The following is a 57,671-nucleotide window of genomic DNA, read 5'->3' as shown; positions in this document are numbered from 1 at the left end:
GTGCCTATCCGGGAAATCGCCTATAGGGTCTATATTGTATCAGCATTGCCATAAGGAGTGTCGCCGTGAATCCCGCTTCCCTGATTCCCATGGCCGAACCCATACCCATTCATTGGGCCTGGTTCGATGTTCTGCTCATCGTCACCTTTGCGGCTCATGTGTTGTTCATGAACGCCATGCTCGGGTCCGCGGCCATCGGCCTGGTCCAGGCGGTGCGCGGCCGCAGCGGGCTCATCCGCGAAGTGGGCATGAAGCTGCCCCCCCTGCTCGCCCTGACCATCAACCTGGGTGTCGCCCCGCTGCTCTTCCTTCAGGTCAACTACGGCAATTTCGACTACGTCAGCTCCGTGCTCATGGGCGGCTGGTGGCTGGCCGTGGTCTTCGTGCTCCTTTATTCATACTACGGCTTCTACCTGTACAAGTTCAAATTCGAGACCATGGGCGCGGGCATGCGGCTCGCCCTGTTCGGCTCGTCCGTGCTCGGCATCGTCTATGTGGGGTTCATGTTCTCCAACAACATGACCCTCATGCTCGAGCCCGGCGGCTGGCATTCTTATTTCGACGGCTACGCGGGATTCCTCAACTGGCGCGACCCGGCCCTGTACCCCCGGTTCCTGCACATGATGGTCGGGGCCCTGGCCGTGGGCGGCCTGTTCGTGGCCCTGCTCGGACGGCACCAGGGCAATGACGGATTCGTGGAGACCGGCATGACGTGGTTCTTTCGGGCGACCGTGGTCAATCTGGCCGTGGGCGTCTGGTTCCTCGTGGCCCTGCCCGACCGCGTATTGCTGGCTTTCATGGGCAAAAACCTGCCAGCCAGCCTGACCCTCGCCGCCGCGCTTTTGTCGGCGGGCGTCATGCTCTACCGGGGATTCCACGGCGACCCTCGACGGACGGCCGTCTGGGCGGTCATCACCGTATTCTTCATGGCCTGCGCCCGGCACTGGGTGCGAACCCTGTACCTGGCACCTTGGTTCAAAATTGAATCCGTGCCGGTGACCAACCAATACGGCTCTTTCTATCTCTTCCTCGGCTTCGTGGTCGCGGGCGGAGGACTCATGGCCTACATGCTCAAACTCTATTTCAAATCGCGGCAGGGGAGGGCGTAGATCATGGAATATCCCATCTGGCACCTGACCACTCTCGGCGGCGGATTCTGGATCGCCGTCATCGCCACCCTGCACGTCTACGTGGCCCACTTCGCCGTGGGCGGCGGCCTGTTCCTGGTCCTGACCGAACGGGCGGCCTACAAATCGAACAACATCCACCTGCTTGAGTACGCCAGGAAGCACACCCGCTTCTTCCTGCTCCTGACCATGGCCTTCGGCGGCGTGTCCGGCGTGGCCATCTGGCTGACCGTGGCCCTGCTCGCGCCCGAGGCGACCATCACCCTCATCCACCAGTTCGTCTTCGGATGGGCGGCCGAATGGGTCTGCTTCCTGGGCGAAATCCTGGCCCTGATCATCTACTATTATGCCTGGAACGAGATGGACCGCCGCGACCACATGATCGTGGGCTGGCTCTACTTCCTGTTCGGCTGGCTGTCGCTCTTCCTGATCAACGGGATCATCGGCTTCATGCTCACTCCGGGCCAGTGGCTGGAGACCAAGGACTTCTGGCACGGCTTCTTCAACCCGTCCTTCTGGCCGTCCCTGGTCTTCCGCACCTTTTTCTCGGCCGTATGCGCGGGCCTGTTCGGCTTCGTCACGGCCACGCGTATCCCGGACGAGGCCACCCGGCTGCGCACCGTCCGGGTCTGCTCGGCCTGGACCGTGCTCGGCGTACTGGCCGTGTTCCTGTCCGGTTGGTGGTACGTGGCCGCCATGCCGCCCGAGCAGTACGAAATGATCGTCTACAAGTCCAACCGCGTCGCCCACTTCATGCAGTACTTCTGGATCTTCGGCACGGCCACCCTCATCGGTGGCCTGCTCCTGGCCCTGAAGACCCCCAAATCCCTGTCCTTCACCATGGCCCTGGTGGTCCTGCTGGTCGGTCAGGGGCTGTTCGGCTCCTTCGAATTCATCCGCGAGGCGGGCCGCAAGCCGTACCTCATCTGGGATACGGTCTATTCCTCCTCCATCCTCAAGGCCCATGTGCCGGTCATCAACCAGAAGGGGGCCATCGCCTCGGCCAAGTGGGCCCCGCCCGAACTGGCCCAGGGCATCACCGACGCCAACGTCAAGATCGCAGGCGCGTTCCTCTTCCAGCTCGAATGCTCGGCCTGCCATTCGATACACGGCCCCATGAACGAGATCACCAAACGCACCGTCCAGTACGATGTGAACGGCATGGACGCCTTCCTGACCGGCATGGGCAAACTGAACAAATACATGCCCCCGTTCATCGGCACCTCCGAGGAACGCATGGCCCTGGCCCGGTACGTCGCCGAGGATCTGAACGGCTACGCCCCGGCGGAGGCCGCGCCGGTCCCGGAACAGGCCGAACCCGCGTCCGCGCCCTTCGACCCCGAGACCTCGGAATACACCCTGGTGGCCTGGTGTTCGCGCGGCATGGGCTTCTTCTCCCAAAACGACAAATGGACCCTGCTGCCGCCGTCCAACGTCATCCGCGCCCAGCTCGTGCGCCGCGATCCCTCGCCCGAGCGGGTTATGGACGATGTGACCATCGACTACGCCATCGAGCCCGACCAGGACGACAAGACCCTGACCGGCAGCCTCGAACCCAACGCGGACGCGGGCCGCTTCGAGGCCAAAGTAGCCATCCCGCCCTATGCCAAGGACGGTGAATACAACCCCCTGCCCATCGTTACCCTGACCGCCCGGGACGCCTCCGGCGCGGTCCTGGCCACGGCCCGGCTCGCCGCGCCCACCTCGGACCAGATGGGCTGCTTCAACTGTCACAGCGGCGAATGGAAGCGGGACGGCTCGGGCGTGACCTCGGCCACGGTGGAGAACATCCTGGCCACCCACGACCGCATGAACTCCACCCACCTGGCCGAGACCAAGGGCGTGGTCGAATGCATCACCTGCCACGACGACCCCATCCAGAACGCCGAGGGCAACGCCGACAAGCCCAACCTGTCCGCCGCCATCCACGGCGTGCACGCCATCTACATGGCCGGACGCGGGGCCGAAAGCTCCTGCCTCAAGTGCCATCCGCAATCGACCCTGCGCGGACAGCACGAAGCCGTGGGCTTCACCTGCACCGACTGCCACGGCATGATCGAAGACCTGGCCATCTCCCTGCTCAAGGCGGAAATGGACCGGAACGTGCCCGGCGCGGGCCGCATCCTGGCCCGGATAACCCCCAGGACCATGTCCAACAAGCAGGCCGTCAAACCACGTAGGCCATGGGTCAACGAGCCCGACTGCCTGACCTGCCACAAGGACTTCGCCCCCCCCGAGACGGATTCGGCCTTCAACGTCTGGACCAAGGACGCGGACTCCCTGTTCGCCGCCCGGCGCGACGAGATGGACGCCATGCACTGCGGCGCATGCCACGGCTCGCCCCACGCCATCTACCCGGCCACGCCGCGCGACAACGTGTTGCCCCTGCAATACATGGACGAGGCGCAGCCCCTGGGCGCGGGCGGCAACTGCACGGTCTGCCACAAGGAGGCCATGGACTATCCGGCCCACCACCCGGGCATGGGCCTGGAATAAGGCCCGACCACCTCGAACGACAGGGCGCATCGTGTGACGGTGCGCCCTTTTTTGCGGTTGTCATGGCGGAATGGGATGCCTCCGGCAGACGAGGCACAGCTTGATTGCCCCAACCTTTTGGGATTTATATAGTTAACGCCCTTTTTGCAGGCGAAAAGCCATGTGGTGGGGGAAAAATCGCGCCGAAGGCGCAAAAACGGGATGCAAGGGCGCGAGTCCTTGCCCGCCGGAGGCGAAATCATTTTGATTTTCGCCGCGAAGCGGCTTTCAGCGCCTGGTTTTTCCCTGGGAGTTAAGGGGATAGTTCCCAACTTTTTGGGAATGGGGGCCCGGGGGAAGGGAGGGAACACCCCGTTTCAAAGGGGTTTCCCTCCCTTCCCCGGCCGCCCAAGACATTCTTCTCTACAAGACCTGCTGAATGGCCAGGTCCAGGCCGCTGTTTTCCATGGCCAGGGAATCGCCGAGCACGCAGACATGACCGTTCTCGGCGACCACGCGCACGGCCTGGGCCAGTTCGCGGAAGTCCTGCTCCGAGGCCGCCAGGGCCTGCTCGCGCACGGCTTGCAGGTAGCCTTCGTCCTGGTTGGTCAGATAACGGCCCAAGGCGGTGAAGCCTTTGGCGTCGGGCAGTTGATAGGCGTCGATCTCGCCGATGGCCCCGATGATGGATTTTTCCAGTTCGTCCCCGTCGACGCGCACGGTTTCAAGATAGTCGGCCAGGCCGTCGAAGGCCTTGACGGTCTCGGCCACGTTGGGATCGCGGTAGGAGACGAAGGCCAGGGCTCCGGCCAGGCGGTCCATGATGCAGAACGCGCCGTAGGCCCCGCCCTGGACGCGGACCTTTTCCCAAAGATAGCCGGTGCGGACGAGCTTGTTGACCACCTGGGCCGCGCCGGTAAGGACGATGCCGTGTTCGGTCAGGCCGCATCCCTTGCCCACGTAATTGACCTGGGCCGGGATGGCCAGCCCCTCGCGGTCGGGCAAGGCCGGGATGACGCGCGGGGCCGCAACCGGGTCGCCCCCGGGCAGGGCCTCGACGACCGCACCAAGCTCGGATTCCGCCCGGGCGAAGAGGCCGGCGTCCATGGTGGCGTTGAGGATCAGGGTGCCGCGGTTGAGCAAAAGTTTGCGGAACCGCTCCAGGTCCTTCGCCACCTTGCGGAAATCGTCCTCGATGCGCCGTTCCAGATCGCGCAGGAAGAACAGATTGGTCAGGCCGGTCATGGCTTCGTCCATGGCGTGGGCCGCATGGGTCCGGGCGCGCAGACGCGTGGCCACGATCATGTGGCCGGACGGGACCAGGCGCTGTTCGGCCCGGGCCCGGGCCTCGGCCACGATGCGCGAGATGCGCTCCTTGTTGTCGAGCTTGGCCGAGGTCAGGATTTCGGTGACGATCTCCAGGGTGGGCGCGATCTTGTCGCCCGTGGCCTTGGTGCGCAGGAAAAGCCGGGCCGCCGCGTCCCCGGAATCGCGCACGGGCGAGGCGAAGGGCTGGGCCCAGATGCCGCCCGAGGTCCGGGCGATACGCTGAGACAGATCGACGAAGTCGCGCTTGGCGGTGCCGGACTCGGTCAGAGCGCGGCCGAAGATCCCGGCGTAGGGCAGCAGTTCGTCCGGAATGACCGACAGATCGAAGCCAAAGTCCAGATAGGCGATGCCATTGGTGGGCAGGTCATGGAAGAGCAGCTCCCTCCCCTTGAGCGTACGCAGTTCGCTGGGGATGGGCCGGTTCTCGGCGGGCAGGTCGGCCACGGACAGGCGCGGGATGGACCTGAGGGCCTCGGGCGCGTCGGGCGCGGCCTGAAGGCGCTTGAGCTCGGCCGCCTCGTCGATGACCGCCTGAATTCGTTCCGGGGTCATGGCCTCCTTGGCCGCCTTCAGCCGGTCGGATTCGGCCTTGGCCTGGGTGCGGGCCAGCTTGTGGTCCGGTTCCAGGAGCACGGTCGTCCTGTGCGGATTGTGCAGGAAGAGCCGGGCCAGCAGTTCCTCGAAGATTTTGTCGCCGTTTTCGAGCCAATTCTTGATATTCTTGAGGGGCTGCTCAAAGGGCAGCAGGGCCAGGGGATCGCCCTCGTTCTCGTCGTCGTAGAGCCAGGTGGACAGGGCCTGGAACATGAGGGACAGCCCGCGCGGGTAGGAACCGGTGTTGTTTTCGCGCAGGGAAAACTCCACGGAATTGACCGCCGCTTCGATGTCCCGGGCGTCGATGCCGTTCTCGACCAAGTCCTTGATGGTGTGGAAGATGACCGATTCCGCCTTGACGGCGTTGGCCGGGTGCATGCCCTTGAGCCCCACGGAAAAGAACATCTGCCGCATGTCGGCTTCCAGGCCCACGCCCGCCAGATCGTCACCCAGGCCGGAGTCGGTCAGCGCCTTTTTCAGCGGCGAGCCGGGCAGCCCGATGAGGATGTGCTCCAGGATGTGCAGGGCCAGGTTCAGATTGGCGTCGGCGGTCTCGGCCAGCAGCCAGTTGACCGTGAACATGCCCTTGGCCAGCCGGTCCGAGGCCGGGTAGCCCCTGCGCAGGGTCTTGGCCTCGTCGAAGCGCGGTTGCAGCGGCACGCGGGTCCGCTCCACGTCGATGGGCTCGTATTGCGAGAAGACCTTGTCCAGGATCTCCAGCCGCTTTTCCGGGTCGTCGTCGCCGTAGAAGAAGGCGTAGCCGTTGGACGGATGGTAATGGTCGCGGTGAAAGGCCATGAACTTGTCGAAGGTAAGGTCCGGGATGACCGCCGGATCACCGCCCGAATCCAAGCCGTAGGTGGTCTCCGGGAACAGCGAATGCTGCGACAGCTCGAAGAGCAGGGAATCGGGCGAGGAGTATACGCCCTTCATCTCGTTGAAGACCACGCCCCGGTAGGTCATGTCGCGGTCGGGCGCTTCCATCTCGTAGTGCCAGCCTTCCTGCCTGAGGGTGTTTTCGGTCAGCCGGGGATGAAAAACCGCGTCGAGGTAGACGTCGATGAGATTGTAGAAATCCTGCACGTTGGCCGAAGCCACGGGATAGCAGGTCTTGTCCGGAAAGGTCAGGGCGTTGAGAAATGTCTGAAGCGATCCCTTGAGCAGTTCCACGAACGGCTCCTTCACAGGGTACTTGTCCGAGCCGCAGAGCACCGAGTGCTCCAGGATGTGGGCCACGCCCGTGGAATCCTCGGGCGGAGTGCGGAAAGATATGCCGAAGACCTTGTTTTCGTCGTCGTTGATCATGGACAGCAGGCGCGCCCCGGTCTTGTCGTGGCGGTAGACCACGGCGGTGCTGGCCAGCTCCGCGATTTCCATTTCCCGTATCTTGGTAAAGCCGAAAGTCATAAACGCTCTCTTTTATATTTGTATCGTGGCGAAAGCCGGGCAACGCGCGGGCCGCCCGGCGGGAAACATCGTATATACACCACCACGCCCCGCTGGGCAAAGTGGAGAAAACAGCAAAAAACACTTGACGACGGGCCCGCTCGCCCTTAGTGTCTTGAAAACGGTAATCATTCCTATAAAAATTTCAACATCTCCAAAAGAAAGGGGAATTAATATGAGCGAAGAATTCGATACCAACGACACCATGCCTGATTTCGCCAAAGTGGGCCAGCCCGTACCCGAATTTACCCTGGAAGCCTTCGACCCCACCGAGGGCGGCTTCGTTGACGTGAACCTGGGCGCGCTGCGCAAGGAAGGCAAATGGGCCATCCTGTTCTTCTACCCGGCCGACTTCACCTTTGTCTGCCCCACCGAGCTGGCCGACCTGGCCACCCGCTACGAGGATCTGCAAAAGCTCGGAGCCGAAGTCATCTCCGTGTCCACGGACACCAAGTACTCGCACATGGCCTGGAAGACCTCCGAGCGGCTGCTGGAAAACGTCCGCTTCAAGATGGGTTCCGACCCGACCGGCGAGGTCTCCCGATTCTTCGACGTCTGGGACTACGACACCGGCCTGGCCCTGCGCGGCACCTTCGTCATCAACCCCGAAGGCGTGCTTGTCTCCTCCGAGATCAACTTCTACAACGTGGGCCGCAACGCCGACGAACTGGTCCGCAAGGTGGAGGCCAACACCTACCTCATCGAGCACCCGGCCGAGGTCTGCCCGGCCAAGTGGACCCCCGGCGAAAAGACTCTGACCCCCAACGACGGGATGGTCGGCAAGGTCTACGAAGCCCTCAACCCCATCGACTAGCGGCAGCGATCTCACACTCTCGCTGACCTGTTGCATACCCCGCCCCCGCCGGATTGTCCGGCGGGGGCGCCGTTTTTGTTGCGGGCCCGAGCCGCACGGCCTATGTACGCTGTTCCCGCAACCGCAAAGGAGCCCTCGTGGACATCATTCTGGCCACCGAAATCTGGGGGCGCACCCCGCATGTGGACGAACTCGCGGCCCAACTGCGCCCCCACGCCCGCCGGGTGACCGTGGCCGATCCCTACGACGGCCGCGACCCGCGCTTCCCCGACGAGGGCACGGCCTATGTCGCCTACCGGAAACAAGGCGGCCTTGCCCCCTACGCCCACCGGGTGACCGAGCTGGCGGCAAAGGGTGCCGATCCGGTCCTGCTGGCGGGCTTCAGCGCCGGAGCCGCAGCCGCCTGGGCCGCCTGCGCCGAAAACATCCCCATACTCCACGCCTGCTGCTTCTACGGCTCGGCCATCCGGACCATGACCGGCCTGATTCCGCGCGCGCCCGTGGACCTGATCTTTCCCGCCTTCGAACCCCGCTTCGACGTGGCCGCCCTGGCCGCCGATCTCGCGGCCCTCCCCCTGGTCACCTGCCGCCAGGCCCGTGCGGGCCACGGCTTCATGAACCCTCTGTCCGCGAACCACGACGCCCCCGAATGCCGCCGCTGGACCGCATGGCTCTTGCGCCTGGCCCGGACGCTGGGGAAAAACCCCGCTTGATTCGCCGCCACGCGATGGACCGGCGCGACCATACAACAGCCGGTCGGCCGGAGGCTGGGCACGGCCACGCGGGACGCGACGCCGCCAGCCTGCTTGCCGTCGACTCCGGGTGCTACCCGAGGTAAAACCGCTATAGTGTTTTAAGTGGAAAAAACCTGTGGGATCCAGTAAAAGTCAGGTATCGCCATATGAAAAAATTTATAAACGAGCCTAGCGTCAACGCACAAGCCGAAGAGGCGCCCGATCAATCGCCCCAGCCAGGTTGGGGTGAATCCTTCATTGATCCCGCCTGTTTCAAGGAATTATGCGAGGCCTTGGGCGACGGCGTGGTCAAGGCCGACATCACGGGGATCATCCTTGAGGCCAACACGACCTTCTGCGACATGGTCGGCCATGCCCGGAAGGACGTGATCGGCAAAAGCGTGCTCGATTTCACGCCCGAGCGCGAACGCGAAAGCGAGCGCGAGTCCATCCGCCTCCTGATTGAATCCGGCAAGTCCTCCCACGAAAAGGAAAAGGGCCTGCTCACCGCCGACGGCCGGGAATTGCTGATCCAGGTCAGTTGCCGACTTCAGCACGACAAGTCGGGTGACCCAGTGTCCCTGTGGGGCATCTTCCGCGACATCACCGACCGGCGTTCCGCCGAGAATCGGGCCCGCGACAACTTGGAAAAATACCGGTTCCTGGCCGAGAACGCGACCGACGTCATCTGGACCATGGACAACAACCACCGCTACACCTACGTCAGCCCGTCCGTGGAGCGCTTCCGGGGGTTCAAGCCCGAGGAAATGCTCGGCATGCGTTTCAAGGAGGGCATCCCCCCGGAATCCCTGGCCGCGAACTGGGACGCGTGGAAAAAACGCAGCGCCGAGGCGAAGGCCAACGGCGACTCCGCCCCCTGCATCCGGCTGGAAATGCAGCTCCGGAAAAAGGACGGCTCCCTGGTCTGGGGCGAATCCATGGCTCGACGCCTGCTGGACGGGGACGGCAATCCCGTGGGCTTCATCGGGACCACGCGGGACATCTCGGAACGCAAGCTCATCGAGGAGCGGCTGCGCACCAGCGAACATTTCCTCCAGGCCATGATCAACGCCACCGAGGATGCGGTGGGGCTGTTCAAAGTGGATGGCACGGTCCTGGCCATGAACCGGAACATGGCCCGTTTCCTGGGGCGGCCCAGCGAAGAGGCCATCGGGCGGAACGTCTTCGATTTCGTGCCGGAAAACATGCACGCCACGGTCCGCGACACCTTCCGCCGGGCAATGGAAGCGGGCGTTCCCCAGACCGAACAGACGGTCTGGTCCGGGAAGATTCTCAACGGGGTCATCTATCCGGTGCTGGACGGCGAGAAAACCACGGCCATCGCCGTGTACGGCCGGGACGTGACCGAGGCCCGCTTCGCCGAGGAAGCGCGCAAGAAAACCCAGGAACAATACCGGCTCATCGTGGAGACGGCCAACGAAGGTATCCTCGGCCTGGACGCCAACCAGGTCATCACCTACGCCAACAAGATCGTAGCCGACTTCTTCGGCTGCCGGGTGGAGCGGATCATCGGCAGAAGCCTGTTCGACTTCGTGGCCCCGGCCGACCGGGAGGACAACCTGCGGCGCATGAAGGAACGCAAGGTCGGCCTGCGCGAACGGTACGAATGCCGTTTCGTGCGCCGAGACGGATCCGAGATTTGGGGTATGGTCTCCTCCACCCCGCTCATGGCCGAGGACGGCAGACTGCTCGGGGCGTTCGCCATGATCGCGGACATCACCGAAGTCAAGCAAGCCCACGAAAGGCTGGTGAACATCCTGGACGGAATCAGCGCGGAAATTTACGTGAGCGACCTTGAGACCAACGAAATTCTATTCATGAACGCCAGCATGCGCGACCATTACGGCGCGGCGGAGGAGGACGCGACCAGCCAGGGCTGTTCCAAGTCCAGCCTGGTGGGCGAGGACGGCGAACCCGTGGGCACCCTGGTCTCGGAGCGCTACAATGAGAAATTCGGGCGCTGGCATCTCAATCACGACCGGGCCATCCGCTGGCTGGAGGGACGCCTGGTGCACATGCACATGGCCGCGGACATCACCGAACTCAAGACCTTGGCGGCCGAGTTGGAGCAGGCCATGACCAAGGCCGAGGCGGCCAGCCTGGCCAAAAACGAATTCCTGGCCAACATGAGCCACGAAATCCGCACTCCCCTCAACGGACTGCTCGGCATGCTCCAGCTCATGCAGATGAGCGAGTTGGCGCCCATCCAGCGGGATTATCTGGAGACGGCCCTGAATTCGGGACGAAGCCTGCTTCAGGTGCTCAACGACATCCTGGACCTGTCCAAGGTGGAATCGGGCAAGCTGGAGCTGGAGGCGATCCCCTTCGAACTGGGCGAGGTCCTGGACCAGGTGGTCGCCACCTTCCGCCATCCGGCGAAGGAGCACGGCGTGGCCATGACGTGGAAGATCGACGCGTCCCTGCCCCGGCATTTCGTGGCCGACAAAGGGCGGCTGCGGCAGATTCTGTTCAACCTGGTGGGCAACGCGGTCAAATTCACCGAGACCGGCTCCATCGAAGTCCGCGCCTATCCGCTCTCCCCCGTGGCCGAGGACGGTTCGGTCCGCCTGCTCTTCCAAGTCACGGACACGGGCATCGGCATTCCCCGGGACAAGGTGGACAGCATCTTCGACCCCTTCACCCAGGTGGACGGCTCCTCCACCCGCAAATACCAGGGCACCGGCCTGGGGTTGGGCATCGTCCGGCGGCTGGTCGCGCTCATGGGCGGTTCCATCAGCGTGGACACCGAGGAAGGGGAAGGAACCAGCATCTTCTTCACCATCAACGCCCGAACCGCCGAACCGCCGGACTGCCCGGGCCTCGTTCCGGCGGCGGCTTCGGGAAACGGCGGCCTGTCCATCCTGGTGGCCGAAGACGAGCGGGTCAACCGAGTGGTCATCCAGCGCATTCTGGAAAAGCTCGGCCACCGGGCCGAGTGCGTGAGCAGCGGCGAGGAGGCCCTGCGGGTATTGCGGGAACGGTCCTTCGACCTCTTCCTGTCGGACATCCAGATGCCCGGCCTGGACGGCGTGGCCACCACCAAGGTCCTGCGCAACGACCTGAAGCTGGGTATCCCGGTCATCGCCCTGACCGCCCACGCCATGCAGGGCGATCGCGACCGTTTCATCAAGGCGGGTATGAACGGGTACGTATCCAAGCCGTTCGAGATCGACACCCTGCAGCAGGAAATCGAGCGGGTCCTCGACGAACTCCGATCTTAAACGATGGCCAGGGGCGGGTCCCCCGGACCGGCGGACAGCGCCCGGCCCACCAAGGCGGCGGGTTCCCCGGCAGCTTCGAGCATGGCCACGGCCCGGTCCACGAGCTTCGGCGGTACGGCCAGGAGCAGGCCGCCCGAGGTCTGGGCGTCGAACATCATGTCGAAATGCACGGGATCGAGCCCGGAGGCGACCTTGACCCTGGGCAGGTAGTGGCGGCGATTGCAGATGGATCCGGCGGGCAAAAGTCCCATGGAGGCCATGTCCAGGGCGCCGGGCAGGAGCGGCACGTCGCGCATGCGCAGCTCCAGCACCACGCGGCTGGCCTCGGCCAGCTCGATCATGTGCCCGCCCAGGCCGAAGCCCGTAATGTCCGTGGCCCCGGTCAGGCCGAGTTCGCGGATGATTGCGCCGCCGGTTTTGTTCAATCTGCCGCAGGTCTCGAAAAGCAGGTCCTCCATGGCATCGCAGCCGGGCATCTCGCCCTTGACCGCCGTGGCCAGCACGCCCGTGCCGATGGGCTTGGTCAGGATCAGTACGTCGCCGGGCCGGACGCCCCGGTTCGAGGCGAAGCGGTCCGGGTCCACGGCCCCGGATACGGCCAGGCCGTACTTGATCTCCGGATCGTCCACGCTGTGCCCGCCGCTGGGCACCGCGCCCGCCTCCTCCACGGTATCCTTGCCGCCGCGCAGCACCTCGGCCAGCACCGACATGGGCAGCTTGTCCGCCGGGAAACAGACGATGTTCATGGCCGCCCACGGCTCGCCGCCCATGGCATAGACGTCGGACAGGGCGTTGGCCGCGGCTATACGCCCGAACTTGTAGGGATCGTTGACCACGGGGGTGAAGAAATCCACGGTCTGGACCAGAGCCTTACCCGGAGGAAAAGACAAAATAGCGGCGTCCTCGTTATCGCCGGGACCTCCGGCGAGCACGCGGTCATCAGGTCGGACCCCCAGGCCCGAAAGTGCGATCTCCAGGTCCCCTGGAGTGATCTTAGCCGCTCAGCCCGCGGCTTTGACCATCTGGACCAGTTTCAACTTTTCCATGGCTTCTCCTTGAGAATCTCCTACCAGAGCCGGGAAGGAAGGGAAAGGGCCACGGGACGGCAGTCTTTTCCGCGTGAAGCGCCCCTGAAAGGACCGGGGGGGGGTTACGGCTTCAACTGACTGAGCAGCATGCCCGCCAGCATCAGGGCGCACCCCGTCAGGCCCCGGGCGGTCAGGACCTCGCCGAGCATGAGCCACCCGCCGATGGCGGCGAAGACCGACTCCAGGCTGAGGATGATGGCCGCGTGGGCGGGCTGGGCGTCGCGCTGGGCGATGATCTGGAGGGTGTAGGCCACGCCCACGGACATGAGGCCGCCGTAGAGGATGGCCGGACCCGCTCCGGCGATGCCGGCCAGGGTGGCCTCCTCGGTGGCGGCCGCACCGACGAGCGAAAGGACCGCGCAGACCGCAAACTGGATGGCGGACAACTTGACGGCGTCCACCGCGTCCAGGCCGGGCGAAAGTTTGCCCACGAGCAGAACGTGGCCCGCCCAGAAGAATGCGCCGATGAACACCAGCAGGTCGCCGAAGGAGATGGCCAGGCCCGAGGTCACGGAGAGCAGGTACATGCCGGTCACGGCCAGGGCCGCGCCGACCCAGGTTCCCCAGCCCGGGCGCTGGGCCAGGAACAGGCCGAAGAGGGGCACCAGGACCACGTACAGTCCGGTGATGAACCCGGCCTTCCCGGCGGTGGACGCCTCCAGGCCAAACCCGGCCAATTGCGGACCGGCCAGGCCGATCTGCTGCAGGGAAGCCCCGATGAACAAGGCCAGGCCAAGCAGTCCGCCGCCGACGATCGTGCGCCTGCGGTCCACGCCGATGAGGCCGGACGCCCGCCGTTTCTCCAGAACCAGGGTAAGCGGGACCAAAGCCAGCGCCCCAAGGGCGAAACGGATGCCGTTGAAGGTCAGGGGACCGACGTGCTCCATGCCCACGCGCTGAGCCACGAAGGCCAGGCCCCAGATGGCGGCGGTGAGGAAAAGCAAGACGTCGGCGCGAAGAGTGCGGGTGTTCACGGGCTGGTCTCCTTAGGGAAAAACTTATCCCGTGTACTGTATTCGCCGCCGGGCGGCAAGGCCGCTTTGCGCCTATTGGTCGGGCTCGTCGCCGCGTGCGGCCTTGACGGCCTCGGCCTCGGCAGTGGCCTTGGCGGCCAGGGTCTTGAGCAGTTCGAGAAGGTACGCCTCGGCTTCGGGCGAGCCCTCGCGCGGGGCCCAATCCGGGATGTCCTTGTCCGACTCCCGGTCATACGGCCCGGTCTTGCACTCGAAGACCAGGGTGTCCTGCTTGAGCGGCACGTAGGTGTGGTAGACGTGCGGGGCCACGTCCACCCCGAAGGTCTCGGTACCGGGTTGGAGGAGAAGCTGCTCGGCGATTTCGCCCTCGTCCGTGAAACGGATGAAAAGCATGGCCCCGGCCATGACCAGAAGGGTCTCGTCCTTGGGCGGATCAAGGTGCCTGTGGGGCGTGATGTAGGTGCCGGGCTGCATGGCGTTGAACATGCGGTGCGCCGTGGCCTCATGCGTTTTGTGCAGCTTCTGGAGCATGCGTTTGCGCGGGCTCTGCCGGGACTGGGCAAGCAACTTGCCCACCAGGCTGAGGGTCAGGGAAGTGACGTCACCCGCAGGCGCTTCCAAGGCCGTGAAAGGAGTTTTTTCTTCGCTCATGCCTTGCTCCCTATCCTGCCAGGGGACTTTGGGCAAGGGGGGCCTAATCCAGCTTGAGCCCAAGCAGGGATATTTCGGAGTAGGCCAGGTCGATGTCCCGGGGCTCGACCCGCGCGGACTTGAAGAACCGCGGCGACTTGATGACCTCCACCTCTCCCCCGGCGTCGTGATCCGTGAACCGCCGGTCCGCGGCCAGCACGCAATCCTCGTCCGGCAACAGGGCCTCGGCGATGTCCTGGACGCGGGCGGTGAACAGTGCCGGATTGGAACGGTAGAGCACGTCGTAGTAGACCGTGCCGCCGTGTTTGACGGCCCGGGACAGAAAGAGCAGACACTGGGTGCAGCGGGTCATGACCAGGACCGGAATGACCGGCAGGTCGTGGTGGTCGTCGAAGACGCGGATGTCGCCCTGGTCGCACCATTGCCGGATTTTGACCGGGTCCGAGACCAGTTCGAGATTGTCGTACTTCTTGCCGGTGCGGCGCCACAGCAGCCGTTCCTCTTCGAGCACGCTCATGCCGAGCGTCTTGAAGAAGTCGATACGCTTGGGGGACAAGGAAAAGACCGTGCAGGTGATTTCGGGATCGTCGATGGCCATCTCGACCATGGCCGAACCGAGTCCGTGCTTGCGGTATTCCTTGAGGATATACCAGGAGGAAAAATTCCGGAATCGCTCGCGGTGGCCGTCGATGACCCGGTACGAACAAACATGGCCGTGCACGCCCACGATGCGGCCGTCGGCCTCGGCCACGATGCCCATGTCGTGGTCGGATCCGCACCAATTCGGGGCGAACAGCGCCTTCCAACGCTTCGCGGTGAAATTCGGATTCATATTCTCGTGCAGAAGCGAACAGACGGCCTCGATGTCCGCAGGCTTCATTCGGCGCAGTGTGGCGGTCATGGCAATCCTCTGGGAAATGGTTCGAAAGGGACGGTAGATCGTTCGTCGGTTGTGTGCAAGCAGAAACCTACCTGACAGGTGTCAACTGTTCGAAACGGGTATTTTTCGGCCGGGAATCAGCCCTTGGCGGGCCAGATAGAGGCCGGGGAAACCCATACCGCCGCAGGATGGGCCGTGGTCGCCGCGAAAAGCGCCTCCACGAAGGCCCAGGCCTCGGCGTCCATGGCCAGATGGTGGGTCAGCAGGCAGGTGGGCTCATCGGCGCGGGCCTCGCCCGTGCGCTTGTCGCGCAGGTGATCCGTGAGCAGGTTCAGGCACTTTTCCGTACCGGCGAAACGCACATGGGGTTTGTCCTTCCAGTAGAGCACGTCGCAGTGGGCGTCGGCCACGCGCAGGTCGGCGGGCGGTGCGGGACGGTGCTTCTTGTAGCTGCCGGACAATCCCCGGTAGCCCATGACCGGAAGATAGGCCAGAAGCTCCGGGTCGATGCGGTTCCACGGCGGCACCAGGACGGGCACGAACCGGCCCTTGAACAACTGGACCAGCTTGCCCATGCCCTGCCGGAGTTCGTCCAGGACCACGGACTTGGGTCGGTGATTGCCCAATTCCCAGGCCCCGGCGCCCGACGGAGCGTGGTTCTTGTGGGCGTAGCCGTGCTGGAGCACCCAGACGTGGTGGGCGTGGGACAAGGTTTTGCGCAGCGGTTCGCCCGCCTTGGCCGGGACCGTGGCCAGGCCGCACGGCACGACAAAGCCGTCGCTCAACCGAATGAGCCGGTCGAGTTCCACGGCCGGTTCGGCCGCGTCGTCGTCGCGCCACCAGAATTCGGCGGTGGCGTCCGCGTCCTTCCAGGCGTCCAGTTCGCGCAGTAAATTATTCATGGCGTGAGCAGTCATGGGACGCAGATAGTAACAAAGCTTGGCAATAAAAGCCACTGCCGCCACTGGCATTTTCATGGACAATGTGGCAGGACCATGCACGGAGGCCACACCAGCATGAACGTCCCCGGCAACATCCTGATCTGGAATATGACGCGGAAATGTAATTTCCGTTGTGAATACTGCTACTTTCCCCACGACAACAGCGCCGTGACCGAGACCCTGGAGGCGACCCGCATCAAGGCCTTCCTCGACAGCACGGGCGAGACCTGGAAAGTCGGCCTGACCGGCGGCGAACCGTTCATCTATCCGGGCATCGTCGATATCTGCGCAACCCTGACCGAGAGCCACGTCATCGGCATCGACACCAACCTGTCCGCATCCTCGAAGATCCGCGAGTTCGCCGAACGCATTGATCCGGCCCGGGTCCATAATCTCTACGTGGCGCTGCACATCGAGGAACGCGAACGGGTCAAAGGCGTGGACGCCTTCATCGCCAACGCCCGCCTGCTCATGGACAAGGGATTCGAGATCATCGTCAACTACGTGGTCCACCCCACGCTGGAGGCGCGCTTCCACGACGACGTGGCCTTCTTCGCCGGGCACGGCATCACCATCACCCCGCGGCCTTTCCGGGGTGAATTCGAAGGACGGCGTTATCCCGAGGCCTATGGCGACCGCGCACGGGCGATCTTCGCCGACCACCCGGAACAGGGCCGGAAGGTGGCTTTCAACTTCAAGGGACTGCCCTGCTCCGCGGGCCGCACCCTGCTGCGCATGGAGCCCGACGGCACGATCTTCCGCTGTCCCGGCGACAAGACCGTGCTCGGCAACGTCATGCAAGAGGTCCGCCTGTACGAGGGACACCCCCCCTGCACCAAGAGCCGCTGCCCCTGCCGAGGGCTGGACCACGTGCGGCTGACCGACGCCCAGGCCGCCCTGGTGGAGGGCGTCCAGTTCGCGGTGGTGGCTGAAAACGGGGCCTCACTCTCGGCCTTCGAACGAGCCATGGCCGCTTCGCCCGGACACCCCTGCGGTGAGAACAATCTCGGCGTGCTGGCCTGGCGGCGCGGCGATGCGGATGAAGCCGTACGCCGTTTCGAGCGCGCCCTGGCGACGCGGCCGGACAACGAACTCTATGCCGCAAACCTCGACGGCGCCCGGACCGGCGCCCCGGATTTCGATCCCGGCATCTGCCTGGATGTCAACGGCGACGCCGTTCCCCGGTAATGCGCGGATAAATTCCACATTGTCCCCCGCCGGTTCTGGACAGAACCCCCACAAGCCTATATTGTAAGCACGAGCCGGAGTAGATGGACTGTCCGGCTCTTTTTGTGACACGCGGAAACTTGATGGAATCGAAAGCGTACAACATCCTGATGTATTCCCACGACACCTATGGTCTGGGACACATTCGCCGCACGATGGCCATCGCCAGGAACCTGGTGGGGCCGGAGGTCAACATCCTCATCGTCACCGGCTCACCCATCGTCGGCCGGTACACCATGCCGCGAGGCATCGACTTCGTGCGCATCCCCGGCATGATCAAGAAGACCAACGTGGTCTATGTGCCGCACTCCATCAAAGTCGATCCCAAAATCGCCATTTCCATCCGCACCCAGATCATCTCCGCCACGGCCAAGAGCTTCAAGCCCGACCTGCTCATCGTGGACAAAGTGCCCACCGGCCTCAAGAGCGAGGTCCTGCCGACCCTCAAGTGGATGCGCAAACACCTGCCCTGCTCCCGCGTGGTCCTGGGGCTACGCGACATCCTCGACGACGCGGAGTCCACCCGCAACGACTGGAAACGCAAGAAATTTCCCGAGGTCCTGCGCGACCTCTACTCCGAAATCTGGGTCTACGGCTCCAAGACCATGTACGACCCCATTACCGAATACGCCTTCCCGGACGACATCGCGGCCAAGACCGTGTTCACCGGCTACATTCCGCGCTTCATCCCGCGCACCCGCAAGACCAAGCGCAAGCACAAGCAGGTCATCGTCACCATCGGCGGCGGCGGCGACGGCTACGTGGTCCTCGACACCTATCTCAAGATGCTCGAGACCAACGGCACCGTGGATTTCAAGACCCTGATGATCACCGGTCCGTTCCTCTCGCTGGAACGCCTCGACGAACTGGCCGACCGTGCCCGCGCCCTCAAGGTCCAGATCAAGCCCTTCGTGCGCAACATGGAAAAACGCATGGCCAAATCCGACCTCGTGGTCTCCATGGGCGGCTACAACACCATGTGCGAAATACTCTCCCTGAAAAAGCCCTCCCTGATCATCCCGCGCGACAACCCGCGCCAGGAACAGCTCATCCGCGCCAGGGTCTTCAAGGAACGGGGATTGTGCGAGTACATCCCTTGGGACGAGATCTCGCCCGAAACCATGCGCGAAAAGATCAACGCCCTGCTCGACGATCCCTCGCCCTACACTACGGCCCTGGACACTTTCGCCATGACCGGGCTCGACGTCATGCGCGAACGTCTCCAATTCTTCCGCGAAAACTGCTGATGTCCGCCCCGTCCAAACAAAAAACCCTGGGCATGGTGCTCAAGGGATATCCGCGCATTTCCGAGACTTTCATCTCCAACGAGATCCGTCTGCTCGAAGAGATGGGCTTCAAGATCCACATCTATTCCATGCGCGCCCCGCGCGAGAATTTCTCCCATGAGTCCATCAAGCGGATCAAGGCCCGGGTCACCTACCTGCCCGAGTCCATGATCTGGGGGCTGCCCCGGCTGCTCTACCACAACGCCCGCCTCTTCCTGCGCATGCCCGGCCGCTACCTGGATTGCCTCAAGATCATGAAAAAGCGCTTCCGCCTGGCTCCCAAGAAGCACACCTGGGTCAAGCACATGCTCCAGGCGGGCTACATCGTGCAGAAATCCATGCTCGACGACGGCGTGGACCTCGGCCATCTGCACGGGCACTTCGCCCATACCCCGACGACAGTGACCATGTACGCAGCCTTCCTGGCCGGCGTCCCCTTTTCCTTCACCGCCCACGCCAAAGACATCTACACCCAGGACCCGCGCCGCATCGCGGACAAGGTCCAACGCGCCAAGTTCGTGGTCACCTGTACCCGCTACAACGAAAAATACCTCCGCGAACACGTGGCGGACGGCAAACCCATCCACTGCGTCTACCACGGCATCAATCTCGACCTTTTCTCCCCCAACGGCCGCCCGCCCGAAGCGAAGCCGCCCTATCACATCCTCACCGTGGCCCGGTTCGTAGAAAAAAAGGGCCTCGACACCGTGCTCGAAGCCCTGGCCCGGTTGCGTGCCCGGGGGCTCGACTTCCGCTACACCCTGGTCGGCGAGGGTAAGGCCAAATTCAACCGCAAAATCAAACACCTCGTCCACTCCCTCGGCCTGGACGACGTGACCACCCTGACCGGGACCATCACCCACGACGAGGTCATCAAGCTCCTGGGCGACACCGACTGCTTCACCCTGGGCTGCCGCGAGGCCAAGGACGGGGACCGCGACGGCATCCCCAACGTGGTCGCCGAAGCCATGGCCACCGGCGTGCCCGTGGCGGCCACCGATGTCTCCGGCGTGCCCGAACTCGTCACCCACGAACGGACCGGGCTGCTCTGCCCGTCCAACGACCCCGAAGGGCTGGCCGAGATCATCCACCGCGCCGTGACCGACGACGCCCTGCGGCGCACCCTCATCCCCGCCGCCGTGGAACGGGCGCACCAAGTCTTCAACAACAAGAAACTCATCCGAGAATTGGGCGAAATCTACAAATCCCACGGCGTGCCCTGCGGCGAGTAGCCGACGGACAGGGAACGCCTCCGGCGGCCGGGGCGCTGCCCCGGACCCGCCAGAGAACCTTTTGAAAAGGTTCTCTGGACTCTCCAAAACTTTTTGTGTCGCTTCGCGAAAGGCGGTCGGCGAAGGGCCGGTGAGCTATTTTTAACGGGAAAACAAACGAAACGGCGAGCTTCCTTGCGTAAGGAAGCATGCCGCTTTTTTTATTCGAAACCGCGGGTTTTGTTTTTTCCCACGCCCCCCGGTCCTTACTCCCCGCGCCCGCAAGCCCGCGCCGGAGGCGCAAAAACGGGAGGCAAGGGCGCGAGTCCTGGCCCGCCGGAGGCGAAATCATTTTGACCTTCGCCGCGAAGCGGCTTTCAACGCCTGATTTTTCCCAGGGAATTAAGGAGCTAGTTCCCTTTTCAAACGCTCCCCTGGCGGGGTCTGGGGCAGCGCGGGCTGCGTTTCTAATCGCCAAGGACGTTCAAGCAGCCACGTGGTCGCCGAAGATTTCCCAGGTTTTCAGAAAGGTGGCGTCAAAGGTGCGGTTTTCCACGTGGGAGCGGGCCTTGCGGCGCATGTAGGCGATGCGTTCGGGGGCATCGACCATATGCAGGATGGCGCGAAGCAGGGAATCGGGATCGTTCGCCGGGACGATGAGGCCGGTTTCGTTGGGCAGGATGTTCTCGGCGGGCCCGCCCTTGTCGGTGACGATCACGGGCAGTCCCGAAGCCTGGGCTTCGAGGACCACGTTGCCGAAGGTGTCGGTGGCCGAGGGAAAGACGAAGAGATCGGCGCTGGCATAGGCCTGGGCCAGGGCTTCGCCCTTGAGCACGCCGGTGAAGATGACGGGGGCGGTGCGCAAAGCGCGCTGCATTTCCGGAAGATAGGGACCGTCGCCGACCACGACGAGTTGGATGGCGTCGCGCATGCGGGCGACCTTGCGGAAGGCTTCGGTGAGGGTATCGAGGCCTTTTTCCCTGGACACGCGTCCGACGTAGAGGAGCTTGACGCCACCGCCGACGTCGAACTTGTTGAAGAAGCCGTTGCGCTTGGCGGGGTGGAACCGTTCGGTGTCCACGCCGCGCGGGTAGGTGACGATCTTGCCGGGGTCGATGCCCCGTTCGACGAGCTCGAACCGGGTGGCCTCCGAGGGCGCGTAGATGACCTGCATCTGATTGTAGAACCAGGACATGTAGCGCCAGCAGCCGTCTTCCAGGCCCGCGTCCTCGGTGAAGCTGCCGACGTATTCGGGGAAGGCGGTGTGGTAGGTGCCGTGAAAGGGAAGTTTCAGGATCTTGGCGATGGCCAGGGCGGCGAGCCCGACAGGCCCGGGAGTAGCGGCCAGGATGCAGTCGTATTCCTGCTCGAAGCAATGGGTGAGCATATCGAGAAACGGCGGGTAGGCCAGGGAGAGTTCGGGATATTCCGGGATGTCGAAACGGCCCACGGGCTCGAAGGAGACCGCACCGGGCACGTCGGCCCTGGCCCCGCAGGTGATGACGGTCATGTCCTTGCCGTGCCGGGCGACCATTTCGAGCTGTTGACGGATGGTCCGGGCCACGCCGTTGATCTCGTCGAAGGTGTCGGTGAAGTGCGCGATCTTGAGGTCGTCGCTGGTCCGGGCGTTCTTTTTGCGGAAGCGGTCGAGGCAGGCGTTGGAAAAAGCCCGTTCGGTGGAAAAGAGATCGTAGCCCACGAAGTAGGGAGCGAGCAGGGCGTAGAGGGAGCCCGCGGAGCCGATGGAATGAAAGACGTCGAACAGGTTGGCCCCGAGCACGGAGTGAAGGGTCCGGTCCGCGAACTGGGCGAGGACACGGTTGGCGGCCAGGGAGACGAAGCGGGCCCACTCGCGTTCCAAGACGACCACGTCGTCCACCTGGCCGCGCGCGATGCGCATGAGGGTCGGATCGTGGGCGATGATGTCGGCGGCCTCCTTGAGAAGCATGTCCTGGACCGAGTCGGACGGACCGTATTCGCGGTGCAGGGTCGCCTTTCCCCGGCCGATGATGCGTTGCAGCAGGGAGGAGAGCGACGGTTTGGGCTCGGCCCCGGGATTGAGGGCGGATTTGATGAAGCGAAAGCAAATGTGCTCGGAGACTTCAGGGGACAGGGAGCCCGCGCGGGAGCGGTAGAACTGGTAGGCGATGCCGTAGAGGTTGTGGGCCATGGTCCGGGGCGTGGCCGGAACCCCGGCGGGTCTGGCCGTGCGCCCGGCCAGGGCGGCCAGGATGTTTTGCAGGGAGGGACGACCCGGAAACACGGTGTGCATGCGGGCGATGTTCAGGGAGGAATGGTCGTCGGACCCGCCGGTGATGCCCTTTTCCCACGGTTCGTCGCCGTAGGGTTCAATGCCGTGGGTGTTGGCCAGCCTGTCGATGTCGAGCGGCGTCAGCCGGGCGACGATGTCGCGCAGGGTCTTGTTCTGGCGGGCATCGCGGGTGCCGTTTTCCTCCAGCGTGTTAAACAGAAGCAGGGCCTGCTCGAAATGGGCCGGGGTCAGACGGTCGTTGACCGCGAAGAGCGGGTGGGCCAGGACGTGGGTAATGCGCTGTTCGCGGAGATAGGGCACGAGGTCGAAGACGTTGTCCCGGCAGCGCTGGATGTCCTCGTGCTGGGCCTCGGTGATGTCGTAGGCGAGCACATGGAGCTTGCAGCGGTCCTCGGGAAAGTAGGTGGTGATCTCTTCGCTGACGAAGGTGTTCGGCAGGTGGGCGATTTCCAGGGCCCCGGCGATGGTGTTGTGGTCGGTGATGGTGACCATGTCCATGCCCCGCTTGAGCGCGATGTCGTAGAGGCGGCGCGGCTCGGTGAAGCTTTCGGGGCAGCCGATCTTCTGCAGGATCCACTGCGACGGGCGCGTGGAGAACCGTGAATGGACGTGCATGTCCACCTTGAAGAGAGGGTCAGCCATGGGAGTCTCCGTTGCGGCCCGGGGCCGCCTGGTAAAGCGTTCGGCGGCCTAGGCGCAACGGCGGGCGTGGTTCTGGACGCCCTCTTCCTCGGCGGCCTGGCAGTGCACGCACAGGCGGGCCGAAGGGTTGGCCTTGAGCCGGGCCACGCCGATTTCCTCGCCGCATTCCTCGCAAACGCCGTAATCGGTGTGGGACAGCCGCTTGAGGGCGGCCTCGAATTCGCGGATGCGGGCCACGCGGCGGCGCTGCATGGCCACGGACAGGCCGTGCTGCGCGAGCTGGGCGGCGAAGTCGGTGTCGTCGGGGCAGTTTTCAAGGGCGATGACGCCGCTGGTCAGTTGGCCGTTCATGGCGTGCAGTCCCTGCATGAGGTGGGATCTGATGTCCCTGAGCTGATTCCTGGTCATGATTCCTCCGTCCGGTTGGAGTGTGAGTTGCTCCTTCCTAGTCCCTTCGCCGTTTCCATGGGTGGCGCTTTGGTGACGGGCTTTCGACATTTACGTGCAATCCAAAGATGTGAAATCGTGGACTCCACGGGCAAAGGCCGATACCATTGCGGACGGGTGCGCGGTCCCTTCCGCACATCTCTTGAAAAACTCTAGACATAAGGAGCGGCAAGCCGATGAAGTGGATATATGTTTTGTTCGCCCTGGTGGCCGGTGCGCTGATGCCGGTTCAGGCCGGGATCAACCTGCGGTTGCGCGGGTCGCTGGGCGACCCGGTCTGGGCGGCGGCGGTCTCCTTCGGTGTGGGCACCCTGGCCCTGCTGACCTACCTGCTGGTCACGCGCACGCCCGCGCCCTCGCTCGGCATGGCCTCCACGGCCCCGGGCTGGGCCTGGACCGGCGGAGCGCTGGGGGCCTTTTTCGTCCTGGCGACCATCGTCCTGGCGGGGCAGCTCGGAGCCACGACCATGATGGCCTGGCTGTTGGCGGGCCAACTCATGGCCGCCCTGGTGCTGGACCACTACGGCCTGGTCAGTTATCAAGTGCATACGGTGTCCTGGCCCCGCATCGCGGGGGTGTGCCTGCTCCTGGCCGGGGCCGTGCTGGTCAACAAATACTAATCGAGAGAGAACAATGAGCATTACCAAGGATCTGGCCACCGTATGCCGGATGATCAAGATCGAACATTCGGTCTTCGCCCTGCCCTTCGCCTACATGGGTGCGTTTCTGGCCGCCCGGGGGTGGCCCGGGCTGTACAACATGATCGTGCTGACCGTGGCCATGGTCGCCGTGCGTTCCTTCGCCATGGCCTTCAACCGCTACGCCGACCTGGACATCGACCGCGAAAACCCGCGCACCCAACAGCGCGCCCTGGTCACGGGCGAGCTGTCCACCCGATTCACCCTGGCCTTCATCGTGGGGATGGCCGTGGTCTTCGTGGCCGCCTGCGCACTGATGAACCCGCTGTGCCTGCTGCTTTCGCCCGTGGCCCTGGCCATGGCCGCCTCCTACAGCTTCTGCAAGCGGTTCACGCCCTGGTGCCACTACATGCTCGGCTCGGTCCTGGGGCTGGCCCCGGTGGCAGGCTGGATCTGCGTGGACCCCGCCATTTCCCTGCCCTCGGTCATGCTGTTCTGCGGCGTCACCCTGTGGGTGGCCGGGTTCGACCTGCTCTATGCCAGCCAAGACGCGGACTTCGACCGCGAACGCGGGCTCTATTCCATCCCGGCACGGCTGGGCATCCCGGCGGCACTCACCATCTCCAGCCTGAGCCACGCGGTGGCCGCCGCCTTCTTCCTGCTGGCCGGCTGGGCCGCAAACCTCGGCGGTGTCTATTTCACGGTGGCGGGCCTCATAGCCGTAATCCTCATGGCCGAGCACCTGCTGGTCAAACCGGACGACATGAGCCGGGTGAACGTGGCCTTCTTCACCATGAACGGCGTCATCGCCGTGGTCCTGTTTGCGGCCACGGTGGTTGATCTGGCGGTCCGGGGCTGATACGTCCGGGACAGGAGCGCCGTATGCAGGAACAACTCGAACCGGCACTGGCCAAGATCACGGAGATTCTTCAATTCCTTGAGGGATGGCTGAACTCGCATGTCCTGACGTGGCGGACCGCGGCCCAATGGGCGGCGGCCCTGCTGGCGCTGCTCGCGGCCCTGGCCCTGTGGCGGCTCATCCGGCCGAGGCTGGCCCGCTGGCGTGACGCCCAGGTGCGCAGCGCGGTAGGCCGCGCCGCGATCACCGGACTGTGCGGCACGGGCGGGCTGATCCTGTTCATCGGCCTGGCCCAGGCCTGCGGCGCGGTCTTCGAGTCCATGGGCTACTCGCCCTGGGTCCTGGACGCCGTCAGCCAGTTGACCGTGGCCGGAATCGCCCTGCGCCTACTGTCCTACATCATGCCCAACAAAGTCCTGGCGCGAAGCACGGCCACCGTGGTCTGGGTCTTCGTCTCCCTCCAGATTCTCGGTCTGCTCACGCCCCTGACCAACTTCCTGGAAAGGATGTCCTTCACCATGGGCAACAGCACGTTCACCGCCCTGGGCGCGCTCAAGGGCCTGATCCTGGCCGTGATCCTGCTCCAGGCCGCCGCCATGCTCTCCGGCTTCGCCGCCGGGCGCATCGCCGCCATGCGCGAGGTCTCGCCCTCGGTGAAGGTCCTGCTCGGCAAGACGGTCAAGGTCGTGCTGTTCACCATGGCCATCCTGCTGGCCCTGTCCGGGGTGGGCATCAACCTGACCAGCCTGGCCATCTTCTCCAGCGCCCTCGGCGTGGGCATCGGCTTCGGGTTGCAGACGATCATTTCCAACTATGTGGCCGGGGTCATCCTGCTCATGGACCGGTCCATCAAGCCGGGCGACACCATCGAGGTGGGCGGGGTGTTCGGCGTGGTCGGCGGGGTCTACGGCCGGTTCTCCTCGGTCAAGACCCGCGACGGCAAGGAATATCTCATCCCCAACGAGCACTTCGTGACCAATGAGGTCATCAACTGGACCTACTCGGACACGGACGTGCGCCTGCGCATCCCGGTGGGCATCGCCTACGACTCGGACGTGGACAAGGCCATGCGCCTCATGGAGGCGTCCACCCGGGGGCTTTCCCGCATCCTGACCTCGCCCGAGCCGCGCGCCCTGCTCATGGAGTTCGGCGACAGCTCGGTCAATCTGGAGTTGCGCGCCTGGATCGCGGACGCCAATGACGGCGTGTCCAACATCAAGAGCGAAATCCTTTTGCGCATCTGGAATTCCTTCCACGAAAACGGCATCGAGTTCCCGTTCCCGCAACGGGACGTGCTCCTCAAGCCCGGCTCCGCCCTGGCCGTGACCGTGAGCGGGAATACGATCGACAACCCCGGCCAAGATCCCGCCGGGCAGGAGGAATAACCCATGCGCATATTGATCGCCGCCCTGGCCGTCCTCGCCGTCCTGGTCCTGTGGGACGCGGCCTGGTGGCTGCTCAAGGGCGTGCGCCCGCTGTCCCCCTGGGGGCTGCGCCGCGCCCTGCGCCGGGAGACGCCTCCCACCGTGCTGGATGTGCGTACCCCGGCGGAATACCGGCTCTTCCACATCCCCGACGCCATCAACCTGCCCTATCCGTTCACCGACGAGGACCTGACCGCCACCCTGGATAACCGGGAACAGCCCGTGGTCGTGGTCTGCATGACCGGCCACCGCTCCCCCCCGGCCGTACAGCAACTGCAACGCAATGGTTTCGGCGACGTCAAGAACCTCACCTGGGGCATGTCCGCCTGGAAACTCGCGGGCGGCGAGACACTCTCCGAGGAATGAATTCGGGGCCTGTCTCCGTGACGCTCCGAAAAGGGAAATCAGACGTTGAAGCCGCTCTGCGGCGGGCAAGGACTCGCGCCCTTGCATCCCCCTTTTGCGCCTACGGCGCGGCTTTTCAGCTTACCCGACAAGGGCGGCGAGACGGGAGCCATTTGCCCTTGTATTCAAGTCCGTTGCCGAGGTCCTCTATTTTAGCTTGACAATCAAACTACATCGTCCGTAGAAAGTTTGACAGCCAAACAATACAACTTTCAAACAACACGGACGGACTATGCAATTCGATTCCATATTCTGGGTGGCGCTACAGTCGAGTGCCCTGCTCGGGCTGGTGCACGGGGTCAATCCCTGCGGCCACTCCTGGCTGGTCCTGGCCCCCTTCGTCTACGGCGAGAAGCGCGGAACGCGTGTCCTGGCCCTGACCCTGTCGTTCGTCGCCGGGACCACCCTGGCCTGCCTGCTCATCGGCCTGACCCTCGGCTCGATCTCCCTGGCCATCCCCGAATCCTTCACCTGGTACGTGGACTGGGCGACCTTCGCGGTGCTGCTCGTCCTGGGCTTGATCCTGATCGTCCGCCCGCATCTGCTGCACAGTCATGATCACGACCACGACCACGATCATGCGCACGACCACGATGATCACCACGGACATGGCCATGATCACGATCATCACCACCCGGACCACGCCCACCATCACGGCGCCGCCTGCCCGGTCTTTGACCGCAGGACGGCCACCCGGTCCATAACCGTCTGGGGGCTGTTCGCCATCGGGTTCGTGAACATGATCGTGCCCTGCCCCACGGTGGCGCTCATGTACACCTATGCCCTCGACTCGGGCAGCGTGTTCAAGGGCACGGCGGTCTTCGGGGTCTACGCCGTGTCCACCGGGCTGACGCTCGCCGCGGTCATCTTCGCCATCTACAAGGCCGCCGGGCTCATGCGCACCTTGACCAGCGACTGGATCGAACCCGTGGTCATGCGCGCCGCCGGGGTCATGACCATAGCCTTCGGGGCCTACAGCCTGTATACATCCGTTTAGAGGGAAGGAGGATGTCATGGTAGGCAAAATCAACCACGCCATCGTGGAGTTTTTCGAGAAGCTCTCGTCCTGGGAGCACGACGTGGTCCGCGAAAAGGGCATGACCCTGCCGCAGATGCACACCCTGGAGGTGCTCGGCATCCGGGGTTCCATGCGCATGAAGGAATTGGCCGAGGCCATGGGCATCACCACCGGCACTCTGACCGTGCTGGTGGACCGCCTGGAGGACAAGGGCTGCGTCCGCCGCGTGCCCCACGACACGGACCGGCGGTCCATCAACGTGGAGCTGAGCGACGCGGGGCGTGAGCTCTTCGAGGAGCACGACCGGTTGCACCTGCGCCTGACCGAGGACCTGGTCTCGGCCTGCCCGCCCGAGGACCGCGAGGCCCTGCTGCGCTGCCTGACCAGCATGAACGGACAGTTCTAGGCCCGCGACCGCGCCATGGCGTCCATCACGCATCGCAATGGGTGCGCCATTGACCGCGGCCTCCGCCTGCCTTATTTTCTCCGGCATGAGTGAATATATCGACCAGATCGAGACCGGCGAGTCCGTGGGGCTGGTGGAGAAGAAATTTTTCACCTTCGGCGCGGACGAGCCCATGGAACTCGAATCCGGGCGCAGGCTCGGGCCCGTCACCCTGGCCTACGAGACCTGTGGCACCCTCAACGCGGACAGAACCAACGCCATCCTGGTCTGCCACGCCTTGACCGGGGACTCGCACGTGGCCGGGTTCTACGCCGAGGACGAGCCCAAACCCGGCTGGTGGGACCTCATGGTCGGCCCCGGCAAGCCCATCGACACGGACAAGTATTTCGTCATCTGCTCCAATGTCATCGGCGGCTGCATGGGCTCCACCGGCCCCGCCTCCGAGAACCCCGAGACCGGACGCCCCTACGGTGCCGCCTTTCCGGTGGTGACCATCGGCGACATGGTCCGCGCCCAGCGCCGCCTCGTGGACTCCCTCGGCATCGACACCCTGCTGGCCGTGATCGGCGGGTCCGTGGGCGGGATGCAGGTCCTGGAATGGTCCGTGCGCTACCCCGACCGCGTCCACGCCGCCATTCCCCTGGCCACCACCGTCAAGCACTCGGCCCAGGCCATCGCCTTCAACGAGGTCGCCCGCCAGGCGATCATGGCCGACCCCAACTGGAACCGGGGCGACTACTACGACGCGGACAAGCCCGAGCACGGCCTGGCCGTGGCCCGCATGGTCGGGCACATCACCTATCTGTCCGACGAATCCATGCGCCACAAGTTCGACCGCCGCCTCCAGGACCGCGTGGAACTCTCCTTCGACTTCGAGGCCGACTTCCAGGTGGAGTCCTACCTGCGCTACCAGGGCAACAAGTTCGTGGACCGTTTCGACGCCAACTCCTTCCTCTACCTGACCAAGGCAGCCGACTATTTCAATCTCGAAAACCACTACGGCGACGGCTCCCTGGTGGCCGCGTTCTCCCGCGCCTCCTGCCGCTATCTGGTCGTATCCTTCACCTCGGACTGGCTCTACCCCACCTACCAGTCCAAGACCATGGTCAAGGCCATGAAAAAGAACAGCCTGGACGTCTCTTTCTGTGAAATCGAGGCCCCCTGGGGACACGACGCCTTCCTGTTGCCCAACACCCGCCTCTGCGACCTGCTCTCCGGCTTCCTCAACAAGGTCTGCCAACACTGCCGCATCGGAGCCGCCCAATGAGATTCGACCTCCAAGTCCTCGCCTCCTGGATCGAACCCGGCAGCCGCGTCCTCGACCTCGGCTGCCGCACCGGCTCGCTCCTGGCCCACCTGACCAAAGAAAAATCCATCATCGGCACCGGCGTCGAGATCGACGAAGAGGCCGCGGGCCGGGCCATCGCCAAGGGCCTCTCCGTCATCCACGGCGACATCTACGAGGAAATCGAGGACTATCCGGACAACGCCTTCGACTACGTCATCCTCTCCCAGGCCCTCATGCAGGTCCTGGACCCCGAAACCCTTATCCGCGAAATGCTCCGCGTGGGACGGCTCGGCATCGTTTCCTTCCCCAATTTCACCCACTACAGAAACCGGCTCCAGATGCTCTTCACCGGACGCGCGCCCATGTCCAAGGAGCTCCCCTACGAGTGGTACAACACCCCCAACATCCGGGTCATTCCCATCATCGACTTCCGCCGTTTCTGCAAACACCTCGGCGTGCCCATCGTCAAGGAGATGGCCATTTCCACCCACCACCACGACGAACAGGGCAAGGTCATCACCTTCCTGCCCAACCTCTTCGCCACCTTCGGCATCTTCATGCTCGGCCAAAGGCGATAGGCCTGCCCCCGGCGGACGCCGGACGAATATCTTTGCCGCATCGTTTTAAAAAGGACTGCCCATTTTCGCGCATCCGTAGTAAGGAATTGAGCATTGGGTGGAAATCCTCTAGAATCCGCCCGGTTTCGTTGTTTGAAACGTGTACAACCCTGATTTTAAGGAGATCGATATGAGCATCATCACCGGCGTCTGGGCGCGAGAGATCCTGGACTCGCGCGGCAACCCCACAGTGGAGTGCGAAGTGGTTCTGGAATCCGGCGACATCGGTCGGGCGGCCGTGCCCTCGGGCGCATCCACCGGATCGCGTGAGGCGTTGGAGCTGCGCGACAAGGAAGAGCGTTACGGCGGCAAGGGCGTGCTCCAGGCCGTGGAGAACGTACGCGGCGAGATCGCGGGCGCGGTCATCGGCATGGACGCGGTGCGCCAGGTGACCCTGGACAACACGCTCATCGACCTCGACGGCACCGAGAACAAGGACCGGCTGGGGGCCAACGCCATCCTGGGCGTGTCCATGGCCGCAGCCAGGGCCGCGGCCAGCTTCATGGGCATGCCGCTGTACCAGTACCTGGGCGGGACCAACGCCAAACTGTTGCCCGTGCCGCTGATGAACATCATCAACGGCGGCCAGCATGCGCCCAACAACCTGGACATCCAGGAATTCATGATCATGCCCGTGGGCGCCGAGACCTTTGCCGAGGCACTGCGCATGGGCGCGGAAATCTTCCACAATCTGAAATCCATCCTGGCCAAGGACAAGCACGTCACCTCCGTGGGCGACGAGGGCGGCTTCGCCCCGAACCTGAAATCCCACGCCGAGGCGTTCCAGTACATCATCCGCGCCTGCGAGGCCGCGGGCTACGAGCCCGGCCGCGACGTGGGCCTGGCCATCGACGCGGCGGCCAGCGAGTTCTACAAGGACGGCAAGTACGTGCTGGCGGGCGAGGACAAGATCCTGACCGCCGCCGAACTCATCGACTTCTACGACGACCTGGTCTCCCGCTTCCCGCTGATCTCCATCGAGGACGGCCTGGCCGAGGGCGACTGGGACGGCTGGGAGGTCATGACCGACAAGATGGGCGACCGCATCCAGTTGGTGGGCGACGACATCTTCGTGACCAACCCGGACATCCTGGCCGAGGGCATTGATCGGGGCATCTGCAACTCCATCCTGATCAAGCTGAACCAGATAGGCACGGTAACCGAAACCCTGGACACCATCGAGCTGGCCAAGACGGCCGGGTACACCAACGTGGTCTCCCACCGCTCGGGCGAAACCGGGGATACCTTCATCGCCGACCTGGCCGTGGCCGTGAACGCGGGCCAGATCAAGACCGGCTCCCTGTGCCGCTCGGATAGGCTCGAAAAGTACAACCAGCTCCTGCGCATCGAGGAGGAGCTCGACGAGGACGGCGTCTACTACGGCCCCATCCTGGCGGGCAGCTTCTTCGACGAATAGCACACACCGGAAAGGGGGAGGGCCGAGCGCGGCCCTCCCCTTCTCCTTTCGGCCGTCCGGCGCGGCGCGCGGCGAAAATCCGGCAAGCGGCCCCCGGCTTGCCAACCGGCGCCTTTTTCTCTACGTAGCGGCCAGCACTTGTACGGCAACCCCATATTTCAAACGCGGAGTGAGACATGATCCTGCTAGACGGAAAGGAAACGGCCGCGACCATTCGCGCCGAAATCAGGGAAGAGGTGGACAAGCTCAAAGCCAAGTACGGACGCAAGCCCGGACTGGCCGTGGTGCTGGTGGGCGAGGACCCGGCCAGCCAGGTCTACGTGCGCAACAAGGAGCGCGCCTGCGAGGACTGCTCCATCCGCTCCATCCCCCACCGGCTCGAAACCGCCAGCCAGCTTGAACTGGAAGGACTCATCCACGAACTCAACCGCGACGTGTCCGTAGACGGCATCCTGGTCCAGTTGCCCCTGCCCAAGGGGCTCGACTCCCAGAAAATTCTCGACCTGATCGACCCGGACAAGGATGTGGACGGCTTCCACCCGGTCAACGTGGGCAAGATGTCGCTGGGCCTGCCCGGCTTCAAGCCGTGTACTCCGGCGGGCGTCATCAACCTGCTCAAGCGCTACGGCCTGGACCCGGCCTGCAAGAAGGCCGTGGTCATCGGCCGGTCCAACATCGTGGGCAAGCCCCTGGCCATGATGCTCGCCCAGAGCGGCCCCTGCGCCAACGCCACCGTGACCCTGTGCCACTCGCGCACCCCGGACCTCAAGGCGGAATGCCTGGAAGCGGACTACATCTTCGCGGCCATAGGCAAGCCCAAGTTCGTCACGGCCGACATGGTCAAGGAAGGCGCGGTGGTGGTGGATGTGGGCATCAACCGCACGGACGAGGGGTTGGCCGGAGACTGCGATTTCGAGGGGCTCAAGGACAAGGTCCACGCCATCACCCCGGTTCCCGGCGGCGTCGGCCCCATGACCATCGCCCAACTCATGGTCAACACCCTCCAGGCCTTCAAGATGCACGTGGGCGCCGAATAGCCCGCCGCGCAACGTAAAAATGAAAGCCCGATACGGCCCGCGCCGTACCGGGCTTTTTTGCCCCCCGTTTCCCCTTCCTCTCTCCTTTCCTAAATCGTTTGGGGCCGCTTCGCGGGAAGGGTTGGCAAAGGGCTCCTTTTGAACTCCTGCCGTTTGACCCGGGCCGTCCCCTTGTGTGCGCCGAGATACAGCTTGCCCGCCTTGACCTTGCACTCGTTCAGCATCCACCAGTCGGTCTCTAACTTCCTCGAAAACATAAGCAGGGAAGCCGAGGCCTCCAATCTGACCATGGGCGTAATGGTTAAATCCGCTTCATAGCGCACGTTGCCAATCGAGCAACGCCGGATTCATCTTTTTCGCTTAAGGACATAAAGAAATATTCACAACCGCCGATAAGAGCAACATGATCATCTCTGGCGCACATATGAACTACGGGTTCATGCAACAGCTCAAGACCCGGCGGGACCAGGGCGAAGACCGGGGAGCCGCGTCTTCGTTGCTGGAAAAGGCGCCGGGTTTGCGCCTGGGCCAGGTGGCGGTGGCCAACCCGGCCAAGGACGGGCTGACCCCGGCGGCCTCGGCCCTGGCCAACGCGCCGGGACAGGCCGGGAAATCCTCAGCCAGCGACCAGACGCTGGGCGAGACCTTCGCCAACGAGATCGCCCGCCGCATGAGCGAGATCACGGATGAGAACGGCGAGATCAAGGACACCGGGGCCCTGCGCGACCAACTGGCCTCGACCATGGACTGGCTGCGCGAACGATTCGGCGACGAGACCGCCGCCGCGGCCGCCGGGATGATCGTGCAGAGCACCTCCTCGGGCGTGAACGAGGACACCTTGGGCGATGGATTGCTCAACGCCCTCAAGTTCATTGACCGAAACTTCGGCACCAACGCGGGCGACGCGACCATGACGAAGTTCAATTCGGGCATCAACACGGCCCTGAACGAATTCTTCGACAATGGCCAGAACGAAATCTTCCACGTAGCCGAATCCTCCGGGAACGCTTCGGCCACCCAGAACGCGAGCGCCGGGCTCTACGCACAGGTTGCCCGGGGCTCGGAGGATGCCGACCCCCTGGCTCCGCTCAACGACGTCCTGGCCCAGCTCAAGAACGAGTTGGACAACACCGCCCAGCTCCAGGACCTGACCAGCCAACTCGAAGAACAGTTCGATCCCGCCAAGACGAACATGGACCAGGCCCTCGACGCCTACCAGGCCGTACCGGGCGACACCTCCCCGCAGCTCACGAGCATGACGGTCTAGGCCCCATCCGGTCGAACCGACGCAGCCGATTCCCCCGCGAATCGGCTTTTTTCATGTCTTCCGGCAGGCAAAAACGCCCGGTTCGGAATACCGAACCGGGCGTTTTCTCAGTGTGCTGTCGCCTTTTAGTACAGGCGGTGTTCTTCGACGTAATCGAGGACGAAATCCTCGGCCTCTTCGATGGTCGAGACATCGTCGCGGACCTGAGCCTCAAGCAGCTGGTCGCGAATCTTGCCGATGGCCGGACCGGGCTTGAGCTTGGCCAGCTCCATGATCCGGTTGCCGTCGAGCAGCGGTTCGAGCTCCAGGTCCGGTATGTCGGCGCGTTCGGCCATCTTGAGATTGTGGTTGAACTCGCGCCAGGAACCGTTGCGGGCCTTGATGTCGGCCCGGACCATCTCCATGATGCGCGGGTATTCGTCCAGGGCGCGCAGACGCCGGATGCCCTTGTCGGTGAGCATGAAGTGCGGGCGCATGTGGTTCTGGACGAGATCGCAGATCAGGTCGATATCCTGCTCCTCGAAACGAAGCCGTTTCAGGACCTTGCGGGCGACCTTCGCGCCCACGCGATGGTGCTGAAGGAAATTCCAGCGGCCGTCGTAGTACTCGGCGGTGTAGAGCTTGCCGATGTCGTGGAACAGGCAGGCCACGGTGCCGAACCAGTCGTAGGGCAATTCCTCGGGGTAGGCCTTCATGACGTCCAGGGTGTGCGCCAGGACGGTCTCCTCGGTCCCTTCCTCGGGATTTTTGATCTGAGAGACGCGGGACAGGGCCGCGATCTCGGGAATGAGCCCGTGCAGCAGCATGGAATCGAAGAGCAGGCTGAAAAACTTGTGCATGGCCTCGGCTTCGACCTTGCGCCACTCGTCCAGGAAATCGGCCATGGGCACGTAATCGAGCACGCGGCGGGAGCTGCGCACGATGGCCGCCCAGGAGTTGGCCTCGATCTCCTTGTCGAAGTTGGCGGCGAAGCGCATGGCCCGGTAGGCCAGGGAATAATCCTTCTTCAGGGCCTGGTCCGGAATGCCCTTGAAGCGGATCTGGCCCTCGGCGAAGTCCGCGAAGTCCGCGTAAGTCTCTTTGGCCTTGGGGATGAACGGGCAGACGGCCGACAACGGGATGTCGCCACGCCGTTCCAGCCGCTTCAGCAGCCGGGGAGTCATGGTGGCGATCGTCTCGTCGGTGTAGGCGGACTCTTCGGTGCAGGCGGGATAGAAGAAGTAGGTCGTCCCCCCTTCGGCCAGAGTGCCGAGGGTGCCCTTGTCGCCGGCTTCCTCCATGTTGGGGAAATACTTCTTCAGTTCGTCGAACGGGGCATCGGTGCAGATGTCCAGTTCCTGTTCGCTGCCTATTTCGTCCAGGGTGAGCGCCTGGAGCCGGACGTTGATGATGTAGGCGTCAAACCCGTTGCGCATGATGGTTTTGCAAAAGCCGACAGCATCTTTGAAAGGCTGACTCATATCTCTCCTCTCTCGGCCGCCCGCATGGATCGGTGACGAACGGCCCGACTATTGAATCGTTGCATGGTTGCGCCCCGGGGACGAATGCGTCCCGACGCGATTCCCGCGCCCATGGTCGGCTGACGGGAATCCCTATTATACAATTTTTTTGCCCGCAATGAAATGGGTTTTTACCCGCCCTTTCAGCGTGGAACCCATGAGCGGCGTATTTTTGCCCTTGGATTGCAGGGTCCGAGGCCCGACAACCCATTCCTCGGCCTCGTCGAACAGGAAAAAGTCCGCCGGATCGCCGGGCGCGAAGGTATTCACCGGCAGGTTGAATATACCGCATGGGGCCGTGGTCCAGGCGCGCAGGAAGGCCTCCCGGGAGAGCACGCCGTCGCGCACCAGCCCCCAGGTCACAGACAGGGCCGTGTCCAAACCGGATATGCCGCACGGAGCCACGTCGAACTCGGTTTCCTTCTCATGACCCGCATGGGGCGCATGGTCCGTGGCCAGGCAGTCAATGGTCCCGTCGTTCAGGGCCTCGATCACCGCCAGCCGGTCCGCCTCGGGACGAAGTGGTGGATTGACCTTGGCCGCGGTGTCGTATTCCGTGCCTTCGGCTTCCAAAACGGCCTCGGTCATGGTCAGGTAATGCGGCGTGGTCTCGGCCGTGATCTTCACCCCGCGCGCCTTGGCGAAACGGATGAGGTCCACGGACTTGCGGCAGGAAATGTGCGCCAGATGAATCGGCAGGTCCAGGTACTCGGCCAGCAGAACGTCGCGGGCCACCTGCAACGCCTCGGCCACGTCGGGCTGGCCGGGCAGCCCGAGGCGGCTCGACACCTCGCCCTCGTTGATGCCCGCGCCCACGCCCAGATACGGGTCCTCGCAATGATCGATGACCACGCGGTCCCAGTCCGAGGCGTATTCCACGGCCAGGCGAAAAATCTTCGTGGACTCCACCGGCACGCCGTCGTTGGAGAACGCCGCGCACCCCGCCCGGGCCAGCTCGGCCATGGGTGCCAGCTCCTTGCCCTGCAACCCCTTGGTCAGCGCGCCGATGGGGAACAATCTCGGACCGTTGGGCCAGTGCCGGCGGGCCTTTTCAAGCATGAATTCGGTCACCGAGCCGTTGTCGTTGACCGGATTGGTGTTGGCCATGCACATGATGTTCGAAAACCCGCCCAGGGCCGCGGCCCGCAGCCCGGACTCGATGTCCTCCTTGTATTCGAAACCCGGCTCACGCAAGTGTACATGTACATCGGTCAGGGACGGCATGAGCGTCAGCCCACGGGCATCCTCCACCAGGGCGTCGCCCGCGTCCGGCGATTCGGTCGCGGCCGTGACCTCGACGATCTTCCCCTCGGACACGAACACGTCCACTTCCCTTCCGTCCAGTCCGGCGCGCCTGACTATCAAATCGATCTTGGCCATGATGGTACTCCTTGTGTGCCTCCGGCGGCCCCGCCGGGGGCTTAAGAACCTTTTCCAAAAGGTTCTTGAGAATCTCCAAAACTTTTTATCGCCGCTTCGCGGAGTTCGTCGTCCGCGAAGGTCTCGCTTCTCAAATGAACCACTTCGCCGAAGGCGACACAGGGATTCCAAAGGGGGGCCGCCCCTTTGGCCGCCGGAGGCAAAGTCACCCGACCTCGCCGCCGCAGGCGGCTTCCCCTATTCCTCTCCCTTCCTGGTCATGTACAGGAACAACAGGGCCATGCGCACGACCACGCCGCTGGCGACCTGGTCGAGGATCAGAGAGTTGTCGGCATCGGCCAGCTCGGAGCTGATCTCCACGCCCCGGTTGAGCGGGCCGGGGTGAAGGATGCGCACGTCCGGGTTGGCCAGATCCACCTGCTTCATGCCCATGCCGTAGGTTCGGGAGTATTCGCGCAGATCGGGCAGCAGCCCGTCCTTCTGGCGTTCGAGCTGGAGGCGCAGACACATGACCGCGTCCACGCCCTTGACCGCCTCGTTCAGGTCGGAGTGGACCGTGACCGGCCAGGTCTTGAGCGCCGGAGGCAGCAGGGTGCGCGGGCCGCACAGGCGAACCTTGGCCCCGAGCCGGGTCAACAGGATGACGTTGGACCGGGCCACGCGGCTATGGGCGATATCGCCGAGGATAAGGATGGTCTTGCCGGCCACCCCGCCCCACTCCTGGTACAGGGTGAAGGCGTCGAGCAAGGCCTGAGTGGGGTGGGCGTGGCGCCCGTCGCCCGCATTGATGACCGAACAGTCCAGCCTGTCGGCCAGAAACCGGGCCGCGCCGGAGCTCCAATGACGAATGACGATGGCGTCCGGTGCCATGGCCTGAAGAGTCAGGGCGGTGTCCTTGAGGGATTCACCCTTGGTCAGGCTGGACGAGCTCTTGGCCAGGGAAAAAGTATCGGCGGACAGCCGTTTCCCGGCCACGTCGAAACTCGTCTTGGTGCGCGTGCTCGGCTCGGCGAAGAACAGCACCACGCTGCGGCCTTTGAGGGTCGGCACTTTCTTGACCGGCCGCTCCTGCAATTCCTGGAATCGTCCCGCTGTCTCGAAGATCGCCATGACCTCCGCCGGAGAAAGCTGGGACACATCCAACAGGTCCTTGTGTAACCATTTCATGTCGTTTCTGCCTCCGCCATCCTAAAATAGCGCTTGAAGGGACTCGGGAACCTGGGCGAAGGCCGCGGCCTTGCCCGGCTCCAGCGTGCCGAGGATTTCACCCGCGCCCAGGATGCGCGCCGGGTTGCGGGTCACCATGGCGAGCAGGTCCATGAGCGCCAGCTCGCCGTTGAAATTTTCCTTGAGGTACAGGGCCTCGTTCCACAGGTCGAGATCGGTGTTCGAGGCCAGGGAGTCCGTGCCCAGGCAGAGCGGTGTCCCCGAGGCGAACCATTTTTCCCACGGGGCGCGGCCCACGCCGATAAACTCGTTGGAACGCGGGCACAGGCAGACCGTGGCCCCCGAGGCGCGCACGGTTTGGATGTCGTCGTCCCCGACCTTGACGCAGTGCACGGCCAGGGTGGTCTCGTCGAGCAACCCCAGGTCCGCGGCCTGCCGCACCGGGCTCTTGCCCGGCGGCTCGAAATCGAGCAGCCGTCCGCGCGCCTGGAGCAGATCCAGGAACCGGCTCGGCGCGGACATCATGATGGCCACCTCTTCGTCGTGCTCGGCCAGGTGCAGGGAAAAGGGCAACCCCTTGTCGCGGGTCTCGGCCTTGGCCGCCCGGAGCACGTCCCGGTGGGTGGTGTACAGGGCGTGCCCGGCCACGGACATAAAGCCCGATTCGAACTCGCCGGACGGAATAAAGGTCTTCTTGGGCACGGTCTCGCCGATGGCCTCGCAGAAGACCGCGAAAAAAAGGCCGGATGCTTCGAGCATTCCGGCCATTTCCTTGGCGAAGCGGGTGGCGATATCCCCGACCATGACGGTGCCGGTCTGTTTAAGTTCCCGCACGGCGCTGTCGAGTTGGTCCGGTTCAAGGTCGAAAATGGGCTGGCCCATCAGATCTTCCACCCAGGCGACGAAGCCCTGGCCGGACGGGCACTTGCCCTTGAGATGCGCCAATTCGAGATGGGAATGGGCATTGACCAGGCCGGGGCAGAGGAGGATGTCCCCAAGGTCGTGAATGTGGCCGGAATGGGCTCCGGAAAGGGCGGTGAAGGTGCCGACCTCCTTGATAACTCCCTGATCGACGAGGATGGCCGCATCGTTGATGACGGGCGCACCAGGTACCATGGTCGCGGCTCTGGCCGCGCGAACGAGTTCAACCATTCGGTTAATTCGCCTCCCCTTCTTTCGGTTCGATGTCTTCGGTGAAGTGCCCGCGCACGGGCTGAGAATATTTCGTAGTATGTTTTACAGCCGGGGTAAAGCAAAGAATAGGCATCCGGAAAGGGGTCATCCCTCCAGAATAAACTCCGGCCCGTCGATGAAGGAAACCGCGCCCTCGGGCAGGCCGAGCGCGAAATAATCAGCGGCCAGCTCCCGGATGTGGCCGTAGAATTCACCCGAGTACCGGCGCGGCACAGCCAGGGATCGGGGCGGGACGCCCAGTTCCCGGACCTTGGTCCGGACAACCTCCAACAGGGCCCGGGCGCGGGCGGACTGTCCCAGGGCCGGATGGCGCAGCCCGGCCAGGACGTTGTCGTCCAAGGTCGGTTCCGGGGCCAGACCCAGGCGGATGACCCGGACGCCCTGGGTCCAGAGCACGGGCAGAGCCTCGGCCAGTTCACGCACGGCGCGGTCCGTGCTCCACGGAACATACCCGCCCCGCTCCCACAACTCGGCCAGGGGCGTGCCCCGGACGACCATGCAGGGGTAGAGCCGGGCCGTCTCGGGTCCGAGCATGGCGGCCGTGCGCACATCCCGCTGAAACAGGCCGGGCCGATCGCCGGGCAGTCCGGGCAAAAGCTGGACGCCCAGGGCGAGCCCGGCGGCGCGCACCATGTCGCAAGCAGCCAGGGCGGCCGCTCCCACATACCCCCGCCCCGAGGCGCGCAAGGCCGTGTCGTCAAAAGATTGGATGCCCAGCTCGACCATGTCCAGCCCCTGGTCCAAAAGGCGGGCCAGGAGGTCCGGGGCCACGCAGTCCGGCCGTGTGGAGCAGCGCACCCGGGTGATCAAACCCGCCGCGCGGAAACGGGCGGCCAGGGCGAGAAAGGTCTCGGGCCACGGCGCGGGCAAGGCCGTAAACGTGCCCCCGTAAAAGGCCAGTTCGTAGGGACCGCGTCCCTGCCTTCGCGCGCCTTCCAGATCGTTTTCCAACTCCCGTCGCACTGCGGCCAGATCCGCGCCGTCCCGCCCGGTCTGCTTGTCCTGGGCGCAAAATACGCAACGGTGCGGGCACCCGGCAAAGGGCAGGAAGACCGGCCAGATGCGGGCGGACGCGGGCGCGGGTTCGGGATGGGCAAAACGCATGGCCGGACGATACCCTTTTCGGCGCGGATTTGCACGGCCCCGAAGGGGAGGCCCCCGGCCCAAAAAAAACGTGCATCACCGGCGGAGAATCGGGTAGAAACAGGACGTCGCCCGGGCCGAAGGACAGGGAGAAGGGATGTCGGCCACCGCCTCCCGGTCCGCCCCCGTCCCAGGCACCCATTTTGCAGACCATTCACACACTCAATAAACAAGCAGATTTTGCCGAGGCGGAAGCATGCATCAGATTTCCATCGTCGTTCCAAGCTACAACCACGCCGGATACATCGAGGCGTGCCTGGATTCGGTCTACTTCCAGGACTACGGGAACATGGAGATCATCATTGTGGACGACTGCTCGACCGACGGGTCCCCCGAGGTCATCGAGCGGTGGCTTGCGGGCGTGGCCTCGGACAAGACATCCCATGTCGTGGACCTGGACGCCGAAACCGGGCGGCTGATCCGCGCCGAATGTCCCCGATACGGGAAAAAACGGGACATCGTCTTCCTGCGCAACAAACGGAATATCGGTTCGACCGCGACCTACAACCGGGGCTTCCGCGCCGCCCGGGGCGAATACTGCTCCTTCGTGGTCTCGGACGACATCTGCCACCCTCAGCTCTTTTCCACCCTGGCGGCCCCCCTGGCGGAAGGCCTGGCCGACTTCGCCTACGCCGACATGTTCATCGTGGACGACGCCATGCGCATCCTTCGCGAATTCCGGCTCCCGGACTACGATTTCGAGGCCAGCTTCTGCCGTTGGTACCTGTGCGGGGTCGCCACCCTGTACCGCCGGGAACTGCACGAGCGGTTCGGCTATTACGATGAAACATCCAAGGCGGACGACCATGAATGCTACCTCAGGTTCGCCATGAACGGCGCGCGGTTCATGCACGTTCCCAAGACGCTCTACAGCGTGCGCGACCATCAGGGGCGGGCCGAGGGCCTGCACGAGCCGGACCGCTTCAACGCCCTGCTCGAAGCGTCCCGGGAGCTGACGCTGAAAGCCAGAAAATGGCTTGCGGAATCCCGGAACGGCCAGGAGGCGGCGGTCGGCGGTCCTGTTTTACAAAATCATTCACATGGTGAATAATCAGTAAAACCATGAGCACATCCCTTCCCCGCCGCCCGGCGGCCAGTATCATCATCCCCCTGTTCAACCGCGTCGAACTGACTGCGGGGTGCTGGAGATCCCTCCGCGAAGCCGGGCTCGCCGGACACGAGGTGGTATTCATCGACAACGGCTCCGGCGACGCGACCACCGGCTTTCTCGAATCATTGGCGGGAACGCCTGGCGTGACCGCGCTGCGCAACGGGCAAAACGAGGGGTTCGCCAAGGCGTGCAACCAGGGGGCCCGCGCGGCGCGCGGCGATGTGCTCGTCTTTTTGAACAACGACACCGTGGTCCGGGACAACTGGCTGCCCCCCCTGCTCGACGAACTCGCCGACCACCCCGAGACCGGCGTGGCGGGATGCAAGCTCCTCTACCCGGACGGCCGGGTCCAGCATGCCGGGGTGTGCGTCAACCGCTGGAACATTCCCTATCACATCTTTCTCGGCGTCTCCCCGGACGATTCCCGGGTCAGTGAGCGGCGATCCTTCGCCATGGTCACCGGGGCGTGCATGGCCGTCCGGGCAAACGAATTTCTCGAACTCGGCGGGTTTGACGAAGGCTACGTCAACGGCCATGAAGACGTGGACCTCTGCCTACGCTACGGCGAAGCCGGAAAGGCGGTGATCTACCGCCCCGACAGCGTGGTCACGCACCTCGAAAGCCAGTCCGAGGGGCGCATGGACCACTGCCGGGCCAACACCGACCGGACCATCGCGCGATGGGGAACCCGGCTTGAACAGGATGATTTCAACTACGCCTTCCCCGAATCCGCCCGTCTTGAATCCGCTTCGCCGCTGTCCGTCGCGATCAAGATTCCGACCGTGGACAAACGGGCGGACCCGCCATCCTCGACCCTGCGGGCCGAAGCCCTGGCCGCCGATCTTTGCCGCCGGGGCCACCGGGTGCGCATCCACGCCGTGGCGGACTGGGACAGGGACGAAGGGAACGCGGACGTCGTGCTGGTGATCCCGGGCCGGACCCGGTATATCCCGAAACCCGAGGCCCTGAATGTGCTCTGGCCGGCCCCGGCCTGGCCCGAACCCCGGCCGGAAGCCTACCAGGCCGTCCTCTCCCCGGCGGACTTCGACGACCTGGAGGCCGCCTTGCTGGACATGGTCCGCAGCCGGAACGAAGGGAGCCCGTCCGCCCGGCGGGGAACGCCCCCGGAGGGCATGCGGCCATGAGTGCGCAACACATGACCACCTTCGCGGACGTCAGGGACCGCTTCTTTCCGGGCACGCCCGTGGACTACGCAGAAAATTTCGCGGACGGCACCGCCCACGACAAACTGGTGGTGCATATCGGCGCCCGAGCCGGGTCCACCCGCATCAGGGACAAAAACGTCCGCAAGCTCAACGGAATTCCCCTGATCGGCTACACCATCCTCGTCGCCCAGGCCCTGGGCGCGGACCGGGTCATCCTGAACACGGACAGCGAGGAATATTGCCGCCTGGGCGAAAGCCTGGGGGCCGAGTGCCCCTTCGTCCGCCCCGAGGAACTGGCGCGGGAGACGGTGTCCCCCGGACTGGCGTCGTACTATGCGGCCCGGAAGCTGTTGGCGGACGGCTACCCCGTGGGCTACTGGGTCGAGATGTACCCGACCTCCCCCTTCCGGAACGCAGGTACCATTAGAGGTTACCTGGACAAGATCCGCGAGGCCGGCACCTGCGTGGCGGTCAACCGCATCCCCGCTCCCCCGCGTCGGGCATACGCCCCGGGGCGGGCCACCCCCCTGCCCCTGGGCTACGCCGACGGCCAGGTCTTTTACAAGGCGACCGGCTCCTTTCTCGGCTACGCCCTGGACGCGGCCAAACGGCGCTGGCGGCACCACGAGGCCATCCTCGACCCCATCGAGCTCATCGACATCGACACCGAGGCCGACTGGCGGCTGGCCGAGACCGTCCTCGCGGCAAACCTCTACGACTTCGGCGTGGACCTGCCATGCTGACCACCGCCATCTCCTTCACGCCGACCACCGCCCGCGAACGGGCGCTCCTTCGGTCGGACGACATCGGCGGGTTCGCCCTGGCCTACGCCCGGTCGCTCTTCCGGGACGGGTCCCTGCCCAAGGCCGAGACAGTCCTCGCGGACCGGGCATACCCCTTTCTGACGGAGGCAAATGCGCCGGGACTGCGTCTTCTTTCGGCTAGCGACCCCGCGGCCGAACAGGCCGTCCTCTGCGCGCCGCCCGCCCGGCCGGGGACATGGCATGTCATCCTCCGCCCGCTCCGGGGCCGTGTTTCCCTGCGCAGACTACACCTTTTCTGCAAGGGGCTGGCAGGGCTCGATCCGACAGCGCACCGCACGGTCCTGTCCGTGATCCCGTTCTCCTCCCTGACCCACCCCCTCTGGCAGTGCCGGGCCGTGCCCCGCACCTGGACCAGCGGGACAGCCATACGAATCGACCATACCGTCGGCGACAGGGAGCGCGTGGATGCGGATATCTACGGGCCGATCCCGGAATTGGACAAGGACAGGCCCGAAGGGTCGCAACACCTGACGGACCTGTTCCACGACGATGGGGCGCTGTGCGCCGTTTCCGGCGGCTCAGCAGAGGCCGCGAACGAGGAAGCCGTTCTGTTCACTTCCGGGCGGGACTACCTGGACGAACTGCCCCCGTTCTTCCGCCTGCCGATCTTCGACATGGACGCGGACAGCCCCATGAACATCGAAAGCGCGGCCGGACTGGCTCGCGAAGCGAGACTGAAACCATGACCCCGAACGCGACCCCGCGGGTAATCGTCACCGGAATGCACCGCTCCGGCACCAGTGTCGCGGCCAAGGCCGTCATGTCGCTGGGCGTGGACTTCGGTGCCGATCTCATGGAAAAAGGCCCCGACAATCCCAAGGGGTACTTCGAGGACATGACCATTGTGGACCACAACCGGGCCATCCTGGAGGCGCTGACCGGGGACTCGGCTTTCGGCAGGGTCGGGGAACGGGGGCTCGCCCCCGAACCGGCCCTGGAATACGCCGCCAGGCATTGCGGGAACGTGGTGCGGGAAAAATTCGTGGAACAGGGCGTCGCGGGCTGCAAGGACCCCCGTTTCTGCCTCACCTATCCCTTTTGGGAAAACGCGTTTCGGGCCCTCGGCCCGGCCCCCAGGGTGATCGCCTCCATCCGCAATCCCCTGGAGGTCGCGGAATCGCTGCACACCATCCACCAGGTCCCCATCCGGGTCGGCCTCAGGCTGTGGTTCGCCCACAACCTCGCGTTGCTGTGCAACCTGTCGGCCCACGGCATTTTCCTGCTTTTCTTCGAGGACACCCTGTCCGATCCGCACGGCACGCTGGACGCGGCCGGGACGTTTCTGGGCCTGGCGAAAGACGCGCAGGCGGAGGAATTCGCGGACGGATTTCTCAGCCCCGGCCTGAAACACTACACCCATTCGGGGGACGCTCTGCGGGCGGCCTGCGAGGATTGCCCGGAGGTGGACGGCCTGTACCGGGCTTTGGCCGACTTCGGCCACGCCGGGTTCATCGGGCCGGAGGATGCGGCAACGCTGGCGCAAACGGTGGACGCGGAGAACCACCGGGGAAAGGCCGCGTTCCAGCTCGGCTGCCTGCCCGGCCGCGCCGTCTGATGCACCAGGCCGCGCAGTCCGGTACCGCAGAGGTTCCGGCTAGCCGCCGAACACGCCGTCCAAGTAGGCTATATCCCCGGCGTCCATCTCTTCGCGGTAGCCGTTGACCTTTCCCTTCCTGACCTTGGGCGCGCCGTTGCGCAGCCGAAGCCAGGGAGCCGGGAACCGCCCGCTCTTCTCCAGGCGCTTCATATTGGCGAAGTCCCCCTTTTCCACGGCCTCCCGCAACGCGGCGTCATCGACCTCGACGCCGCAGTAACGCAGCAGTTTCCGCATCGCCGTGAAGGTATCGGCGTGCAGGTCCTCGTATGTGAGGACGAACACGTCCCGGTTCCTTCGGATCTCCTCCCACATGGCGAAATGGTCCCGCAAAACGGCCGCGCCGAAATACGGGTCCCGGATGAAGTCGGAAAGGGTTCCCTCATACCGGAAAAAGTCCTTAAACCGGCCGGTGACCTGATGGTAGAGACTGACGATGACGTCGTACGGGTTGCGGCGCAGCAGGACGACCTTCTCACACTGCGCAAACCGTTCCAGGCGTTTCTCCACCGAGAAATCGTGCTCCGGCAGGGAGCCGTCGTTGAACTCGAACCCGTCGTGGCCGAAATGATACGCGTCGGCCAGGCCGAGTTCCGTCAGGATATAGCGGACCCAGGAGCGCCCCGACTTGGGAAAGGACACGAAGGGGATCGGCGCCCGCCGCCTGTAGATGCGCAGGCCGCCCAGATTGTCGCCCTTCCGCTCGTCGTTGCCGGACACGAGTTCGAACCCCGCGCGGTTTATGACCTGTTCCGCATCCAACATGTCGGGGCCCGGCGTCCTGATCGCGAAATAATCCGCTGCCCGCCGCAACGCTTCCTCCAGGAAGGTCCGGCGCGGCGAGTCCCCCTCGGGAAACTGCGGCAGGTGATGATAGACCCCGAGGAACAGGACGATTCCGTAATCGGGCAGCAGGGACTCGCCATGCGCCGCCAGAAAGGCGTCCCGGTCCGAGAAATCGGCGGCCCGGAACCGGCAGACCGAGGGATCGCACAGCCCCGCCGAGAATTCGACCCGCGCCGAATCGGCCTCGAAGCCGTGGACCGCCGACGCCCCGCGCCGCTGAAACTCATGAGCGATAACCCCTTCGGCCGAGCCGAGGTCCAGGACGGTTTTGCCCGCCGCCGCGTCAAAGAGCGGCTCCAGGCCGGCAAGACGCCATGCTTTGGGCCATTTCCCGTATAATCCCAACGCCTCATCACGGATGTAGTGGCCGCGCCCGTCGTCGCGGCAGAGCGCAAGGAGCTTGTCCGTATAATCTTCCCACGGGAATCGCTCCGCAATGCGGCGGCCCTCGCGGGCCAGGCGTCGGCACAGGTCCGCGTCGCGCATCAGCAGGCCGACCCTGTCGGCTATCTCCCCGGCCGAGACCCGGTCCAGCACGAGCGCACTGCTCCGGTCCTTGGCCAACGCCGAGGTGCCGTGCCCGGAGCAGATCACCGGCACGCCGCTCGCCATGGCCTCGGCCACCAGATTCGCCCACCCGGCAAAGAGCTCGGTATGGACGACGCAGTCAACGCTCTGGTAAAAAGTCTCAAGCTGCCCCGGACCCAGCGGGCCGACCCACTCCAGGCGTCCGGCCGCCGCCATCTCGGCGTACTTCTCCACCCATTCCGGCCCGACGTCGCCGAACAACTTCACCACGACACCGTCCGGCAACGATCCGACCGCATCCAGAAGCGGCCCGGGATTCTTGCTCGCCTGGCCGCCCACCACGAACCGCCCTTCGCGCAGGGGGAAACGCCTCTCCCCGCCGGGGGCGAAGCGCTCGGCATCGACCGCGCCGATGAGCCGGTGGAACCGGTGGGCCTGGAATTCCGTGTAGGAGCCCTCCGGCCAAGCGTCATTGTTGAAAATCACCACATGCGGCTTGAAGGCCGCGTTGACGGCCAGGAATTCCTTTTTCCGGCTCTGATCGTTCAGGACGTGCTGAACCCGGACCCCGAACCGGGAATCCTGGAAACAATCGAACCGTTCGAGAGAGCGCCGGGAAAACGCCGCGCCCGGAAGCATGGTGCAGTCCCATCGCCGCCAGGCCGCTTCCTCGGGGGAAAGCACGGGGACATCGGTCTCCCGGAGATTTCCCGACGGGTCCAACGCCAGGTAGCACAGTTCATCCCCTTTTGCCCGCAGGCTCGCGGCAATCCGGTCGAACCGCCACAGCCCGCCGGTGTTGGCCACCCGTTCGCAGGCCACGAGGATCTTCCGGCCCGACGACGAGTAGACCGGCTCCTCCGGCAACGCCTCGATTTTCTCCAGAAAGACGACTTTTCCCACCTGCTCCAAGCGCCTGAACCTCCCCGTCGCCGACAATTCTTCGATCACGCGGTGAGGCCCGCACTGTTCATCGGCGGCATCGTCGAAAGCGACGTATCCGCCGACCGGGACGTGCGGCATCCAATTGTCCGCGTCCGCCCTGACGCCCTCATAGTGATGGTTGCCGTCAATGAACAACATGCCGACCGGCTCCTTCCAGGACGACGCCACATCCTCGCTGGGCAAGTTGATCAGGCCGACGTGCCTGTAGGCCCCGGTGGACAGCATCGTCTGATAATACCGGCCCCTGTCCTCCGGGCCGAACCGCCCCCCGTAAAATCCCGTGTACTCCCTGTGGGGATCGACGCAGTAGATCATCGGCCGGGGCTGGGCCCCCCGGTCCAAGACGCCCATGGCCAGAGCCACCGCGCTTTTCCCCTGATACGAGCCGATCTCCACGATGCAGCCTGCACCGGCCAGCGCGGCATACCGGCGCAAGGCCGACGCTTCCTCAAGCGTCACCCCTCCGACCAGCGTGCGCATCAACTCGGCAAACAACGCGGGGTCGGCGGCGATCCGTTTATCCATGGGGGTGTCCTGCATGCATGTCTCCCGACCGAGTTGTGTATTGCCGCCTTAAACCGCGGGAATCCCCGGGGGAAGCCCGTATTCGCCGTTACCGAAGATGGCCCTGCGAGCCTGGCGCGAAATCCTCGGGGCCAACCTCGCTCCGTCCTCGGCAAGCGGCCGTCAGCCGTCCGTCAAGCCAGTATCGCGTCGTATGCCCTTTGGCAATTCCGGCCATCGCGCAACGGAGCGAACGCCCCGGCTCCTTCCCCATGCGGGGAGCGCGGCTGGATCAGGCGGAAGCGGCCAAGGGCGCGTTACATGGGCGGCAACAGCGGGTCATATCGATTTTTTCCCCAGGAGATCGTCATGCGGGCACACGGCGTCTTTGCCGCGCGCCGCGTCCAGGTACATCCGCTGCGTGCCGGGATCGTCCATTTCCGAAGCCCAGTGCAGAAACAGCAGGCGCAGATACTTTTCGCGGATATACTCCGCAGCCGCCAACCGTTCCCGGACGGCCGACTCCCGATCCAGCCCCGCGATCCGGTCGGCCAGGGTCGCCACCCTGTGGCGGCGGCGATGCCGCGCATCGATCTCGGCCCGCCCGGCCTCCCGGGCGCGTTCGCACAGCTCGGGGTGCTCCAGCAGGAATGCGGCTTTGTCGGCGGCGTCCTGCGGGTTGTTCAACTCGTAGGTGAACAGATGCAGGCCGTCCTGAAAAAGACGGTCCTGCCCGTGTCCCACCCTGGGGGTCAGCAGGCAGGCCCCGGTGGCCAGCGCCTCAAAAACGCGAAAGTTCAAATCCCCCATCTCGGCGATGTTCAGGACTATCCGGGCCTGAGGGAAAAGGGTGTCGAAGGCCCCCTCGCGGACCTCCAGCCCGCTTACGCGCCGGGCCATCTCCGCAAGGAACCACAGACGCAACGGCGTGGTCTCAGGATTCGTCCGGCCCACGAACAGGACATCCCAAATCCGTTCCGGCGGGGATGCCGGAGGACGCTCCCCGCGAATGGGGAAGGGAGGCAGCCAAAAGACCCGCTCCCCGTCCAGACGCAGCCGCATCCGCGGCAGGTGATCCCGCAGGCTGACCGCGCAGAGATCGAACGCCTGGGCATACAGCGGGTACCATTCGTGGATGTGCGAATCCACGCAGTAAAAAACGGTCAGGCAGGGAAACCGTTCCAGACCGACCAGGGGCGGGGGCACGCTGGCGTCGGCGTAGAGGACGATGTCGGGCCTGCCTCCCGCCTCCGCGCACACCGTCTCCCAATCGAGAACCCTGGGCGTGAAAAACGGGATGCGCCGGACGTCAAACCCGAGCTTCCCGAACGGCTCGTTGAAATATCCCCCGCCGATCCAGGCGATGATGGGTTCAGCAGACATGGGTCCTTGCAACATCCTTGTCGTCATGGCCGAGCGCATGCCGGGCTGCGCACGGAAAACCGGCGCCGCCCCGCAGGACCGGCCTTTTTGTCCGCCTTCCCGCTCGCGCCGCAGAAACTTGACTCCCCAGACACACAATAAGCATATGAAATAATTGGCACTGAAAACATAGTAGCCGCGAACGGCGAATCGTTCAACAAGGAAAGCAATTAGCATGCCGGAAAACCTTGCCCGACAGGTCCCTCCGGCCACCCGAAGCCGGAAACACCGCCCCCGTCCCCCGGGAGTTATCCCGCTCCTCCATCTGTTGCCCCCGGCTCCACTTTGACGTATCTAGATGCCCATGAGAATCGGCGTGTTGCAACTCAATCAGATGGTCGGCGACCTGGACGGCAACCGAGCCCGGATCGTGGCGGCGGCGCGGCGGGCCGCCGACATGGGCGCGGACCTCTGTCTGACGCCGGAGATGGCCCTGACCGGGTACCCCCCCCGGGACCTGCTCTTGTACGACGGCTTCATCCGGCGCGCGGACGAAGTGGCCCAGGAGCTGGCGCGCGAACTGGCCGACGGCCCGCCGCTGTTGCTCGGCTCGGTGGAGCCCAACCGCAAGGGCCCCGGCAAATCCATCTTCAACTGCGCCCTCTGGTGCGAAGGCGGCGCCGTCGTCAAGTCCGTGCGCAAGACCCTGTTGCCCACCTACGACGTCTTCGACGAAGCCCGCTATTTCGAGCCCGCCCCCGAAGGCGATCCCGAGGCGAACATCATCCGCCACCGGGGCAAGACCCTGGCCGTGACCATCTGCGAGGACGCCTGGAACGACAAGGACTATTGGGACACCCGGAGCTACGCCCGCGATCCCCTGGAGGAGATCGCCGGGCACAAGCCGGACCTGATCCTGAACCTGTCCGCCTCCCCCCTCTTCCTGGGCAAGCAGGCGCTGCGCGAAAACATGCTCGGCGCCGTGGTCCGCAAGTACGCCACGCCATTGGTCTACGCCAATCAGGTGGGCGGCAACGACGACCTGATCTTTGACGGCCGGTCCTGCGCCTTCGGCCCCGACGGAACGCTCATCGCCCGAGCCCGGGGGTTCGAGGAACAGGTGCTCATCGTGGACACCGACGAGCGCGGTTCCATCGCCGAAGACGACTTTTCCCGCCCGGCGGAGACTTGGCACGCCCTGGTCCTGGGCACCCGAGACTACGTGCGCAAGAGCCGTTTTTCCTCGGCCCTGGTCGGGCTGTCCGGGGGTATCGATTCGGCGGTGACCGCAGCCGTGGCCGCCGAGGCCCTCGGCCCGGAGAACGTGACCTGCGTGCTCATGCCCTCGCCTTATTCGAGCCGGGGGTCCATCGACGATTCCCTGGAGCTGGCCAAAAACCTCGGGATCAAGACCCTGACCCTGCCCATCGAGCCGATCATGCGCGCTTTCGAGACCACCCTGGCCGTCCCCTTTGCCGGGCACGCCCCGGACACCACCGAGGAGAACATCCAGTCGCGCATCCGGGGCAACCTGCTCATGGCCCTGTCCAACAAATACGGTTCCCTGCTCCTGACCACGGGCAACAAGTCTGAACTGGCCGTGGGCTACTGTACCATCTACGGAGACATGTCCGGCGGCTACGCGGTCATCTCGGACGTGGACAAAACCGGGGTCTTCAAGGTGGCCCGCTGGTACAACGAGAACGTGCGCCCGGGCATCCCCGCGGCGATCATCAGCAAACCCCCGTCCGCGGAGCTGCGGCCGGACCAGAAGGACCAGGACTCCCTGCCGCCCTACGAGGTCCTGGACGCCATCCTGGAACGGCACGTGGAACGCCACCAGTCGCGGGGAGACATCGTGAGGGCCGGTTTCGACGAAGCCACGGTGAACCGGGTTCTGGATCTGGTGCGTTTCGCCGAGTTCAAACGCCGACAGGCCGCGCCGGGCATCAAGCTGACCCCGCGATCCTTCGGCACAGGCTGGCGCATGCCCCTGGCCTGCCGCCGCGAGATATAGACCCTTTCGGTCCGGGCTTCGCCAAGGAAAGCAGCCCCTTTTTTCTTGCCGGGATTCATAGTATGTAGGCCCGGCACACACGATCAGTTCAGCGGAGCGGGCATGAACGGCAGGAAACACCGACAGAAAAAGACGGAAATAGCCAGGAACATTTTTTTGATCCTGGTCGCGGGCGCCGTCATTTATATCTTTTTCAACCTGGACCTGGTGCGCAAGGGCGAGTCCGTGTTTTCCAACTCCGCCTCCAAGAAGCTCCAGTTTTCCGGCACCCTGAGCCCGAGGGATTACACCGACCGGGAGATCGAGCGCATCCTGAACTACATCAAGGCGCGCAACGATCTCTTCCAGGAAGTCAAGGTGGACGCCTCCACCCAGGACAGCTATGGCGCGGTCGGCCCGGACTCGGCCATCATCTTCGAACTCCACGTCATCATGACCGACGGATTCACCTTCACCACCCCGGCCCGCCGCACGCCGCGACGCGATCTGGTGGTCTCCCTATTGCGCAAGCTGGACAAGGACGTGCGTACTTACCGGCAACTCAAAAAGGAAGGTCGCAATCCCTCGTCCATGATCAACACCATGTGACCGACCCCGGACGGGTAAGCGACATGAACGATATCTTCGACACCATCGTCTGCGGCGGTTCCCTTGCGGGCAGCGCGGCGGCCGTGACCCTGGCCCGACAGGGAGCCTCCGTGCTCGTCCTGGACAAGGCAGAATTCCCGCGCAGCAAACTCTGCGGCGGCCTGCTCACCTGGAAAACCATACAGATCCTGAACGCCCTCTTCGGCGAGACGCCCGAAACCCTGAGGCGGGAAGGGATCATCCGCTATGTCTCGGACCGCTACGCCATCCGCAGCTTCACCGCCACCCTGGCCGAGGGCTCGCTGTCCTACCCGTTCCACTTCACCGATCGAGCCGAATTGGACAACCGGCTGCTCTACCACGTGCGCCGGGCCGGAGCCCGGGTCCGGGAGGGGGAAGAGGTGAGCGGTTGCGACCCGGACAGCGGCGAGGTGATCCTCAAGGACGGCCGGGCCCTCCGGGCCCGATACATCATCGGCGCGGATGGAGCCCACTCCACGGTGCGCGCCGCCTTTCCCGAGGTGAATCTCAATGCCATGCGGCGGCTCACGGCCGCGACCATCGAGGTCAAAATCCTGGCAGGCGATTTCCCCGAGCCGGTGGACCGGCCGATCCTGTACGTCGGCTTCATGGAGGCGGGCTACGGCTGGGTCTTCCCCAACGGAGACCACGTCCTCATCGGCATCTGCGGCCTGCGCCGCCGGGACACCCACTTCGCCAAGCTGTTCCGGACCTATCTCGACGTGCTTGGCGTGGACCCGGCCGTGCTCTCCTACCAACGCGGCCATCCCCTGCCCTACGGCAGCTTCCTGCACGACCCGGTGCACGGCAACGCCCTGCTCGCCGGGGACGCGGGCGGCTACGTGGAGCCGCTTTTCGGCGAGGGCATCTTCTACGCCCTGAGCACGGGCATGTACGCGGGCCGCGCCGTAGCCCGCTCCCTGGCAACCGGCATCGACCCCGGCCCCGAATACCTCCGCGACCTGCACCACACCATCCTGCCCGAGCTGCGCGGCTCCAATACCCTGCGCTGGTTCCTGTTCCGGGTCATGAAATTGTTCGGCCCCGGATCCATCCGCCGGTTCGTCAAACTCGGCGCGGGACCGCTCGGCGACATGGTCCACGGCAAGCGCTCCTACCATTGGCTGAAAAAAAAGGACTGGAGATTCCCGCAACCCGGCGAGTAACGCGGAGAGCGGCTTGAATCATCGCGCCGGGTCATCTATAAGAAGGGACGGCGCAACCGCGCCGGACGACCTTGCAAGGGAGCACTCATGCCCGCAAAGATCCTGATCATCGACGACGAAGAATCCATCCGTCTCTCCCTGCGCGGCATCCTCGAAGACGAAGGGTTGTCCGTAGTCGAGGCCGAATCCGGCGAAGAGGGCTTCGAACTGCTTGGCACCGACATCCCGGACCTGATCTTCCTGGACATCTGGCTGCCCGGCATGGATGGCCTCAAGGCCCTGGAAATCCTCTCCCGGGACTTCGAGGGGCTGCCCGTAATCATGATCTCCGGCCACGGGACCATCGAAACCGCGGTCAAGGCGCTCAAGAAGGGGGCCTTCGACTTCATTGAAAAGCCGCTCTCCCTGGAAAAGGTCGTGGTCTCGGCGCGCAACGGGCTGGAATTCTCCCGCCTGCGCCAGGAAAACCAGGCCTTGAAGACGCGCATCTCCTCGGAACAACCCATCACCCTGACCGGCGAGTCCCGGCCCATCGCCGAGCTGCGCGAGGTCATCGGCCGGGTCGCCCCCACTGAATCCTGGGTGCTGATCACCGGCGAGAACGGTACGGGCAAGGAGATCGTGGCCCGATCCATCCACAACCAGTCGTCGCGCGCCGACCGACCGCTGGTGGCGGTCAACTGCGCGGCCATCCCCGAGGAGCTCATCGAATCCGAACTGTTCGGCCACGAGAAAGGTGCCTTCACCGGCGCGGAAAGGGCCCAGGAAGGCAAGTTCGAGCTGGCCGACGGCTCCACCCTGTTCCTGGACGAGATCGGCGACATGTCCCTCAAGACCCAGGCCAAGATCCTGCGTATCCTCCAGGAGCAGGCCTTCGAGCACGTGGGCGGGCGCAAGACCATCAAGGTGGACGTACGCGTCATCGCCGCCACCAACAAGGACCTGGCCCGGGAGATCGAGGCGGGCAACTTCCGCGAGGACCTCTACTACCGGCTCAAAGTCTTCCCCCTGGAACTGCCGCCCCTGCGCGATCGCGCGGAGGACATCCCGCTGCTGATCAGCGACTTCATCGACACCCTGGTCCGCCAGCACGGTTTCAAGCCCATCGCATTCGCCCCCGAGGCCCTGGCCATGCTCAAGGAATACGCCTGGCCCGGCAATGTGCGCGAACTCAAGAATTTCGTGGAGCGCATGTTTATCATGTACGCGGGCGACACCGTCACCCCGGACCGCCTGCCCCCGGAATACAAGCCCGTGCGCCGGGCCGCCGAACCGACTCCACCCCCGACCGCCGAAAGCGCCCCCCTGGACGACCTCATCGGCCAAGGCCCGACCGACCTCAAACAGGCCCGCGCCGACTTCGAGGCCCGCTTCCTCGAAGCCAAACTCCGCGAATTCGACGGCAACATCTCCCAACTCGCCAAGGCCATCGGCCTGGAACGCAGCTCCCTCTACCGCAAACTCAAGGCCTACAACATCCAGACGGACTAGGCCCCCGGCCCACACTCTCTCCCGCCGAATGCCCGGGCGCGGCCCCGAAAAGGGCGAGGCCCTTTGCCGGGAAGACGGCCTGACGACGGGAAAAAGTACGGGATAGATACGAAGGTACCTTTTTATCTTGACAGGGACCAACGAGGGCTTATATTCAACAGGAAAAGGAAGGTACCTACTCAATCGGGTGCCCACACCATGCAACCAAAGGAGTACGACATGTTCGGTTGGAACAACGATAGGTATGACGGCCAAGGCTTCGGACGCGGCAATCGCGGACAGGGACGGCGCGGGTGCGCCGGATTCGGCAACGGCGGCGGACAGGGGCTCACCAACGGTCCCGGCCAGGGCCGGGGGCAGGGCAGGGCCGGCAAGGGACGCGGCCGGGGCAACGGCGGCGGCTTCGGCAACGGACAGGGACGCGGCTTTGGCCAGGGCCTCGGTCAGGGGCAATGCGCCGGGATAGGTGAAGGCCGGATGGGACGCGGGCCGTGCGGCATGGGACTGAACCGGTTCCAGCCGGGCCGCGGCGGCGCGTTCCGGGCGGCCATGGGGCCAAACCCCGCAGACGGACTCGCGCCGGACGCCGGATTCTGCCCGCTGTGCGACCAGCACTGCCCCCTGAACGCCCCCTCCTGCCCCAAGGGAGAGGCCTACGCCGCGAGGATGCGCTGACCATGAGGCCCGCCACCCCCGCAACCGATGCCGAGTTGGCCGGGCTCTTCCGCCTGGCCTCCCGGCTCATGGCGCGCGCCTCCCACCGCCGCGACCATGCGCACCACGCCCAGTACCAGGTCCTGTCCATCCTCCTCGAAAACGGCCCCATGCCCCAGGGCGAACTGCTCGAAATCCTCGATGTGCGCTCTTCATCCCTGAGCGAACTCTTGCGCAAGCTTGAAGACCGGGGGCTCATCCTCCGGGAACGCAACGAGGCGGACCGACGCAGTTTCATCATCTCCCCCACGGACGCGGCCCGCGCCCTGGCTCCGGCTGACAACGGGGCCGACGCGGACAGTCCGTTCGACCGCCTGGATGAGGACGAGCGCGGCCAATTGCGCACCATCCTCGGCAAACTCGTCGCTTCCCTGCGCGAAGACCCCATGACCGGCGGACCCGGCGGCGGGCGAGGCTTCGGTCCGGGCGGATGCGGCGGCCCCGGCGGCGGGCGCGGCAAGGGACGCGGCCCGGGCAACGGCTTCGGACGCGGACGGCGCGGCGGCCGATAACGCCGCGCGGCTCCCGGCGTCCCCAAGACGGTTTCGCCCAACTTTTCCCGGCCTCCTATTTACAGAGGGGGGTATGATGGTCATACTTTCGGGAGAAGATGAAACCGCCTGAGGACGCCGCCATGTGGGATCCCGAAAATTACGAAGCCTGGTTCGACACCCCCGAGGGGCGCTACGCCCTGGACCGCGAGGTGCTCCTCCTGCAGGAGGTCCTGGCGGGGTGGCCGAGACGCAAGCGCAAGATCCTCGAAATCGGCTGCGGAACCGGCCTGTTCATGGAAACCCTCTATCAGATGGGCCTGGACGTCACCGGCATGGACCGTTCGCCCGAAATGCTCGCGGCCGCCCGAAAGCGGTTCGGCAACCGGGCCGAACTGCACGTGGGCCACGGTGAGAACACGCCCTTCTCGGACAACGAGTTCGACTATGCCCTGCTCTGGTCCGTGCTCGAATTCGCCGACGACCCCGAGGGCATGCTGACCGAGGCCGCGCGCGTGGCCGAGAAAGGCATGCTCATCGGCTATCTGAATAAGAACTCCCTGTATTACTACATGAACATACGGGGCTCCGGGTCCTCCATGGCCCAAGCCCACTGGTTCACCTGGTGCGAGATGCAGGACCTCGTCCACAAGGTCACGGGCCTGCGCCCCACCCTGGCCCGCTCGGTCCTGCCCGGGCCCATGAAGACCTGGAAGCCCACGGGCCTGGCCAACCAGCTCAACGCCCACATACTGCCACCGGCCCTGGGCGCGTTCGTGGCCGTGCGCGTGGACTTCACCAACATGAAGCCGCTCACCCCCCTCTTCGCCTGGAAGACCGAGCCGGAAATGGGCTAGCCGCGCCATGGCAGAAAATCGGTTCCGCCTATCCATCGTCATCCCCGCCTTCAACGGCTGGAACCTGACCGAAGCCTGCCTGCGTTCCCTGGCGGCGCACACCGGGGGCGACGACTTTCAGGTCGTCCTGGCCGACAACGGCTCCGGCGACGAGACCCCGCAAACCGCCCCGACACTCGGCCGCGCCCTGTTCGGCGACCGCTTCATCCACCTCCGGCTGCCCGAGAATCTCGGCTTCGCCAAGGGATGCAACGCGGGCGCACGGGCAAGCTCGGCCGCGAACCTCTTCTTCCTCAACAACGACACCACGGTCACTTCGGGTTGGTTGCCGCCACTCATGGACGGCTTGAAGGCCGACCGCCGCCTGGCGGGCGTCGGCCCCCTGCTCCTCTTCCCGGACGACGACACCGTGCGCGCCGGGCGGGTCCAGCACCTGGGCATCGCCGTGACCGACGACACGAATTTCCGCCACCTCCACGAATACTTCCCGCAGACCCACCCGGCCGTGGCCCGGCAACGGCGTTTCAGCGTCATCACCGCCGCCGCCCTGCTCATGCCCGCCCCGCTCTTCCACGCCGAGGGCGGCTTCTTCGAAGGGTTCGTCAACGGCATGGAAGACGTGGACCTGTGTTGCCGCATCGCCCAGCGCGGCGGCCATTTCTCCGTCATTCCGCAAAGCGTGGTCCACCACCACACCCATGGCACCGAAGGCCGCTTCGACCACGAATCGGCCAACCTGCGCCTACTCCGCACCCGCTGCCGCGACGCCCGCGAGGACTTCTGCGCCCTGATCCGCGAAGACGGCTTCGAACCGGGCCTGACTCCCTGGCTCGACCTCGTCGCCCGCCTGCCCGAGCCCCGGGCCCGAGCCCTGGAGGCCCGCTTCCTCGCCGATCCCGACGCCGGGCACCTCCACGCTCTGATCCGCGAGGAACCCCTGTGGGACCAAGGCTACGCCCTGCTGGCCGCCCTCCTGGAAACACGCGGCCATATCCGGGACGCCATGCCCGTGGCCTATCTCCGCTCCCTGCTCCTGCCCGGCCTCGAAGCCTACCGGGAATGCGCGCGCATCCTCAGCGCCTGCGACGTCCCGGACATGGCCGAGCACTACGCCGCCATGCACCGGGGCCTGGTCCGGGCCGCGGCCGACCGCGACGCCCTGAAGGCAAAGGCCCGGGCCCTGCTCCGCACCGCCCGCGATCCCGCCGTCCGGGAACAGCTCGAACGGTTCATCTAGGCCTCCCCGGCACGAGGACCGCCGACACGAAAAATACCATGTCGGCACTCCCGAGTTTTGCTGGTAACAA

The 57,671-nt window shown here is 64.7% G+C and carries 47 protein-coding genes; 32 read left to right on the top strand and 15 right to left on the bottom strand.

Going from position 1 to position 57,671, the window contains the following annotated elements:
• Positions 1 to 65: 65 nt before the first annotated feature.
• A complete protein-coding gene (locus J0909_RS14965) occupies positions 66 to 1,109 on the top strand; it encodes a hypothetical protein (protein ID WP_207264060.1) in 1,044 nt (347 codons plus the stop codon).
• 3 nt (positions 1,110 to 1,112) lie between these two features.
• Entirely contained in the window at positions 1,113 to 3,623 is a 2,511-nt protein-coding gene (locus J0909_RS14960; protein ID WP_207264058.1) for a multiheme c-type cytochrome, read from the top strand.
• Positions 3,624 to 4,025: 402 nt separating this feature from the next.
• Here J0909_RS14960 and J0909_RS14955 read toward each other — a convergent pair whose 3' ends face one another.
• Entirely contained in the window at positions 4,026 to 6,932 is a 2,907-nt protein-coding gene (locus tag J0909_RS14955) for an insulinase family protein (RefSeq protein ID WP_207264056.1), read from the bottom strand.
• A 214-nt stretch (positions 6,933 to 7,146) separates the two neighbouring features.
• Between J0909_RS14955 and J0909_RS14950 the strand changes: the two genes are divergently transcribed.
• The 3 genes from J0909_RS14950 (at position 7,147) to J0909_RS14940 (ending at position 11,761) form a co-directional block, all read left to right on the top strand.
• Positions 7,147 to 7,785, top strand: coding sequence for a peroxiredoxin (locus J0909_RS14950; RefSeq protein ID WP_207264055.1), 639 nt, complete (start codon positions 7,147 to 7,149; stop codon positions 7,783 to 7,785).
• 137 nt (positions 7,786 to 7,922) lie between these two features.
• Positions 7,923 to 8,498: a dienelactone hydrolase gene (locus J0909_RS14945; protein ID WP_207264054.1), complete on the top strand. Its 576-nt coding sequence runs from the start codon at positions 7,923 to 7,925 to the stop codon at positions 8,496 to 8,498.
• Positions 8,499 to 8,686: 188 nt separating this feature from the next.
• Positions 8,687 to 11,761 (top strand): PAS domain S-box protein, encoded by a 3,075-nt coding sequence (locus tag J0909_RS14940; RefSeq protein WP_207264053.1) that lies wholly within the window; start codon positions 8,687 to 8,689, stop codon positions 11,759 to 11,761.
• On the opposite strand, the gene selD is transcribed toward J0909_RS14940, so the two are convergent.
• The 5 genes from selD to J0909_RS14915 form a co-directional block, all read right to left on the bottom strand.
• Positions 11,758 to 12,807, bottom strand: coding sequence for a selenide, water dikinase SelD (selD, locus tag J0909_RS14935; RefSeq protein ID WP_207264052.1), 1,050 nt, complete (start codon positions 12,805 to 12,807; stop codon positions 11,758 to 11,760). The two genes, J0909_RS14940 and selD, sit on opposite strands and share 4 nt — an antisense overlap.
• 104 nt (positions 12,808 to 12,911) lie before the next feature.
• A complete protein-coding gene (locus J0909_RS14930; RefSeq protein ID WP_207264051.1) occupies positions 12,912 to 13,823 on the bottom strand; it encodes a DMT family transporter in 912 nt (303 codons plus the stop codon).
• A 72-nt stretch (positions 13,824 to 13,895) separates the two neighbouring features.
• On the bottom strand, positions 13,896 to 14,474 hold the full coding sequence (locus tag J0909_RS14925; protein WP_207264050.1) for a WbuC family cupin fold metalloprotein: 579 nt from the start codon (positions 14,472 to 14,474) through the stop codon (positions 13,896 to 13,898).
• Positions 14,475 to 14,517: 43 nt separating this feature from the next.
• Entirely contained in the window at positions 14,518 to 15,375 is an 858-nt protein-coding gene (locus J0909_RS14920; RefSeq protein ID WP_207264048.1) for a GNAT family N-acetyltransferase, read from the bottom strand.
• 116 nt (positions 15,376 to 15,491) lie between these two features.
• Positions 15,492 to 16,256, bottom strand: coding sequence for a polysaccharide deacetylase family protein (locus J0909_RS14915; RefSeq protein ID WP_207264047.1), 765 nt, complete (start codon positions 16,254 to 16,256; stop codon positions 15,492 to 15,494).
• Between the two features lie 114 nt (positions 16,257 to 16,370).
• On the opposite strand from J0909_RS14915, the gene J0909_RS14910 reads away from it, so the two are divergent.
• The 3 genes from J0909_RS14910 to J0909_RS14900 all read left to right on the top strand — a co-directional run bounded on the left by J0909_RS14910 (position 16,371) and on the right by J0909_RS14900 (position 20,040).
• Positions 16,371 to 17,483, top strand: a complete 1,113-nt coding sequence (locus J0909_RS14910) for a radical SAM protein (protein ID WP_207264045.1) — start codon at positions 16,371 to 16,373, stop codon at positions 17,481 to 17,483.
• 122 nt (positions 17,484 to 17,605) lie between these two features.
• The gene (locus J0909_RS14905; protein ID WP_207264043.1) at positions 17,606 to 18,769 is read left to right on the top strand and encodes a glycosyltransferase family protein; all 1,164 of its coding nucleotides are present in this window, start codon (positions 17,606 to 17,608) and stop codon (positions 18,767 to 18,769) included.
• Positions 18,769 to 20,040 (top strand): glycosyltransferase, encoded by a 1,272-nt coding sequence (locus tag J0909_RS14900; RefSeq protein ID WP_207264041.1) that lies wholly within the window; start codon positions 18,769 to 18,771, stop codon positions 20,038 to 20,040. The genes J0909_RS14905 and J0909_RS14900 overlap by 1 nt, the downstream gene beginning before the upstream one ends.
• Positions 20,041 to 20,503: 463 nt before the next feature.
• Here J0909_RS14900 and J0909_RS14895 read toward each other — a convergent pair whose 3' ends face one another.
• On the bottom strand, positions 20,504 to 22,933 hold the full coding sequence (locus J0909_RS14895; protein WP_207264039.1) for a glycosyltransferase: 2,430 nt from the start codon (positions 22,931 to 22,933) through the stop codon (positions 20,504 to 20,506).
• Positions 22,934 to 22,981: 48 nt separating this feature from the next.
• A complete protein-coding gene (locus J0909_RS14890) occupies positions 22,982 to 23,341 on the bottom strand; it encodes a TraR/DksA family transcriptional regulator (RefSeq protein ID WP_207264037.1) in 360 nt (119 codons plus the stop codon).
• A 215-nt stretch (positions 23,342 to 23,556) separates the two neighbouring features.
• On the opposite strand from J0909_RS14890, the gene J0909_RS14885 reads away from it, so the two are divergent.
• From J0909_RS14885 to J0909_RS14835, 11 genes are all read left to right on the top strand, one after another.
• The gene (locus tag J0909_RS14885) at positions 23,557 to 24,000 is read left to right on the top strand and encodes a DMT family transporter (RefSeq protein ID WP_207264034.1); all 444 of its coding nucleotides are present in this window, start codon (positions 23,557 to 23,559) and stop codon (positions 23,998 to 24,000) included.
• 13 nt (positions 24,001 to 24,013) lie between these two features.
• The gene (locus J0909_RS14880; protein WP_207264032.1) at positions 24,014 to 24,877 is read left to right on the top strand and encodes a UbiA-like polyprenyltransferase; all 864 of its coding nucleotides are present in this window, start codon (positions 24,014 to 24,016) and stop codon (positions 24,875 to 24,877) included.
• A 23-nt stretch (positions 24,878 to 24,900) separates the two neighbouring features.
• Complete coding sequence (locus J0909_RS14875; RefSeq protein WP_207264029.1) at positions 24,901 to 26,262, top strand: mechanosensitive ion channel family protein; 1,362 nt, start codon at positions 24,901 to 24,903, stop codon at positions 26,260 to 26,262.
• 3 nt (positions 26,263 to 26,265) lie between these two features.
• Positions 26,266 to 26,667, top strand: a complete 402-nt coding sequence (locus J0909_RS14870; protein WP_207264028.1) for a rhodanese-like domain-containing protein — start codon at positions 26,266 to 26,268, stop codon at positions 26,665 to 26,667.
• A gap of 271 nt (positions 26,668 to 26,938) precedes the next feature.
• Positions 26,939 to 27,703, top strand: a complete 765-nt coding sequence (locus J0909_RS14865; RefSeq protein WP_207264027.1) for an urease accessory protein UreH domain-containing protein — start codon at positions 26,939 to 26,941, stop codon at positions 27,701 to 27,703.
• A gap of 16 nt (positions 27,704 to 27,719) precedes the next feature.
• A complete protein-coding gene (locus tag J0909_RS14860; RefSeq protein WP_207264026.1) occupies positions 27,720 to 28,130 on the top strand; it encodes a MarR family winged helix-turn-helix transcriptional regulator in 411 nt (136 codons plus the stop codon).
• An 85-nt stretch (positions 28,131 to 28,215) separates the two neighbouring features.
• Positions 28,216 to 29,397, top strand: coding sequence for a homoserine O-acetyltransferase MetX (gene metX / locus J0909_RS14855; protein ID WP_207264025.1), 1,182 nt, complete (start codon positions 28,216 to 28,218; stop codon positions 29,395 to 29,397).
• Positions 29,394 to 29,996: a methionine biosynthesis protein MetW gene (gene metW, locus J0909_RS14850; RefSeq protein WP_207264024.1), complete on the top strand. Its 603-nt coding sequence runs from the start codon at positions 29,394 to 29,396 to the stop codon at positions 29,994 to 29,996. Before metX ends, metW begins: the two co-directional genes overlap by 4 nt.
• Before the next feature lie 169 nt (positions 29,997 to 30,165).
• Positions 30,166 to 31,452: a phosphopyruvate hydratase gene (gene eno / locus J0909_RS14845; protein WP_207264023.1), complete on the top strand. Its 1,287-nt coding sequence runs from the start codon at positions 30,166 to 30,168 to the stop codon at positions 31,450 to 31,452.
• A gap of 176 nt (positions 31,453 to 31,628) precedes the next feature.
• Positions 31,629 to 32,489: a bifunctional methylenetetrahydrofolate dehydrogenase/methenyltetrahydrofolate cyclohydrolase FolD gene (gene folD / locus J0909_RS14840; RefSeq protein ID WP_207264022.1), complete on the top strand. Its 861-nt coding sequence runs from the start codon at positions 31,629 to 31,631 to the stop codon at positions 32,487 to 32,489.
• Positions 32,490 to 32,892: 403 nt separating this feature from the next.
• Positions 32,893 to 33,756 (top strand): hypothetical protein, encoded by an 864-nt coding sequence (locus tag J0909_RS14835; protein ID WP_207264020.1) that lies wholly within the window; start codon positions 32,893 to 32,895, stop codon positions 33,754 to 33,756.
• 125 nt (positions 33,757 to 33,881) lie between these two features.
• On the opposite strand, the gene J0909_RS14830 is transcribed toward J0909_RS14835, so the two are convergent.
• The 5 genes from J0909_RS14830 to J0909_RS14810 all read right to left on the bottom strand — a co-directional run bounded on the left by J0909_RS14830 (position 33,882) and on the right by J0909_RS14810 (position 40,100).
• A complete protein-coding gene (locus J0909_RS14830) occupies positions 33,882 to 35,216 on the bottom strand; it encodes an HD domain-containing protein (protein WP_207264017.1) in 1,335 nt (444 codons plus the stop codon).
• Positions 35,217 to 35,351: 135 nt separating this feature from the next.
• Positions 35,352 to 36,635: a dihydroorotase gene (locus J0909_RS14825; protein ID WP_207264016.1), complete on the bottom strand. Its 1,284-nt coding sequence runs from the start codon at positions 36,633 to 36,635 to the stop codon at positions 35,352 to 35,354.
• 237 nt (positions 36,636 to 36,872) lie between these two features.
• On the bottom strand, positions 36,873 to 37,802 hold the full coding sequence (locus J0909_RS14820) for an aspartate carbamoyltransferase catalytic subunit (protein WP_207264013.1): 930 nt from the start codon (positions 37,800 to 37,802) through the stop codon (positions 36,873 to 36,875).
• A 21-nt stretch (positions 37,803 to 37,823) separates the two neighbouring features.
• Positions 37,824 to 38,954 carry an amidohydrolase family protein gene (locus J0909_RS14815; protein WP_207264011.1) on the bottom strand — a complete coding sequence of 377 codons (1,131 nt, stop codon included), beginning with the start codon at positions 38,952 to 38,954 and terminating at the stop codon, positions 37,824 to 37,826.
• Between the two features lie 126 nt (positions 38,955 to 39,080).
• Positions 39,081 to 40,100 carry an elongator complex protein 3 gene (locus tag J0909_RS14810; RefSeq protein WP_207264009.1) on the bottom strand — a complete coding sequence of 340 codons (1,020 nt, stop codon included), beginning with the start codon at positions 40,098 to 40,100 and terminating at the stop codon, positions 39,081 to 39,083.
• 235 nt (positions 40,101 to 40,335) lie between these two features.
• Between J0909_RS14810 and J0909_RS14805 the strand changes: the two genes are divergently transcribed.
• From J0909_RS14805 to J0909_RS14785, 5 genes are read left to right on the top strand one after another with little or no spacing between them, the layout of a single operon-like run.
• Entirely contained in the window at positions 40,336 to 41,190 is an 855-nt protein-coding gene (locus J0909_RS14805) for a glycosyltransferase family 2 protein (protein WP_207264008.1), read from the top strand.
• 11 nt (positions 41,191 to 41,201) lie between these two features.
• The gene (locus J0909_RS14800; RefSeq protein WP_207264006.1) at positions 41,202 to 42,395 is read left to right on the top strand and encodes a glycosyltransferase family 2 protein; all 1,194 of its coding nucleotides are present in this window, start codon (positions 41,202 to 41,204) and stop codon (positions 42,393 to 42,395) included.
• Positions 42,392 to 43,159, top strand: coding sequence for an acylneuraminate cytidylyltransferase family protein (locus J0909_RS14795; RefSeq protein ID WP_207264004.1), 768 nt, complete (start codon positions 42,392 to 42,394; stop codon positions 43,157 to 43,159). The genes J0909_RS14800 and J0909_RS14795 overlap by 4 nt, the downstream gene beginning before the upstream one ends.
• Entirely contained in the window at positions 43,153 to 43,926 is a 774-nt protein-coding gene (locus J0909_RS14790; protein ID WP_207264002.1) for a hypothetical protein, read from the top strand. The genes J0909_RS14795 and J0909_RS14790 overlap by 7 nt, the downstream gene beginning before the upstream one ends.
• The gene (locus J0909_RS14785; RefSeq protein WP_207264000.1) at positions 43,923 to 44,795 is read left to right on the top strand and encodes a sulfotransferase family protein; all 873 of its coding nucleotides are present in this window, start codon (positions 43,923 to 43,925) and stop codon (positions 44,793 to 44,795) included. Before J0909_RS14790 ends, J0909_RS14785 begins: the two co-directional genes overlap by 4 nt.
• 39 nt (positions 44,796 to 44,834) lie before the next feature.
• Here J0909_RS14785 and J0909_RS14780 read toward each other — a convergent pair whose 3' ends face one another.
• Positions 44,835 to 47,693: a class I SAM-dependent methyltransferase gene (locus tag J0909_RS14780; RefSeq protein ID WP_207263998.1), complete on the bottom strand. Its 2,859-nt coding sequence runs from the start codon at positions 47,691 to 47,693 to the stop codon at positions 44,835 to 44,837.
• Positions 47,694 to 47,996: 303 nt separating this feature from the next.
• Positions 47,997 to 49,040, bottom strand: a complete 1,044-nt coding sequence (locus J0909_RS14775; RefSeq protein WP_207263997.1) for a glycosyltransferase family protein — start codon at positions 49,038 to 49,040, stop codon at positions 47,997 to 47,999.
• A 343-nt stretch (positions 49,041 to 49,383) separates the two neighbouring features.
• Between J0909_RS14775 and J0909_RS14770 the strand changes: the two genes are divergently transcribed.
• From J0909_RS14770 to J0909_RS14735, 8 genes are all read left to right on the top strand, one after another.
• On the top strand, positions 49,384 to 51,036 hold the full coding sequence (locus J0909_RS14770; RefSeq protein WP_207264125.1) for an NAD+ synthase: 1,653 nt from the start codon (positions 49,384 to 49,386) through the stop codon (positions 51,034 to 51,036).
• Between the two features lie 102 nt (positions 51,037 to 51,138).
• The gene (locus tag J0909_RS14765; RefSeq protein WP_207263996.1) at positions 51,139 to 51,624 is read left to right on the top strand and encodes a hypothetical protein; all 486 of its coding nucleotides are present in this window, start codon (positions 51,139 to 51,141) and stop codon (positions 51,622 to 51,624) included.
• Positions 51,625 to 51,647: 23 nt separating this feature from the next.
• On the top strand, positions 51,648 to 52,811 hold the full coding sequence (locus tag J0909_RS14760) for an NAD(P)/FAD-dependent oxidoreductase (RefSeq protein ID WP_207263995.1): 1,164 nt from the start codon (positions 51,648 to 51,650) through the stop codon (positions 52,809 to 52,811).
• An 87-nt stretch (positions 52,812 to 52,898) separates the two neighbouring features.
• Entirely contained in the window at positions 52,899 to 54,302 is a 1,404-nt protein-coding gene (locus J0909_RS14755) for a sigma-54-dependent transcriptional regulator (RefSeq protein ID WP_207263994.1), read from the top strand.
• A 219-nt stretch (positions 54,303 to 54,521) separates the two neighbouring features.
• The gene (locus J0909_RS14750; RefSeq protein WP_207263993.1) at positions 54,522 to 54,977 is read left to right on the top strand and encodes a hypothetical protein; all 456 of its coding nucleotides are present in this window, start codon (positions 54,522 to 54,524) and stop codon (positions 54,975 to 54,977) included.
• Positions 54,978 to 54,979: 2 nt separating this feature from the next.
• A complete protein-coding gene (locus tag J0909_RS14745; protein ID WP_207263992.1) occupies positions 54,980 to 55,528 on the top strand; it encodes a MarR family winged helix-turn-helix transcriptional regulator in 549 nt (182 codons plus the stop codon).
• A gap of 122 nt (positions 55,529 to 55,650) precedes the next feature.
• Positions 55,651 to 56,364: a class I SAM-dependent methyltransferase gene (locus tag J0909_RS14740; protein WP_207263991.1), complete on the top strand. Its 714-nt coding sequence runs from the start codon at positions 55,651 to 55,653 to the stop codon at positions 56,362 to 56,364.
• A gap of 7 nt (positions 56,365 to 56,371) precedes the next feature.
• The gene (locus J0909_RS14735) at positions 56,372 to 57,601 is read left to right on the top strand and encodes a glycosyltransferase family 2 protein (RefSeq protein ID WP_207263989.1); all 1,230 of its coding nucleotides are present in this window, start codon (positions 56,372 to 56,374) and stop codon (positions 57,599 to 57,601) included.
• Positions 57,602 to 57,671 lie beyond the last annotated feature (70 nt).

Source organism: Desulfovibrio sp. Huiquan2017, from assembly GCF_017351175.1.
Lineage (GTDB): Bacteria > Desulfobacterota > Desulfovibrionia > Desulfovibrionales > Desulfovibrionaceae > Pseudodesulfovibrio.
Note: the sequence above shows the minus strand (reverse complement) of the source record. Positions and strands in the feature narration are given on the sequence as shown.

What these genes read in the sequence shown, in the direction of transcription:
- J0909_RS14960 (WP_207264058.1), top strand. Translation starts at nt 1,113, where the DNA reads ATGGAATATCCCATCTGGCACCTGACCACTCTCGGCGGCGGATTCTGG.
- J0909_RS14955 (WP_207264056.1), bottom strand. Translation starts at nt 6,932, where the DNA reads ATGACTTTCGGCTTTACCAAGATACGGGAAATGGAAATCGCGGAGCTG.
- J0909_RS14950 (WP_207264055.1), top strand. Translation starts at nt 7,147, where the DNA reads ATGAGCGAAGAATTCGATACCAACGACACCATGCCTGATTTCGCCAAA.
- J0909_RS14940 (WP_207264053.1), top strand. Translation starts at nt 8,687, where the DNA reads ATGAAAAAATTTATAAACGAGCCTAGCGTCAACGCACAAGCCGAAGAG.
- J0909_RS14925 (WP_207264050.1), bottom strand. Translation starts at nt 14,474, where the DNA reads ATGAGCGAAGAAAAAACTCCTTTCACGGCCTTGGAAGCGCCTGCGGGT.
- J0909_RS14920 (WP_207264048.1), bottom strand. Translation starts at nt 15,375, where the DNA reads ATGACCGCCACACTGCGCCGAATGAAGCCTGCGGACATCGAGGCCGTC.
- J0909_RS14915 (WP_207264047.1), bottom strand. Translation starts at nt 16,256, where the DNA reads ATGAATAATTTACTGCGCGAACTGGACGCCTGGAAGGACGCGGACGCC.
- J0909_RS14910 (WP_207264045.1), top strand. Translation starts at nt 16,371, where the DNA reads ATGAACGTCCCCGGCAACATCCTGATCTGGAATATGACGCGGAAATGT.
- J0909_RS14905 (WP_207264043.1), top strand. Translation starts at nt 17,606, where the DNA reads ATGGAATCGAAAGCGTACAACATCCTGATGTATTCCCACGACACCTAT.
- J0909_RS14900 (WP_207264041.1), top strand. Translation starts at nt 18,769, where the DNA reads ATGTCCGCCCCGTCCAAACAAAAAACCCTGGGCATGGTGCTCAAGGGA.
- J0909_RS14895 (WP_207264039.1), bottom strand. Translation starts at nt 22,933, where the DNA reads ATGGCTGACCCTCTCTTCAAGGTGGACATGCACGTCCATTCACGGTTC.
- J0909_RS14890 (WP_207264037.1), bottom strand. Translation starts at nt 23,341, where the DNA reads ATGACCAGGAATCAGCTCAGGGACATCAGATCCCACCTCATGCAGGGA.
- J0909_RS14885 (WP_207264034.1), top strand. Translation starts at nt 23,557, where the DNA reads ATGAAGTGGATATATGTTTTGTTCGCCCTGGTGGCCGGTGCGCTGATG.
- J0909_RS14880 (WP_207264032.1), top strand. Translation starts at nt 24,014, where the DNA reads ATGAGCATTACCAAGGATCTGGCCACCGTATGCCGGATGATCAAGATC.
- J0909_RS14875 (WP_207264029.1), top strand. Translation starts at nt 24,901, where the DNA reads ATGCAGGAACAACTCGAACCGGCACTGGCCAAGATCACGGAGATTCTT.
- J0909_RS14870 (WP_207264028.1), top strand. Translation starts at nt 26,266, where the DNA reads ATGCGCATATTGATCGCCGCCCTGGCCGTCCTCGCCGTCCTGGTCCTG.
- J0909_RS14865 (WP_207264027.1), top strand. Translation starts at nt 26,939, where the DNA reads ATGCAATTCGATTCCATATTCTGGGTGGCGCTACAGTCGAGTGCCCTG.
- J0909_RS14860 (WP_207264026.1), top strand. Translation starts at nt 27,720, where the DNA reads ATGGTAGGCAAAATCAACCACGCCATCGTGGAGTTTTTCGAGAAGCTC.
- metX (WP_207264025.1), top strand. Translation starts at nt 28,216, where the DNA reads ATGAGTGAATATATCGACCAGATCGAGACCGGCGAGTCCGTGGGGCTG.
- metW (WP_207264024.1), top strand. Translation starts at nt 29,394, where the DNA reads ATGAGATTCGACCTCCAAGTCCTCGCCTCCTGGATCGAACCCGGCAGC.
- eno (WP_207264023.1), top strand. Translation starts at nt 30,166, where the DNA reads ATGAGCATCATCACCGGCGTCTGGGCGCGAGAGATCCTGGACTCGCGC.
- folD (WP_207264022.1), top strand. Translation starts at nt 31,629, where the DNA reads ATGATCCTGCTAGACGGAAAGGAAACGGCCGCGACCATTCGCGCCGAA.
- J0909_RS14835 (WP_207264020.1), top strand. Translation starts at nt 32,893, where the DNA reads ATGATCATCTCTGGCGCACATATGAACTACGGGTTCATGCAACAGCTC.
- J0909_RS14830 (WP_207264017.1), bottom strand. Translation starts at nt 35,216, where the DNA reads ATGAGTCAGCCTTTCAAAGATGCTGTCGGCTTTTGCAAAACCATCATG.
- J0909_RS14825 (WP_207264016.1), bottom strand. Translation starts at nt 36,635, where the DNA reads ATGGCCAAGATCGATTTGATAGTCAGGCGCGCCGGACTGGACGGAAGG.
- J0909_RS14820 (WP_207264013.1), bottom strand. Translation starts at nt 37,802, where the DNA reads ATGAAATGGTTACACAAGGACCTGTTGGATGTGTCCCAGCTTTCTCCG.
- J0909_RS14815 (WP_207264011.1), bottom strand. Translation starts at nt 38,954, where the DNA reads ATGGTTGAACTCGTTCGCGCGGCCAGAGCCGCGACCATGGTACCTGGT.
- J0909_RS14810 (WP_207264009.1), bottom strand. Translation starts at nt 40,100, where the DNA reads ATGCGTTTTGCCCATCCCGAACCCGCGCCCGCGTCCGCCCGCATCTGG.
- J0909_RS14805 (WP_207264008.1), top strand. Translation starts at nt 40,336, where the DNA reads ATGCATCAGATTTCCATCGTCGTTCCAAGCTACAACCACGCCGGATAC.
- J0909_RS14800 (WP_207264006.1), top strand. Translation starts at nt 41,202, where the DNA reads ATGAGCACATCCCTTCCCCGCCGCCCGGCGGCCAGTATCATCATCCCC.
- J0909_RS14795 (WP_207264004.1), top strand. Translation starts at nt 42,392, where the DNA reads ATGAGTGCGCAACACATGACCACCTTCGCGGACGTCAGGGACCGCTTC.
- J0909_RS14790 (WP_207264002.1), top strand. Translation starts at nt 43,153, where the DNA reads ATGCTGACCACCGCCATCTCCTTCACGCCGACCACCGCCCGCGAACGG.
- J0909_RS14785 (WP_207264000.1), top strand. Translation starts at nt 43,923, where the DNA reads ATGACCCCGAACGCGACCCCGCGGGTAATCGTCACCGGAATGCACCGC.
- J0909_RS14780 (WP_207263998.1), bottom strand. Translation starts at nt 47,693, where the DNA reads ATGCAGGACACCCCCATGGATAAACGGATCGCCGCCGACCCCGCGTTG.
- J0909_RS14775 (WP_207263997.1), bottom strand. Translation starts at nt 49,040, where the DNA reads ATGTCTGCTGAACCCATCATCGCCTGGATCGGCGGGGGATATTTCAAC.
- J0909_RS14770 (WP_207264125.1), top strand. Translation starts at nt 49,384, where the DNA reads ATGAGAATCGGCGTGTTGCAACTCAATCAGATGGTCGGCGACCTGGAC.
- J0909_RS14765 (WP_207263996.1), top strand. Translation starts at nt 51,139, where the DNA reads ATGAACGGCAGGAAACACCGACAGAAAAAGACGGAAATAGCCAGGAAC.
- J0909_RS14760 (WP_207263995.1), top strand. Translation starts at nt 51,648, where the DNA reads ATGAACGATATCTTCGACACCATCGTCTGCGGCGGTTCCCTTGCGGGC.
- J0909_RS14755 (WP_207263994.1), top strand. Translation starts at nt 52,899, where the DNA reads ATGCCCGCAAAGATCCTGATCATCGACGACGAAGAATCCATCCGTCTC.
- J0909_RS14750 (WP_207263993.1), top strand. Translation starts at nt 54,522, where the DNA reads ATGTTCGGTTGGAACAACGATAGGTATGACGGCCAAGGCTTCGGACGC.
- J0909_RS14745 (WP_207263992.1), top strand. Translation starts at nt 54,980, where the DNA reads ATGAGGCCCGCCACCCCCGCAACCGATGCCGAGTTGGCCGGGCTCTTC.
- J0909_RS14740 (WP_207263991.1), top strand. Translation starts at nt 55,651, where the DNA reads ATGTGGGATCCCGAAAATTACGAAGCCTGGTTCGACACCCCCGAGGGG.
- J0909_RS14735 (WP_207263989.1), top strand. Translation starts at nt 56,372, where the DNA reads ATGGCAGAAAATCGGTTCCGCCTATCCATCGTCATCCCCGCCTTCAAC.